Origin of the sequence: Dechloromonas denitrificans, assembly GCF_001551835.1 — a bacterium.
Lineage (GTDB): Bacteria > Pseudomonadota > Gammaproteobacteria > Burkholderiales > Rhodocyclaceae > Azonexus > Azonexus denitrificans.
Genome location: NZ_LODL01000010.1, coordinates 276720 through 324947, shown reverse-complemented (window position 1 = coordinate 324947; position 48228 = coordinate 276720). Strand labels below are relative to the sequence as shown.

Sequence of the window (48228 nt, the reverse complement as noted above, 5' to 3'; positions counted from 1 at the left end):
AGAATACCGGCCTGTCACGCCGGGGGTCGCGGGTTCGAGTCCCGTCCACTCCGCCAGAAATTCGAAAACCCCCGCTGCTCATTGAGTGGCGGGGGTTTTTACATTGCAGCCGCGATCCTGCCGGGGCTGATCGGCTACCCGCCTGCGTCGGGCTGGGCTATGCTTTAAACATGACTGAAATCGAATCATTCCTCGATGAAATCGCCTTGCTGCTTCTGAACGCGGAAAGTGCGCTGTTCATCACCGGCGCCGGCATTTCCGCCGATTCCGGCCTGCCGACCTATCGCGGCGTCGGCGGCCTCTATAACGACGAGCATACTGACGACGGCTTGGCGATCGAAGAGGCGCTGTCCGGCGAAGTATTCGCCGTGCGCCCCGATATCACCTGGAAGTATCTGGCCCAGATCGAAGAGAACTGCCGGGGTGCCCGGCCGAATGCCGCGCATCTGGCGATAGCCGAACTGGAAACGCATCTGCCGCGGGTCATGGTATTTACCCAGAATGTCGATGGGCTGCACCGGCAGGCGGGCAGCAGCAATGTCATCGAGATCCATGGCAATCTGCAGCAACTGGCCTGCACCGGCTGCGCTTTCGAAGAAACGGTGGCCGACCTGAGCGGCCACGACATGCCGCCGCATTGCCCGGCCTGCGGCAGTGTCTTGCGACCGAAGGTGGTGTTGTTTGGCGAGGCTTTGCCGGAGGCTGCGATGGAGCGCTTCCTGGATGGCCTTGAAACCGGCTTCGACATCATCTTCACGATCGGCACTTCCGGTGTTTTTCCCTACATTGCGGAACCGGTGGTCTGGGCCGCCCGGCTGGGTATTCCTACTGTCGAGATCAATCCGCTGCCGACCCGGCTCAGCGAAATTGTCGAGTATCACCTGCCGTTGGGGGCGGCCGAGGCCATGCAGGGCCTGATGCGCCGTCTGGCTAGCCTGCAATCGGGCGGTGCCGCCTAGTTTCGCTTGGCTGAATAACGTCAGCCCGTTCCGCTACTCCGCCTTTTGCGTGCTGAAAACCGGTAGCGTCAGGTGGAAGCGCATGGCCAGCAGGCGTAGTGTCAAGACTACTGCCATCGCCAGCCAACTGGCGGTAATGGCATTGGTGCCGATCTGCTGCAGCCCAACCAGCACCAGAGCACCCAGCCAGGCGGCGCTGGCATAAAGCTCGCCCTTGAGAAAGACCAGAGGTACGTCATTGCAGAGAATGTCGCGCAGCACGCCGCCGACGACGCCGGTGATGACTCCCATCAGGCTGGCGACCAGCCAGGGGGTGTGCCATTGCAAGGCGACCTGGGTGCCGACGATGGTGAATAGCGCCAGACCAACGGCATCGGGGATCAGGAAGAGCCGGGGATGGACCGGCAGGGCGCGGGCAATGAAAAAAGTTATGAAGCCGGTGCCGAGCGCCGCGATCAGATAGGTTTGGTCGACGACCCAGAAGACGTTGCGGTCGAGCAGCAGGTCGCGAATGGTGCCGCCGCCGAGCGCGGTGGCGACGCCGACCAGCAGGGCGCCGATCAGGTCCATTTGCTTACGGCCGGAATCGAGTACGCCGGTCAGGGCATTCACCGCCACGGCGGCCATGCCGACCCAGTAGAGCAGGGCGTCCATGCCTTGTTTAGCGCTGGCGCTCTTTCATCGCCCGCTGGGCTTCGCGTTTGTGGTCCTTCTCCTGCTCATCGGCCCGCTTGTCGTGCTGTTTCTTGCCCTTGGCAAGGCCGACTTCAAGCTTGATGCGACCGCGGGAATAATGCAGGTCGAGCGGAATCAGCGCATAGCCGGCGCGTTCGACCTTGCCGATCAGCTTGCCGATTTCATTGGCGTGCAGCAGGAGCTTGCGGGTGCGCGTCGGGTCGTGCGGATTGTGCGAGGAGGCGGTCGGCAGTGGCGTGATGTGCATGCCGATCAGGAAAATCTCGCCACTTTTGATGATGACGTAGGATTCCTTGATGTTCATCCGGCCAGCCCGGATCGCCTTGACCTCCCATCCCTGGAGGGCAATACCAGCCTCGTACTTCTCTTCAATGAAGTATTCGTGAATGGCTTTTTTGTTGACCGTGATGCTCATGCTGCCGGTGATCCATTAAAATCTCTATTTTATAGGATACAGGAACGTTGCTGCCGCATGGCTCTGGTTGAAAAGACAGTCTTGATCGAGCAGTCCGCCGAGCGCATGTTCGAGCTGGTGGATCGCTGCGAGGATTACCCGGCCTTTCTGCCCTGGTGCAGCCAGACCGAGGTCAAGTTCCGCGATGCACAGAAGACCGTGGCAACGCTGCATATCAATTACCACTCGGTCAAATCCGGCTTCACCACGGAGAACGACAAGGAATACCCGAAGCTGATGAAAATTCGTCTGGTCGACGGCCCGTTCCGCCGGCTGGAAGGCTCGTGGCATTTCAAGGCGCTGGCCGAGAATGCCTGCAAGATCGAGTTCCAGTTGCACTACGAGTTTTCCAGCAAATTATTTGAAAAAGTGATCGGCCCGGTCTTCAGCCACATCGCGAATACCTTTGTCGATGCTTTCGTGCGCCGGGCGGCGCAGGTTTATGGAGCCAGCCATGGCTGAAATGATCAATGTTGAAGTTTGTTACGCCCTGCCGGAGAAGCAGGCGCTGGTCAGCGTCAAGCTGGCGCCGGGGGCGACGCTGCTGCAGGCCCTCGAGGCTTCGGGACTGCTGGAGAAGCATCCGGAAATCGATCTCAAGAAGAACAAGTTCGGCGTCTTCGCCAAGCTGTCCAAGCCGGACACCGTGCTGCGCGACCGCGATCGGGTTGAAATCTACCGGCCGCTGATTGCCGACCCGAAGGAAGTTCGCAAGCAGCGGGCGGCGGAAGGCAAGGTCATGAAAAAAGGCGCCGGGGATACCGACGCCGCCGAGGGCTGAGCGCCGCGCACCTGCTTATTTGCAGGATTCGGCCATGAAGCGACGGGCCCGTTCCATTTCCTGATTGCGCTGGTTGGTGTCCATCGCTTGGCGCTCCCCCTTCTCGTCAAGGGTGGCGACCGGTTGGTTGGATTCCAGTGCGGCGAGATTGCGCCGGGCATTCTCGCAATTTGCCTGTTTTTCGCGCGCGGCTAGCTGTTCTTTTTCAGCTTTTTCAGCCTTTTCCCTGGCTTCCTGCTGGCGCTTCTTGAATTCCAGATCCTTTTCGGCGGTCGTTTTCGGCTCTTCTGCCTTCTTTTCGCTTGCTGCCGGGGTTTCGATAAAGCCGGTAGCGGGCGGTGTTTCACCGATGGCGCGCTTGGTCTTCGCCGTGCCCGGGGGCGGGCTGTCGGAAATTACCGTCCGGCCATTATTGTCCTTCCACTGATAAGTCTGGGCATGGGCTGAAACGAGTGCTGCGGTCGACATGATGCCGAGGGCAAAAATCAGAGCGAGTTTCATGGTCATCGGGCTTTTCGAAGGTTTTCTGTATAATACGATTTTGTGACCTTGGATTAAAGGCCATGCGACTGCTGCAAAAAGCCCTTACTTTTGACGACGTTCTGCTCGTCCCCGCACACTCTCAAATCCTGCCGCGCGACGTCAGTCTGGCCACCCGGCTGACCCGCAATATCACCCTGAACCTGCCGTTGCTGTCCGCCGCCATGGATACCGTGACGGAAGGCCGCCTTGCCATCGCGCTGGCTCAGGAAGGCGGTATCGGTATCGTCCACAAGAACCTCAGCCCCAAGGCGCAAGCTGCCGAAGTGGCCAAGGTCAAGCGTTTCGAATCCGGCATTCTGCGCGATCCGATCACGGTTTCGCCGTTGATGACGGTGCGCGACGTGATCGAGATTACCCGCCAGCACCGCATTTCCGGCCTGCCGGTAATCGACAAGGCCGGCAAGGTGGTCGGCATCGTGACCAACCGCGATCTGCGCTTCGAAACCAATCTCGACCAGCCGGTCAAGTCCATCATGACGCCGCGCAAGCGCCTGGTTACGGTTGGCGAAGAGGCCAGTGTCGAAGATGCCAAGGAATTGATCCGCAAGCACCGCCTGGAGCGCGTGCTGGTGATTGATGACCAGTATCACTTGCGTGGCCTGATCACCGTCAAGGACATCCTGAAGTCCACCGAACACCCGCTGGCCAACAAGGATGCTTCCGGGCGTCTGCGGGCCGGTGCTGCCGTCGGCGTCGGGGCCGGTACCGAAGAGCGCGTGGAACTGCTGGCCGAAGCCGGCGTTGACGTGATCGTCGTCGATACCGCTCACGGCCATTCGCAAGGCGTGCTTGATCGCGTGAACTGGGTCAAGAAGAATTTCCCGCAGATCGAAGTCATCGGCGGCAACATCGCGACGGCCGATGCGGCCCGCGCACTGGTGGCGATGGGTGCCGATGGCGTCAAGGTTGGTATCGGCCCGGGCTCCATCTGCACGACGCGGATCGTGGCCGGTGTTGGCGTGCCGCAGATTACTGCCATCCAGAACGTTTCCGAAGCCCTCAAGGGCTCCGGCGTACCGATGATCGCCGACGGCGGTATCCGTTACTCCGGCGATATCGCCAAGGCCATCGCGGCCGGTGCCGATACGGTCATGCTCGGTGGCCTGTTCGCCGGTACCGAAGAAGCACCGGGCGAGGTCGAGTTGTTCCAGGGCCGTTCCTACAAGTCCTACCGCGGCATGGGTTCGCTGGGTGCGATGCAGGCCGGTTCGTCCGACCGTTACTTCCAGGAAACGACTTCCAACGTCGATAAATTCGTCCCCGAGGGGATCGAAGGTCGCGTCCCGTACAAGGGCTCCGTACTGGCCGTGATCCACCAGTTGATGGGTGGCCTGCGTTCGTCGATGGGTTATCTCGGCAGCCCGACGATTGCCCACATGCACGACAATGCCTGTTTCGTCGAAATCACCTCGGCCGGTATCCGCGAGTCTCACGTCCACGACGTGCAGATCACCAAGGAAGCGCCGAACTATCATCTCGACTGATCGTTCCAGTGTCCCAAAGGGCGGCTCCCGGAGCCGCCCTTTTCATTCAAGGTTTTGAAAATGGCTCACCAGAAAATCCTCATTCTCGATTTCGGTTCCCAGGTTACCCAGCTGATCGCCCGTCGCGTGCGTGAAGCCAAGGTTTTCTGCGAAATTCACCCGTACGACGTATCCGAAGACTTTATCCGCAACTATGGCGCCAAGGGCATCATCCTGTCCGGCGGTCCGAGTTCAGTGACCGAAGGCGACACGCCGCGGGCGCCGGCAGTCGTTTTCGAACTGGGTATTCCGGTGCTCGGTATCTGTTACGGCATGCAGACCATGGCTCAGCAACTGGGCGGCAAGGTGATGACCGCCGAAGCGGCTGGCAAGTCGCGCGAATTCGGCTATTCCGAAGTTCGCGCTCATGGCCACACGGCGCTGTTGAACGATATCGCCGACTTCTACAGTCCTGAAGGCCATGGCATGCTCAAGGTCTGGATGAGCCACGGCGATTCCGTGATGGAATTGCCGGCAGGCTTTGTCAAGATGGCGTCGACGGCCTCCTGCCCGATCGCCGCAATGGCTGACGAAAACCGCAAGTTCTACGCCGTCCAGTTTCACCCTGAAGTGACGCATACCCAGCAGGGCCGTGCCATTCTCGAGCGTTTTGTACACGGTATCTGCGGTTGCGGTACCGACTGGGTGATGGGCGATTACATTGCTGAAGCCGTCGATGCTATTCGCCGCCAGGTCGGCGACGAAGAGGTCATCCTTGGCCTGTCCGGTGGCGTCGATTCCAGTGTTGCCGCGGCACTGATTCACCGCGCCATCGGCGACCAGTTGACCTGCGTTTTCGTCGATCACGGCCTGCTGCGCCTGAACGAAGGTGACATGGTCATGGAGATGTTCGCCCGCAACCTTGGCGTCAAGGTCATCCGTGTCGATGCGGTCGACGACTTTATGGGCAAGCTGGCCGGCGTTTCCGACCCGGAACAGAAGCGCAAGATCATCGGCAAGGAATTTGTCGAGGTCTTCCAGGCCGAATCCAAAAAACTTTCCGCCGCCAAGTGGCTGGCCCAGGGCACCATCTACCCGGACGTGATCGAGTCGGCCGGCAAGAACAAGAAGGGGGCTCACACCATCAAGAGCCACCACAATGTCGGTGGCCTGCCGGAAGATATGCATCTGCAGTTGCTCGAGCCGCTGCGTGAGTTGTTCAAGGACGAAGTCCGTGAACTTGGCGTTGCGCTTGGTCTGCCGCGCGAGATGGTCTATCGCCACCCGTTCCCCGGCCCCGGCTTGGGGGTGCGCATCCTGGGTGAGGTCAAGCTGGAGTCGGCCCACCTGCTGCAACGCGCCGACGCCATCTTCATCGACGAATTGCGCGCCACGCATGCCACCGAGCGCGATATGGCGGCCGGCGCCTGCACCGCGGCCGACATCGGCAAAAGCTGGTACGACCTGACCAGCCAGGCTTTCGCCGTTTTCCTGCCAGTCAAGAGCGTTGGCGTGATGGGCGACGGACGCACCTACGAAAACGTCGTTGCGCTGCGTGCCGTCGTTACCAGCGACTTCATGACGGCCCACTGGGCGCACCTGCCGTACGAGTTGCTCGGCCGGGTTTCCAATCGCATCATTAATGAAGTCCGTGGTTTGAACCGGGTCGTCTATGACGTCTCGGGCAAGCCGCCGGCAACGATCGAGTGGGAATAAGCGAGGATAGCTCGCTCGCCGGCCTTGGCGACGAGTTCTTCATGCGCGAGGCCATTTCACTGGCTCGCGCTGCCGAGTGCCTGGGCGAGGTGCCGGTCGGTGCCGTGGTCGTCCAGAACGGGGTGATCGTCGGGCGCGGCTTCAATTCGCCGATTGGCGAAAGCGATCCGACGGCGCACGCCGAGATCGCCGCCCTGCGCGATGCGGCGCGGGCTCTGGGCAACTATCGACTGCCGGGCTGCGAATTGTTCGTCACCCTCGAGCCTTGCGCCATGTGTGCCGGCGCCATCATGCATGCCCGCATCAGTCGGGTGATCTACGGTGCGCGCGACGCCAAGACGGGAGTACATGGCAGTGTCGTCGACTTGTTCGGCGTTGAGCGTCTGAATCACCACGCCACGGTCGAAGGCGGGGTGCTGGCCGACGAATGCAGTAGCCTGTTGTCACAGTTTTTCGCCAGCCGGCGTCGCAAGTAAGCATGAAGCTGCATATTTCGATTGCCCGCCAGTCGCTGAGCGTGTTCGGTGAGCAGGGCGAAATTCTGGCTGAGTATCCGGTGTCTACCGCCAAAGCCGGGGTTGGTGAAGTTTCGGGCAGTTATCAGACACCCCGCGGTCGACACCTTGTCCGGGCAAAAATTGGTGCCGGGCAGCCGGAAAATACGGTGTTCGTGCGCCGTCGCCCAACCGGCGAAATCTGGACGCCGGAACTGGCCGAACAGTTTCCCGGTCGTGACTGGATCCTCACTCGCATCCTCTGGTTGTCCGGCTGCGAGCCGGGCCGCAACCGCCTGGGCTGTGTCGACACCATGCGGCGCTATGTTTATATCCACGGCAGCCCGGACTCTGCCGAGATGGGCGTGCCGGGTTCGCATGGCTGCATCCGCATGCGCAATGCCGATATCGTCGGGTTGTTCGATCTGGTGCCGTGTTATACGGCGGTGGAAATCAGCGAAGACTGAAGTGGGCGGCCATTTGGTCCGAAGCTGCGTTCATGCAGGCTGACCTCTCCCTGGGTGTTGCGCCAGAGTAGTGTCGAGGCACGAGTGCCGTAGCTTTCCGAGCGAACGAAAACAGCCGACAGCAGCCGTTCCCATTCCAGTGAAACGCCGGTGTTCGGCAGTTCGTGGTCGGCAACGATTTCATCGTCGGCAAGAATTGCGAAAAATTCGCTTTCGTCCGGAAGATTTTTCAGGGCGTGGGCAAAACGTTGGCGGGCCTTGAGTAGCTTGGGCCACGGGCTGTCCAGTCGATGATTCGACAGGCCATAGATGCCGGGTGGCAGCGCCCGTGGCTCACCGTCACGGTTGGAGCGGTAGTGCAGTGTTTCACCGTCACCGAGCAGTAGGTTGAAGCCGGAATAGGCTGAACCGTCGATGGCGTTGATCGCATCGCTGGCGCAATTTTCGGAAAGTAGGAAGTCGCGCGTCAGCGCCCCGCGCGAAAGTCGGCCTTTGGCCATGCCGGGCTCACGCACATTGGTGACCGCCGCAAAGCGGCCGCTCTCGGCAATGCCCAGCCAAGTTCCACCGGCTTCAAGATCGATGCCGCCGATGATTTGAGGCGCCTCCGGCCAGCGGCCAGCTGCGGCGGTTGGCCGGGCATAAAACTCGTCGCGGTTGGCCGCAACCACCAGCGGATAATCCGAGTGTGCATGCCAGCCGACGACGATCAGACACATTTTTGCCTGTTTTTACGGGTTGACCGCAGCAGCCTGCACTTGCGGGCCTTCGCGGGAGCCAAGATGCACGTTGGTCGAATAATTCGACTGCACGACGGCCAGCGCTTCGTAGCCGCCCGTTGGCGACGGTGCGGCGCTCATCACCATGCCGCAAGCCTGGTCGAGGTTATCCGGCGAATAGAGGGCTTCGCCGGCACTCAGCGCCTGCGGGCTGGTCAGTCGATAAAGGTGGCGCTTGACCTTGCCGAGATACTGGGTCCGGGCGACGATTTCCTGGCCCGGGTAGCAGCCCTTGTGGAAACTGACGCCACCGATTTTCTCGAAGTCGGCCATTTGCGGTACGAACTCTTCCTTGGTGGCCAGCGTCACGAGCGGGAAGGCGGCCTGCACGTCCAGCCAGCGCCAGGCAGGAGTGCCGGCTGGGCGGGCCTTGACGCTCAGCTTTTGCCATAGGTCGGCCTTCATCTCTTCCGGTGCGCTGATGACGAAACGGCTTGTGTCCAGGCGTATGGCGGTCACGCCATCGCTAGTGGCGGTGGTCATCGGCTCGGCCGGGCAGGGCAGCCCTGCATCTGTCAGTGCCTCTTCGGCTTGCCGGCCGGCCAGCCCCAGCAGGATGGTGCTGTCGTTCAATGAAGTCAGTTTGACCTTGGCGCGCAGGATGAACATCTGCAAGCGTTTTTGCGTCGCTTCCTGGAGGTCTGCCGAAACGGTCATCCGGTAGGCGTCGCCGTTACGCCAGGCAAGAAAGCTGGCCTGCATCCGGCCCTTGGCGGTGCACCAGCCGGCATGCTGGGCCTGGCCTTCGGCCAGATGATTGACGTCACTGGTGAACTGGCTGTGCAGAAAGCTCTTGGCCTCCTCGCCGCTCGCTTCGAGTAGACCAAAGTGGGTCAGTGGCACAAGGATGGTCTGCTGGCCGGCGGCCTGCAGCTCGGCGGCGGCATCGCCAAAATGAAGTAGATCGGCCGATGCGGTATCGAAGATGCCTTCCGCGGATTCTAGAAAGCTGCGCCAGTTGGGGTTCATGAAGGCTCCTGTTGGGGTTTGGGATATTATATCGCCCGTTTTCACGTGCTCGTGCTACACGGGCAAGACCGGCTTGTCGCCAGCGAGTTCCCGTGCGCCTTCTTCTTAAGTTTTTTATATTCGTTTTTCTGCTGCTCTCGGCGCTTGCCGCCGGTACATGGTGGTGGGCAAACCAGCCGTTGAGCCTGCGTTCGTCGCCGGTCGATTTTCACGTAGCGGCGGGGAGCAGTATGCGTACAGCGATCACCCAGATGCAAGAGGCGGGGATCGAGGTTCAGCCAACCGTGTTGGCCTGGCTGGCCCGTCTGAATAGAGCCGAGACGGGAATCAAGGCCGGGAGTTACTCGGTTAAACAGGGCGTCACGCCACTGCAATTGCTGGGCAAGCTGACCCGTGGCGAGGTGACGCAAGGTGAATTGACGCTGGTCGAAGGCTGGAGTTTCCGGCAGTGGCGCCAGCGGATGGACAAGCATCCGGACCTGCGCCACGAGACGACCGGGCTGTCGGAGGCCCAGATTGCTGAGCGACTGGGCCAGAACACTGCTCAGCTTGATGGTTGGCTTTTCCCAGACACCTATCTTTTTGACAAGCAATCGAGCGATCTCGATTTGCTGGCGCGCGCACTCCGCGCCATGCAGCGCAAACTCGACAGCGAATGGGGGCAGCGCGATCAGGGGCTGCCGTACAAAACTCCGCTCGAAGCCTTGGTGATGGCGTCAATTATCGAGAAAGAGACCGGTCAGGCCGCCGACCGGGCGATGGTTGCTGCGGTTTTTGTAAATCGGCTGCGTAAGGGCATGTTGCTGCAAACCGATCCGACGGTCATCTACGGCCTGGGTGAAAATTTCGATGGCAATCTGCGCAAGCGCGATCTACAGGCTGATACGCCGTACAACACCTATACCCGTAGCGGCCTACCGCCGACGCCGATTGCCATGCCTGGTCTTGCCTCCTTGCAGGCGGCCTTGCATCCAGCAGCGAGCGACGTGCTTTATTTTGTGGCCAAGGGCGATGGGAGTAGTGAGTTTTCGCGTACCCTCGACGAACATAACCGCGCAGTAAACAGATATCAGAGAGGAAGGAAGTGAAAGGCAAATTCATCACTTTCGAAGGCATCGATGGTGCCGGAAAGAGCAGCCATGTCGAGTGGCTGGCCGAATGGCTGCGGGGGCAGGGCAAAACCGTACTGGTGACCCGGGAACCCGGTGGAACCGAACTTGGTGAGAAGCTGCGTACCCTGTTGCTCAACGACCCCATGCATCTGGAAACCGAAACACTCTTGATGTTCGCCGCCCGGCGCGAGCATCTGGCCAAGCTGATCGAGCCGGCCCTGGCGCGTGGCGAATGGGTGGTCTGTGACCGATTCAGCGATGCGACCTATGCCTATCAAGGTGGCGGGCGCGGTCTTGACCGGAGCAAGTTCCTGACTCTTGAACACTGGGTGCATGCCCACGTTCAGCCCGATCTGACCTTGCTCTTCGATTTGCCGCTTGATGTCGCCCGGGAGCGTATTGCGCTGGCCAGTCGCGTACTCGACCGTTTTGAACAGGAGCGCGCCGAATTTCACGAGCGCGTCCGTCTGGCCTATCTTGAGCGAGCACATGGCAACCCGTCACGAATTCGGGTGGTGGACGCCAACAACAGTCTCGACAATATTCGTAAAACACTTGAACAAATCGTTTCAACGAATTGTTTATGAACGTATTAAAGCTTCACGATAAAGTTTGGAATGGCTTGCAGGCAAGGCGTGAGCGCTTGCCGCACTCCTTGTTGCTGGTTGGGCAAAAAGGTCTCGGCAAGTTTGAACTGGCCAAGCGCTTTGCGGCCAGCCTGCTGTGCGAGAGTCCGCTCGACGATGGTCAAGCCTGTGGTCGTTGCCTGGCCTGTAATTGGTACAGCCAGGGAAACCACCCCGATTTTCGCCTGTTGCAACCGGATGCTTTGGCGGATGAGGCCGAGGTCGAAGATGGCAAGAAAAAGCCCAGCCAGCAGATCACCATTGATCAGGTGCGAGCCCTGGATGACTTTTTGAACGTCGGTACACACCGTGCCGGGTTGCGCATTATCGTGGTGCACCCGGCTGAGGCAATGAACAGAAGTACCGCCAACTCTCTTCTCAAGACACTTGAAGAGCCGGCGCCAAGTACTTTGTTTTTACTTGTTTCAAATGAATCACTCCGCTTGTTGCCGACCATCCGTAGCCGCTGCCAGGTGGTACCGGTCGCCGTGCCGCAACCGAAGGTCGCCGAGCAGGTCTTGTTTGATGACGGGGTGACCGAGGCGGCGCGCTGGCTGGCCTTGGCCGGCGGTGCTCCCGGGTTGGCCCTTGAACTGGCCGCCTCCGGCCAGGGGGCATGGCTGGAGTTGCTGATCAAGCGTCTGGCATCGGGCCGGAATGCCGACCCCCTCGGCATGGCCGGCGAGTTGGAAAAGACAATCAAGGAAAGCAAAGGCAAGCTGCTGCTGAAGGCGGTGATCGAGGCTTTGCAAAAATGGCAGGTCGATCTGGCGCTGGCCAAGAATGGCTTGCCAATAAGATATTTTCTGCCGCATCAAGCCACAATCAAGGGCTTGGCTGATATGATCCCGGCCATACGCCTGATTCATTTTTACCGTGATTTGATCAAACGCCGTCAGGAAGCAGAGCAGCCGCTCAACGCGCGTCTTTTCCTGGAAGGTGTTTTTCTGGACTACCGTGCCCTGTTTGCCAATTGATCGACAATGAGTGAAGTCAAACCCGCGCCGCAGCGCCCGAGTGTTCTCTCGCTGAACATCAATTCGAAATCCGCCCTTTATGCGGCCTTCATGCCGCATTTGCGGAGTGGTGGCATCTTTATTCCGACAACGCGTGCTTACGGTATCGGTGACGAGGTTTTCATGCTGCTTTCCCTGATGGACGATCCGGCCAAGTTGCCGATCGCCGGGACGGTTGTCTGGATTACACCGCCGGGCGCGCAGAATGGGCGAGCCCAGGGAATTGGCGTGCACTTCAACAATGACGAAAGCGGCCAGGAAGCTCGCCGCAAGATCGAAGGTCTGCTCGGTGGCGTCATGCAATCAACACGCCCGACCCATACGCTGTAAGCGACCGTGATGCTGGTCGACTCCCATTGCCACCTTGATTTCCCGGATCTGGTCAACCGCTTGTCGGATATCCTCGCCCGCATGCAGGCCAACAACGTCGGCTGCGCGGTCTGTATTGGCGTTAATCTGGAAGACTATCCGAAGGTGTTGGCGCTGGCCGAGGCGGAAGAGCGTCTGTTTGCCACGGTTGGCGTGCATCCCGAATACACCGATGTCGAGGAGCCTTCCGAAGACATGTTGGTTGCGCTGGCGGGGCACCATAAAGTGATCGCGATCGGGGAAACCGGTCTGGACTACTACTGGCAGAAAGACAAGCCGGGGTGGCAGCGGGCCCGCTTTCGCACCCATATCCAGGCCGCCAAGCGCGTCGGCAAGCCGCTGGTTATTCATACCCGGGAATCTGCTGCCGATACGTTGCGCCTGATGCAAGAGGAGGGTGCGGACGAGGTGGGCGGCGTCATGCACTGCTTTACCGAAAACTGGGAAATTGCTCGGCAAGCGCTCGATCTCGGCTTTTATCTGTCCTTTTCCGGTATCGTCACCTTCAAGAATGCCAGCGTCGTCAAAGAGGTCGCCCAGAAGTGTCCGCTGGACCGCATTCTCGTTGAAACGGACTCGCCTTACCTAGCGCCGACACCGTATCGTGGCAAGCCCAACGAACCCTCCTATGTTCTCCATGTTGCCGAAGAAATCGCCCGTTTGCGTTCGCTGTCGCTTGAGGATGTGAGCCTGGCGACGACCGACAATTTCTTCCGTCTGTTCAAACAAGCAAGCCGCCCGTCAAAATCATGAAAAAAACATTGTTGATCGCAGCAATTGTCCTCAGCCTGCCGTTTTCGGGTACCGCTGCCACTTATGATGACCTGATCAACGCGGCCAAACTCGGCGATACCAAAGAGGTCGCTGAAATCGTGCAGCGCGGGGCTTCGATTGACAGTACCGATATCGAGGGCAATACGCTGATGATGCTGGCGGCGCGCGATGGGCATGCCGACCTCGTCGATTTCCTGATCAAGCAGCGCGCCAAGGTGAATGCCCGCAACGCGGCCGGCGATACGGCTCTGCGGCTGGCCGCCTTCCGCGGGCACCTGAAAGTCGTCGAGTTGCTGGTGGCGGGAGGAGCACAAATCAATACCCCCGGTTGGACGCCGCTGGCTTACGCGGCTTTCGCCGGCCATCTGGATATTGCCCGGCTGCTGATCAAGGCCGGGGCTGACGTCAATGCGCCTAGTGAGAATGGCACGACTCCGCTGATTGCTGCATCGCGCGGCGGGCATCTTGAAATCACCAAATTGCTGCTGGGCAACAAGGCCGATCCGAACAAGGCCGTCGATACCGGCGAGACGGCGCTCGACATCGCCTTGAAAAACAAGAATACCGATATTGCCGACCTGCTGCGCCGCGCTGGCGGCAAGTCTGGACGCTCTGTGAGCATCGAAGTCAGGTAGTACTATCAGTGCGGGCCATGTTGCCCGGTAGGTGGAATGTCCGAAAAGAGTCGCCTTGCCCGCCCGGCAACGCGGCTCTTTTACATGTGGTGATGCAGGCCTGGTGCATGATTGTCTGATGAATCGCATATACTGTTAATATGAACAGTGTTCGTCGTATCGCCCACCTCGACATGGATGCATTCTTCGCTTCCGTCGAGTTGCTTCGTTATCCGGCGCTGCGTGGGCAGGCCATGGTGGTTGGCGGGCGGAATATTGCGCCCCCCGTATTGGCCGCCGATGGCGGCCTGCAGTGTGCCCGGCTTGGAGACTATGTCGGGCGCGGGGTGATTACCACGTCGACCTACGAAGCGCGGGCCCTGGGGGTTTTCTCCGGCATGGGGCTGATGAAAGCGGCTGCGCTGGCGCCCGACGCCATTCTTCTGCCAGCCAATTTTGATGCTTATCGTCATTATTCAAGGCTGTTCAAGGAGGCGGTAGCGAGTATTGCGCCAAAAATCGAGGATCGGGGGATTGATGAGATCTATATCGACCTTGGCGATATTCCGGAAGATTCGGTAGCGCTGGCCAGGCGTTTCAAGGAGGCCGTTTTTGCCGCAACCGGTCTGCGCTGCTCGATCGGTATTTCGCCGAACAAACTGTTGTCAAAAATAGGCTCGGATCTGGATAAGCCGGATGGGCTGACCGTCCTGAAGATGGATGACATTCCGCAGCGGATCTGGCCGTTGGCCGCCAGAAAGATCAATGGCATCGGTCCCAAGGCGGCCGAGAAGCTGAATCGACTTAACATTCACACCATTGGCGAGTTAGCGGCGACGCCCGTTGAATTGCTGGTCCGCCAATTTGGCCGCAGTACCGGCAGTTGGTTGCACCAAGTGGCGCATGGGGTCGATGAGCGGCCGGTCGTGACGAAATCCGAGCCCAAGTCGATCAGTCGGGAAACCACTTTTGAGCGAGATCTCCATGCCAGGCAAGACCGGGCTGAGCTCTCCGAAATCTTTACGATGCTCTGCATGCGTCTGGCCGACGACTTGGCGCGGAAAGGCTATGTTTGCAAGACCGTCGGCATCAAGCTGCGGTATGCCGATTTCCAGGTGGTGACCCGTGATCTGACCTTGCCGATTGCAGTTAGCGCGGGGGATCAACTGCGCAAGGCGGCAGGGGAATGCCTAAAGCGTGTTCCGCTAGACCAGAAAATACGCTTGCTTGGCGTGCGCGCAAGCGGTTTACATCCATTTTCCGAAGGTAGGCAGGAGTATTCGGCTACCCAAGCCCAATTGCCGTTTTAACCGGCGATAATTTTGCCGCCTTGGCTGCTTGTGAAGGCGCTATTCATCTCACTATCGCAGTGATGATATCGATATCCCGCTCGGCTGGTTTCTTGGTAGTCGCGAGTGAGCGACTGCCGTCGGTTGCAGTATGGGCGGCCAAGGCCTTACCTTGTTTCTTTGTGGCGGCGGAGTTCAATGGGCGATTTTCCTTTGATTTATTCTGCGGCGCGACTACCAACTCATTCTTGTATGAAGGTTGTTCTGCCTTCAACCCTGTGTTTCGTTCCTGACTGATATCCAGTGAGGAGTTGTTGCGCTCTTTGGCATTTTCCTGAGCAGGGGGGCTTTCCCGGATAAGCGCGGCACCCTTGTCGGGTATGGGTGGGTGTGAGTGCTCTGCCAGAAGCAGGGCTGCTCCAGGAACACGTTGCGCAAGCTCTAGAGTTCCGGGGGGATTTCCCCGGTGAGTCTTCTCGTTCTGCTGGCTTTCAATGGCCCCATTTTTGCGCTCTCGATATTGTGCCAGGAATAGCCAGGCTGTTCCTGCAATGATGAGTAGCAAGGCGCTAATCCAGACGATAGCTTTGCCGGAGCGAGGTGTCTGCAAGGCAGAAAGTCTGGTGTTTGTCGGATCAAGGTCGCGCAGGATACTCATCGCTCTACCTCGCTGGATTCTCGGGTGGGGTACACGTTCATTGCTGTTTTGTCTAATGCAAATGGAATTTATATTTATTGTAATATGACTTCGTTAAGTTCATAAATATATTCATTTGTATTAAAATTTCAGGATTCATGCATGTCATGCTCTGCTGTCGAATCTCTTCGGAAGCAGATTTCCCGGCTATTCGTAAGGGTTTCTTGTGGTTGCTGTCGCCGTTTTGGCGTATTTCCTTGTTGTTGCGCTTGGCGTTGTGCTGGTGGTGTTTCCCGGCTATCGCAGGCGTTTCATTTCTACGCTGTTGGGGGCGCTTAGCAATGGTGTGGCACCGGTCGTTAAGGTCGGCTCAAGATGCTCTTCCAGTTTTCGACGAACCTGTGAATCATCCCGGCAGGGTTTGGGGGGGCTTGGCCTGTTCGTGTCGTCGAAACCTTTGTTGGCCGGTTCGGCATTTTTTTTGGTTGTCGCTCCGTCGCTGATTGCGCTGACTTTGCGTAGTCCCGCGGTGTTTGATTTTTCCGATGATGGGCAAATTGCAGATCGACAAATAGCAATTTTGCTGGAGGGGGAGCAACTCGTTCCGCCTGCGCCATTGCCACCGGAGGTTTTTACGACTCGCGAAGTGGAAATGATACGTCCTGATGTCATTAATGCCAGCCGCAACTGGACTCTGCTGGATCAGCTCTTCACTCAACGCTTGCTGGTCGTCTTCAAGTTAATGAAGGAGCGGCATGGCTACGACATGGTTTTGATCGAAGGCTATCGCAGCCCGGAGCGGCAGGCGCGTTTGGCTGAGCAAGGCAGCCATGTCACACAGGCTGGTGCAAACATGAGTTACCACCAGTATGGTCTGGCTGCGGATTCAGCATTCTACCGGGACGGCAAAGTCGTCATTTCCGAGCGAGATCCATGGGCGATGAAGGGTTACCAGCTATATGGAGAGATCGCCGAACAGGTTGGGCTCACTTGGGGGGGGCGATGGAAGATGCTGGATTATGGGCATGTCGAGTTAAGACGAAAGGGCGTTCTTGGCCGAGATGTTGTTCAGTAGGCGAATCCTCCGATCAAAGTGACAGAAATTTTTTGGGCAAAAATGAGCAAACCATTCATTCTTTTGGGTGACAAAACCGACCATGGTGGTGTCGTCATCTCTGCCTCGGAGTCGAGTGACTGTGAAGGCAAGGGAATCGCACGAGTCGGGGACAAAGTGACCTGTCCGAGAAAGGGACATGGCAGCGTTACGACGATCGTTACCGGCGATCAAACAGCATTAATTGATGGGCGCCCGGCAGCACGCCATGGCGACAAGACGGCTTGTGGGGCTAGCTTGATCGCCAGTCAGTCCCTGACGACCGATTAAAGCGCAGGTGCGCGATAAGCATATGTTGATTGATAATGTTTAGAGCACTTGGCGGAGGGCTGCTGACTTTTGCCATAGTCTGGGCCCTTGTGCTTGGATGGTGGCAGTCGAACGACCATGAGCCGAGCAAATCCGATCTTGCGCTCTATCTCGCCGCCTTGCCGCTGGCGCTGATTGGCGGTTACTGGCTGTTCCGGGTCTTTGTCGAGCATCTGAAGGCCCCGCCCAGCGTTGCCATGCCAAGCGTGGCTGCCACCCTTGATGATGATCCGTTGTCGAGTACAAAAGCAAAAACCGCAGCGGCTGAACGTTCATTTACCCATTGCCTGATCGATGCCTTCGTCGTTGCTGCGCCGGGTACTTCTGCCGATGATCTGCTATCTGCTGTTGATGCCGGCAAGCGTCCGGAACCCAGTTTTCGCGTGACCGATGAAAATGGCTTCCCGGTGTTCCTTGCCGAGGTAAGTGAACTCGATGTCGATGATGCGCGAGAACGTCTGGAAGCGGCCTCTGAATCAATGCGTCAAGTGGCCGAATATTCGGGCGTGGTACGCGCGTTGGCGCTGCTGGAGAGGCTGCTGGATGTGGCTCGGGAACCGGTTGAGCGCATTTTGCAGCAGGACAAGGATGGAATTTCTTTAAGGGTGCTCTGGATGATTCCAGCTGACTGGCCCCCCTCCTGTCATGCTGTCCTTCGCTCCTGGCTGCAGTTGAATCATTGGCCCGCTTTGGGTGAAGGCAAGCTGGAAATTGCTTTGCAAGCGGCAGTCAACGAGGTGGATGCAATGAGGCTGCTCGACGAGGCGGTGTTGCGTGTCAATAGGGGTTCCACTGGCAAGGAACTGACCTTGCTGTTGGGGGCAGCATCAAATGTGGACGAATTGACTGTGAGCAATTGGGCCGCTGCTAACAGCTTGTTCTCGGCTCAACACCAGCAACGGAAAATACCGGGGGAAGGGGCGGCTGCCTTGCTTCTCGCCAGTCGTGCAACAGTTGAACATCTTGGGCTTTCCGATGTGGTGGTGATCAGTCGGGCCAGTATTGGCACAAGGGATAAGTCGCTTGACGCCGGTGGCCGGATTGGTGGCAAGCTCATAGAGCAACTTGTTGCTGGATTACTTGATGCGCTTGCGCTCGAGAGTTCCCGGGTCAAGACGGTGATATTCGATAGCGATCATCGCTCCAATCATATTGCCGAGGCAATGGAGGGCGTGGGGCAGGATTTTGAACATCTGGAACCCGTCAAGGATTGCCTCGCAACAGGCACCGTCCACGGTGCGCTTCAACCCATTGGCAGCTTGCTGGCTCTCGCTTGTGCGCGGAGCAAGGTATTACTTACCGAAGCACCTGCCCTTTGTGTAAGCAATCAACACGAACTTGATCGGGCGGTGGTGCTGGTCATGCCGTTTGCCAGTCAAGTCGACACCAAATCCAGCCCTACTTGAGCAAAGACTATTGAAGATGTCGCAAATCCGTTCCTTACTCACTGATTCCCGTTTTCTCTCCTTTATTGGTGTCGCTGCTGTCACTGCTTTGTTCTTTCTTGGTGCGCAGACACTAAAAGTGGCGATGATCTGGGCTGCATTGGCCAGTCTGGCAATTTTCCTTGTTTGGGGAACTGTATGGCTGGTTCGCCGACATCGGGCACGCAAGGCGGGTGAGGCAATAGGCTCGATGCTGGAACAGCAGGGAGATCAGGTACAGAAACGAGCAGGACCGGCTACTGCAGCGGAGGTCGCCAAGCTCAAACAGCGCATGCAGGAGGCGATCAAAACAATAAAGACTTCAAAGCTTGGGCAAATGTCGGGAGCCGAGGCCTTATACGAACTCCCCTGGTACATCACGATCGGTAATCCTGCGGCTGGGAAAAGTACGGCGATCGTCAATTCCGGCCTAAAGTTTCCGTTCGACGATGGTGGCAATGCCATTATTCAAGGAATCGGTGGAACACGGAATTGCGACTGGTTTTTCACCTCCGAGGGTATTTTGCTCGATACGGCAGGGCGTTACTCGGTACATGAGGAAGATCGGGAGGAGTGGCTCGGCTTTCTTGGTTTGTTGAAAAAGCATCGATCACGGGCACCGATCAACGGGATTATCGTGACAGTGAGCATAGGCGAATTGATGGGAAATTCGCCCGCTTTCGCAATCAATCTGGCCAAGAACCTGCGCCAGCGAGTGCAGGAGCTTACCGAAAAACTTGAGGTATTCGCGCCGGTGTATGTGTTGTTCACCAAGGCCGACCTGATTCCGGGATTCCATGATTTCTTCCTTGATCTTGACTGGAATGAGCGGGACCGGGTCTGGGGGGCGACCATTCCATACGATCAGTCAAACGGTAATCAGTTGATTGCCTTGTTCGAGCAACATTTCGACGAGCTCTACGAGGGGGTGCGTGCGATGAGCGTCGCGCAACTTTCACGCCTTCAGGGCGAGCAGAGCTTGCCTGGTCTGCTCACTTTTCCGTCCGAGTTCGCTTCGATAAAGCCAGCCTTGCAAGCTTTCATTGCCACCTTGTTCGAGGACAATCCGTTCCAGTTCAAGCCCGTATTTCGTGGTTTCTACATTACGTCTGCAACCCAGAGTGCAGATATCAAACCTCTTTCCAATGATCGCATCCTGCGCAAGTTCGCCTTGGCGGGAGGAGGAACGGCTTCGGTTCGTGCCGCCTTGAACCATGGCTATTTCCTCCGAGAGCTTTTCTCGAAAGTGATATTCCCGGATCGAAATCTGGTTAGGCAGCACGCCAGCAAGGCGAAAGGTCAATTGCGACAGTTTGCGGTTCTCGGTGCGTTGTGCCTTCTCGGGTTGTCACTCGGCGGCTGGAGTTGGTCTTATTTCAACAATAGAAGCCTGTTGGCCAATGTTGAACAGGATCTCGCCAAAGCTGTCCGTATTCAGGAGGGGCGCATCGACCTCCAGTCACGCCTGGAGGCTCTGGAAATATTGCAGGACCGCCTGGCCCAACTTGAACGGTTTAACGAAGAGCATCCGATTTCGATTGGCCTTGGTCTTTATCAAGGAGGGCTGATGGCTGACAAACTGCGTAGCGAGTATTTCGCCGGTGTCAGCAATGTCATGCTGGTACCCGTCAAGGATAATCTTGAGGCCTTCCTCAATGAAGTAAATGCCCATGGCGATCAACTCAAGGCGCAAGTAAATTCGCCGAATACAGCCCAAGCGACACGAGGCACCGCCTCAAAAACCTACAAGGATGCTACGCCATCCGAGGTCGAAGATGGCTACAACGCCCTGAAGACCTACCTGATGCTATCCGGTCGTGATCATCTCGACGTGGGGCATCTGTCAGACCAGATTACCCGATTCTGGCGTGGCTGGCTGGAAGCCAATCGCGGCACGATGAGTCGCGAGCAAATGATCCGCTCTGCCGGGCGCGTTCTCTCATTTCACCTTGAGCACACCAACCATCCGGCGTGGCCGACTATCAACACCAACTTGGTGTTGGTCGATGAGGTTCGCGACAAACTGCGCCTGGTCGTGCGCGGCATGCCTGCGGCCGAGCGTGTGTACGCGGAAATCAAGGCTCGCGCGTCGACCCGTTTCCCGCCGCTGACGGTCGCCAATATAGTTGGACCTGATAATGCGGCCTTGGTGGCTGGTAGCCATGTTGTATCCGGGGCCTTTACCGTTGAGGCTTGGCGAGATTATGTTCAGGCCGCAATTAAGGAGGCTGCTACCAGTGAGCAGAAAAATGCTGACTGGGTATTGCAAACGTCAACCAAAGATGATCTGACCCTGGAAGGCAGCCCGGAGCAGATTCAAAAATCCTTGATCGCCATGTACAAGCGGGACTATGCGGAGGAGTGGAAGCACTTCGTTCAAGGAGTCAGCGTCTCTTCCTTTGATTCCTTTCCGGAGGCTGTGTCGGCGATGCAGCGCTTGGGCGATCCCCAGGGTTCGCCGATTGGCGCCGTGATCAAGGTGGTTTTTGACCAGACCGCCTGGGATAACCCGGCGATCGCCAATCTGGGTCTTGAACGTGCGCAAAAAGGGTTTATCGAGTGGTTCAAGCGCTCAATTTTGCAAATGTCGCCCAGCCGGGTGCAACTGGATGTCAATGTTTCGGCAAAGACAGCAGAGGTTCCGATGGGCCCGATTGGCAAGGAATTCGCCGGTTTTGGCCGCTTGGTCATGCCGCGTGACAAAGCCGATCCGTTGGTCGACACCTACCTCAAGCAGTTGTCCAAGATACGCACACGCCTGAATCAGCTAAAGAACCAAGGGGATCCGGGGCCAGGATCACTCAAATTGATGCGGGAAACGATCGATGGCGGTGGCTCCGAGCTTGCTGAAACTTTGCGTTTCGTCGATGAGCAGATGTTGACCGGAATGCCGGATGGTCAGAAAGCAGTACTCCGCCCGCTGTTGCTTCGCCCGTTGTTGCAGTCCTACGCCGCGATCATCAAGCCGGCTTCGGATGACTTGAATAAGACGTGGGAGGCCCAGGTTTATGAACCGTTCAACCGCAAATTGGCAATCAAGTATCCGTTTACCGCCAGATCCAATATCGAAGCATCACCGGTTGAGATTGCACAGGTATTCGGGCCGGAGGGGGCGATTGCCAAATATGTCGAATCAGCGATGGGGCCACTGGTTGTCCGCCGTGGCAACACCGTTACGCCACGGACCTGGGGGGATCTCGGGATAACTTTGCAGCCAGAATTCATGAGCGATTTTGCGCGCTGGGTTTCGCCGCTCGAGGGCGGGGCTGCCTCGGAGGCTGGAGCGGGAAGTGCCGGCCAGGCACAAACGGTATTCATGCTGCGCCCCCAAGCATCACCGGGAACGACCGGTTATGTCATTGAAATTGATGGTCAGAAACTGAGTTATCGGAATGGTGCTGCTCAATGGGCTAATTTCATTTGGCCGAATGCGTCTGGTTCTCCGGGGGCTCGTATTACAGCCACAACATTTGAAGGGAAAATCATAGAAATCATCAATATTCCTGGACGTTTTGGTCTGGAAAAAATGATCAACGCAGCTAAACGCACACGTCAGCAGGATGGAACTTTCCGCCTGACATGGGGAGGGGAAGATGTCGAGATTGCCGTCGATCTCAGATTGGTAAGCAGCGCTCAGGCGCAGGCAGCGGGTAAAAATGAAGAGGGCGGTGGGGCACGTGGTCTTGGCGGGCTTGTCCTGCCTAAAGGCGTTGCCACCTCAACGCCGAGCGGATACCCAAACCAGGTGGCCGAGGGCGTCGTTCCGGTCGGCGTTACGTCCCAATCGATACCGCAAGTATCACGTGCGACAGTGCCGGCGCCCGGAGCAGGGGGCGCATTATGAGCAATTCAATTGCCGCTTCGGCGACCTGCTTCGGGAAAATTCCATCGCGTGGCGATTTTGTAAAGGGAACCGGGCAGCACCAACTGATAAATCTACTTGATCGCTGGATCTCGCAGACGATGGAGCGTTGGTCGGAGGATCCGCGTTGGAAGATTGACTACGATAATGCCTGTTCAGTGGATTTTGCCTTTATCGGTGCCAAAAGCCGATTGTCGGTAGTCGGTCACTTGAAACCGAGTGCTGACTCATCGGGGCGCCGCTTTCCATTCATTACCGCTGCTACCGTAGAGCGGGATGATTCCCTGATGTTCCGTTGCGCGCCGGCCGGGCTTGAGTTGGCTTTGGGGGCCTTGGCTAAAACCTGCAATTCAGGTGTGGAGGGGGCGGAGATTGGACTACTGCAGGCCGAACTCGAGGCTATGAACTGTGCGGGTGGTTTTGAGTTAGCCATTCAGGCCGATCCACTGGGAAACTTTGTTCGTCGAACAACGATCGACTCGTTGGCGGGTATGCTCGAAGCAACAGGGGTCGAAGCGATTCGCCGGATTATTCTTGCCATCGGCCTATTGATGCGCCCTGTTCTGGGGCAAGGAATCGTTTCGGTCGAGAAGGATATCGTTCTTCCGCTGCCATCGGATGGGCAGCAGAGAAATCTGGTTGCCGGGCTATGGCTCTATCTCGTTTCAGCATTCCTGCGCAAAACAAGCGTCGAGATACAGCTTCTCATTGAGCATCGCAGCAAAGCCCCGCATCTCATTCTGGGCTTCAACGGGGCATCGCCTGCCACCCTTCTGGCGGCACTTTCCCCTGAGACCGTTAAAGAGAAAATTATTTCCCTGATCGACCCGGAATGGATTGATGACCAGCCCGATCTGACCAATGACTATGGTGTCGCCAAACTTTCAGCGTATCTCGCCCAGCCTCACATTCCCCTGGAGTTAGCCATCAATACCTTCAGAGAAGTTTTTTTAGGGGAATAAGCATGAAACACTCAGTACTCCTCAGCGCCTTGCTGTTCATATTTCAAGCCGTTGCCTTCGCTCAGGGAAATGCAGTTTCTGCTTCGTCCGTTGCTGAGGAAGCGGCCAAGGTAATCGCATCGGGGGCTGTGCCTGACGAGGCATCGCGTGCAGCTATTCTTGGCAAGCTGCGAGATCTCTACGGTGCAGCCAACGTGGTTGATCGTCTGGAAGTTGGTGGTGTGGTTCCACCTCCCAACTGGACGGAAAACATGACCAAAATTCTCAATGCCAACCTGAAGCAGATTCGCAAGGGGCAGGTGCAGGTCAGTGGCACCCAAATTGCAATCAGGGGAAATGTCACAAATGAAGCGTCACGTCAGCAGGTGGTTAGCGATCTGGCGACAGCATTGAATCCGACCTATACCGTCGATAATGGCCTCACTGTCTCCGGCGGTGGGGCTCAGAGTGTGCTGGATAAGACCTTGTCGAACCGCGTGGTTGAATTCGAGAGCGGCTCAGCAACACTGACGCCGGCCGGGCGGATCATCCTTGACGAGATGGGGGCTGCCATCAAGCAAGTCGGCACCCCGAAAGTTCAGGTAATTGGTCACACGGACAGTAGCGGCAACAGACTAGCAAATGTCGGGCTTAGCCTGGCCCGTGCAAATACGGTGCGTGCTTACCTGATCGACATCGGTATCCCTGGCGACTCGATGAGTGCGCTCGGTTCAGGGCCGGATCATCCGTTGACAACCAATGACAGCGCGGAGGGGAGAGCAAAAAATCGGCGGATCGAGTTCCGGCTTGCCAATTGACGTCAACTGCCAGAGGGGTTTGAGCCCCTATGGCAGAATGGTTTTAAGCGGACTCGCTGGTTTTAGCCTCGACGCCGAGCAACTCCTCCATCCGGGAGAGTGCCGTGTCATCCTTGACGATGCTCCGTAGCCACTCATGCAGTGGCATTCGCCCCCATTTGGCCGCCTTGTCGGCCAAATAGGCAACGGGACTATGCGGTTCTGTACGGCGGAAAAATTCTGCAATCTCTTTCAGTTGCTCAATTGCTTGATCCCGAGTGCTGATCGAAGCATTTCCGGGGACGCCACTCGCGCTGTTAATACTTGGTTCCAGCCTTTCGATCCCCCTTGGTGACGAGGTAATCAAAGTATTCCCTGCCGGTTTCACACTGTTGTCCCCGGCATGGCGACGAAAGAAATGGCAGATGTTATCCAGCGTATCGAATAGTGGACCGAAGCTTGGGGTGTCCTCGCCCATTTTTTGATCAAGTATGGTTTGTAGTGCTTTAACTGAGCTTTTGAACTGTTCAGCATCCTCCATTTGCACTTTGAAATAGCTTAAGGGGGTGTCCTTGAGCGCTGTTTCAAAAGCTTCCAGGCTGACACGAGCCGAGCGCACCAAATTATCGGCAATGCCGGGATTGCGTCCCATGCTTTTAGCCATTGCGCGCGCTGACTCGTGATCGGTTGAAGAAAAATTTCCCTTGGCGGATTGAGTCAGCGGTATTTCGCGAATCAATCGCAAGGTCTGGTTGGTCAACCAGTCGAAGACCCCGATTCGCTGTTCCAAATCGCCATCTTCTGGCAAGGGATGAATGTCATTCCAGAACTCTTCGCACAAGCTGCCGAGTAGCGCGTAGCCATCTGCCAGTCCAGCCAGGCCTGAGAGCTTACCTTTTGCTTCGATCAGCCAAGCCACTACCCGCATATCCTTGGTTTTTTGGGTAAGAAGTTCTTCGCTACTGCGAATTACCTTTTCCCAGTTGGCCTCCTTGAATTCGGATACCCACTCTCCCTGAGCCAGGGTCGGGTCATCAAAACGACGAGCCTCCTGAATTGCATCGAACTCAGCGGAAAAAATCATATCTTCGCCACAGAGATCATGAGTGGATTCCAGTGGCCGAAGCAGATGTTCAAAACTCATTGTTGTATACCTTGCTCGAAAGAATATGTTTGAACGGTGTAGCGGTCAGGGAAGGGTTATGGTCAACGTGGGCGCGCGCGGTGCCAGTTGAATGATGTTTTTGAAGGGGGATAGCGCTTGCGCAACCGTGTTATCGGCATGCCAGTTGAGTCCGGCGTAGGCCATCAGACCGAGCAAAGCAAGCACGGACGTAATGACCCAAACAGGGATGTCGCGCTTGATGGCGTTGGCAATGCTGTCCGGGGCCGCCCAGTGCGGGGCGAAAGCGGCTGCCTTTCCCTTGATGTGCGCGATTTGTTCGCCAAGCTGAGATGTCAGGTATTTCAGTTTCTCCGGGCCTTCCAGCAAATAACGCCCTTTGAAGCCGACGAGCAGGCACATGTGGAAAACCTCCAGTGCGTTTATCCGACTGGCGCCGCCATTGCGGGCGGCCTCAAGTTTGTCGAAAAAGTGTTCACCGGCGAGTTGGTCGCCGAAAAGCACCAGTTGTAGCGGTCGACGCTCCCAAACTTCACGAATATTCATTCCCGAGGCGAGAATGGCTTCGTCAACCGCAGCGCAGAACGCGTACTTTGCATCAAAAATGTCTTCGGCATTGAAGTTGCATTTTTTGGCTATTCGTTCGAATTGATCGAGGAATTTCTGAATGTTCCCGGAAAACTCGTCGCTGTCTTTTGGGTTGCTGCGGTTGTGCAGCAAGATCAGCATGTAAAAGCCGTCATACAACAAATCGACAAGGCTTCGGGCCGGTTGCTCGCTAGCTGGTTGCTGGGCGTCTGCATCTGGAGCGACGGAAAAGAGACTGGGGGCAAGGGTCATGGTGTAACGGCAATCATTTCAATTTTGAGATCACGGTAGCTTTCCGGCGCGTAAATCATCACTGATTGAGCCTTCAGCATCCGCTCATACAACTGGCCGTGGGCATCCAGTGCGAAGTAGCAGGCACCGGGGCGAACCGGGATAGGCGCCGGGACTTGTGCCGCATGGGTGAGTCGGACGCCGGACATGGCGGAGAGCACAAGCTTTTCGACATCGTCCGGGGCGCCGATTTTGATCCGTAGCGGAATCGACTCGATGATTTCGGACTGTGGGTGAGACGCCGTAATGGAGAGATAGAAAGCTGTTTCGCCGTTGATTTTTTCCGAGTCCAGATGTCCTGCATAAAAAGCCTGTTTGGGCTGGCTTAGGGAAATTGCGAAATAGCGGGTGGAAATCACGGTATCGAGCAATTCACGCAATATCTGATCGATGCGGGTGAAGCAAGGGCCAGGTTGAAGATGGTCGTAGGGGGGGAGGTCGTTCAGCGAGTGGCTCTTGGAAAAGGTCATGAGCCCGCCGGCCAGGCGCAGCAATTCGAGAAACAGACGCTCCGGTGAACTGTCCGGGTTGCGGAAAAGGTGAGTCAACGTGGCGCAAGCGCTACTGGCAGTGTGCAGGAGCCAGAATGACGCGATATCGCCGGATCGAAATTCGATGATGTTCTTGGACGGCTCGCGGTGAAAGCCATAAAGCGCCTCGACTTTGGCCAGCAAGGCATCGATTTGGCGCCGTAATAGCATGTACAGGCCTGGAGAACTGCGCAGACTGGCGGAAGGCGGGATAAATGAAGCATCAACCTCGAAGCCATTGCTCGAGGTGCGGCGAATCCGCGTGATGGGTAGGGTTAGAAACTGATCGCGAGGCTCGTTGGCTGATTTCAGATGACCAATTTGACTGAGCGTTGAAATGTCCGCTTCTGCAGCGTCGGTAAAGAGATCCGATGTGTCGCAAGGGACGATCAGATAGCGCGCCTGGCCTGAGTTAGCGGTGTTTTCCACGCAGTTTCCACCGTGCGCGTTGACCTGATGTAGCGCAAGGAAGAATTCCGTTGTCCCTTCTTCAGATACGGCTGAGGCAAGGGATAGTGGCGGTGGCAGAAGATCGGTCCCTGGTGCCACGAAGAAATCCCCGTTGGGAAAAATTACATCGATCCGGTTGAAGCGGAGAACACCGTTTTTCAGTGACTCAAGGTCAAGATTGATATCACGCACCCCCCAGGCGAATGGGTTGGCCGAGAGCATGCTCTTTTTGCTGTGGGCCTCGGTGTATGCATCTTGTTGCTGAAAGTGTTGGGGGCGGAGGAATAGTCCCTCACCCCACAGGATTTTTGCATTGTTCATTTTTTCAGGATTGGTATGGGTTGCATTGCACGCCAACCAGTGACTGAACGCTATCAGGACTGATCTCGGCGACCAGGGCACCCTTGCTGGCGGTAAGTGCGCAAGCGTGGGCGCCAACGGTAATACCTGCATCAAACGATTTTTTTGTGTCGAATGCGAGCTTCCAGCGATACGAGTAGGGGGCACGAAACAGGCCAACAACGCCAATCGTTGTCGCATCGCCCGGAACCTTTAGTTGGAGATCGTAGGTCTTTCCGGGCAGGAGGGTGATTTCACGGACTAAAATCAATTCCTCGCCTAGCGCCTCCTTTTCGCCATCCGTTGTGGAGGTTTGCGGATAGGTTAGTGTTTTCAGGCGCTCCGGGGAGCGCAGAACGTACATCTTCAAGACCAGCGATAGCGGTTTCCCGTTATTGGTCAGATTCAATTGGTCGCCGGCAAATACCCGAACCGACAGGTCTGTCATCTTCTTGCTCGGGTCGCCGCCGTCCTTTTTTATCACCCCGGACACTTCCAGCACCATACCGACCGCACTGCCTGCCATTTGCAGGGCCGACATTGATGCGCATCCTGAAAAAAGTGTGCAGAGCAGGGCTAATGCCGCTAGCGATGGAGAGATAAAAAGTATTTTGTTTGCCGATGTCATGTTGCTGCTTTTGTATATGCAAAATGGCATAAACATAAATAAACAAGAATCAAAAATATGCATTTGTATTGATTGTTGCCGGGCCCGTACTGTACTATTTCGGTTTGATCAAAGCAAACCAATTGGCATTTTATATGCAGTACGAATTTATGAGGAATGCGTATGTTGTCCCTTGAGAGTCTTCGCTATGTACTTGTTTTTGGTTTGATTGGTGCGTTGTCTGGCTGTGCGACCAATAGCGTCCCGATGAGCCAGGATGAATTTCTGGCGGCGATGGATAAATCCAGTCTTAGCGTTGACTCCCTGCTGAGTAAAGGGAACGAGGAGGAGGCGGTCAAGGTTCTTGGTGATTTGGCCAAGAAAAATCCTGGGCGCAAGGAACCTTGGGTGCGCATGGCAAAGGTTTATTTCGATGCCGAGAACTATGCGCAGGCGATCGTTGCGTCCGAAGAGGCGCTGCAGCGCGATACGACAGACCGCACTGCGAAAAGCATTCGAGCTGTTTCTGGGTTGCGGGTGGCTACCCAATCCTTGTTTGATCTGCGAAGTGACGTCGAGTTGAAGGGGAATGCCCGCTCCGATGCGGTTGGCCTGGCAAAAGTCATGCGGGAGACGCTGGGTGAGGATGTCTTGGTGCCCCCGGCTGAGCTTGAGGCCAGGAAGAAGAAGGAGGCAGCCATGCGGGCAAAGCCTCGCCCGATTCCAAAGAAAACAGATGGAATGACTGATGCGACACCCGCCTCGGCCTCATCGGGGGCCAATCCATTCAGTGTGTTGCGGTAAGCGCTAGAGCGGTTCCGCTTTTGTCCTGGAGCCTTTGGGCTGGATGGCTCCGCGAAATTGTTTTGAATATCCATTCGGGAGAAGTGTTGTGGCGAAAAAAGAGAGTGTTCAAAAGCGCCTGCAGAGAGTTCGTCCGCCGCGCGTTCAGTTGACCTATGACGTCGAGATTGGTGATGCACTTGAAGTCAAGGAGTTGCCGTTTGTGGTGGGCGTTCTCGGTGACTTTGCCGCGCAGTCCAAGGAGCCACAGGGCAAGGTGCGCGACCGCAAGTTCGTGAATGTCGATATGGATAATTTCGATGACGTCATGGAGGCCATGGCGCCACGTACAAGTTTTCGCGTGAAGAACCGTCTGACTAATGACGGCGGCGAGATGGGGGTCGATATCCAATTTGAAAAATTCGAGGATTTTCGGCCAGAGTCTGTTGTTCAACAGGTCGAACCGTTGCGCAAACTACAGGAAGCTCGCGCCAAACTGGCCGACCTGCGCAACAAGCTCGCTGGCAATGAAAAACTTGAGGATCTGCTCAACGATGTCCTGAACAGCACCGAGCAACTACACAGCCTCGGCAGTCAGAAAAAGGAAGGGGAGCTGCAATGAGCGTTCAGCAGGCGGTGATGAGCGATGTCGGTCATGTTCGGGAATCCGGTCTGCTTGATCAGATCATCGAAGAGAGCCGGGTCGCGCAATCCGATCAGGAAAAGAACCGGGCGCGGGACATCATCAGCGAACTGGTCAATCAGGTTCTCGACGGAGAAGTAATCGTTTCCGAAAATTTGGCGGCATCGCTCGATGCCCGGGTGGCGGAACTGGATCGCCTGATTTCTGAGCAGTTGAGCGAAGTCATGCATGCGCCGGAGTTCCAGGCGCTGGAAAGTGCATGGACCGGTTTGCATTACCTGTGCAAGCAAACCTCAACCGGGCAGCAATTGAAGATCAAACTCTTCAATGCCTCCAAGCGTGAACTGGTCAAGGATTTCAAATCGGCTATCGATTTCGATCAGAGTGCGCTGTTCAAGAAGGTCTATGAGGAAGAGTTCGGTACCTTCGGGGGGGCGCCCTTTGGGACCTTGATCGGTCAGTTCGAACTGAGCCGCCAGCCCGAAGATATGTATTTCATCGAACAGATGTCACATATCGCCGCTGCCTCACACGCCCCCTTCATTGCCGCAGCATCGCCCCAGCTCTTTGGTCTGGACTCCTACACCGAGCTCGGCAAGCCGCGGGATATGGGAAAAGTGTTCGATACCGTCGAATACGCCAAGTGGAAATCGTTCCGCGAGTCGGAGGATGCGCGCTATGTCGGTCTTGCCTTGCCCCGTTTCCTCGGGCGCTTGCCTTACAACCCGATCGATGGCGAGGTGACCGAAGGCTTCAACTTTGTTGAAGAGGTCGATGGCACGAACCACGACAAGTATCTGTGGTGCAACGCCGCCTTTGCCTTCGCTGCCCGCCTGACCACCGCCTTCGAAAACTACGGCTGGTGTGCTGCCATTCGTGGCGTTGAGGGCGGTGGTCTGGTTGAGGACCTGCCAACCCACACTTTCCGTACCGATGATGGCGAAGTGGCACTCAAGTGCCCGACGGAGATTTCGATTACCGACCGTCGCGAAAAGGAATTGAGCGACCTCGGCTTCATCCCGCTGGTCCATTGCAAGAACACCGACTACGCCGCCTTCTTTGGTGCCCAGTCGGCCCAGAAGCCAAAGAAATACGACACCGACTCCGCCAACGCCAATGCTTCCTTGTCGGCGCAGTTGCAATACATGTTCGCGGTGTCGCGCATTGCGCATTACATGAAGGCCATGATGCGCGACAAGATTGGCAGCTTTGCTTCGGCGGCCAATGTGCAGAACTACCTGCAGCGCTGGATCGATCAGTACGTGACGGCAGATGATTCCGCGTCACAGGAAACCAAGGCGCAGTTCCCGCTACGGGAAGCGTCAGTCGAAGTCAGCGAAGTGCCCGGACGGCCCGGTGTCTATCGGGCCGTGTCGTTCATTCGGCCGCACTTCCAGCTTGACGAACTCTCGGTGTCTTTGCGTTTGGTCGCCGAGTTGCCGCAATCCGGCAAAAACTGATGGTCTCTAACATTCAAGGAGAAAGCACGAAATGAAGGATATTTACGTTGAGTTCAAGGGCAGCGACATCAAGGGGGACTCCCGCGATGCCAAGCACAAGGATACGGTCGAGGTCTATAGCTGGAGCCATTCGATGCGCCAGCCGAAATCGGCGACCGCGTCAGCCGCCGGCGGTCATACCGCCGAGCGGGTAGAGCATGGCGAGATGATTTTCACCAAGGATATCGACGGCTCCAGCCCCAAGCTCTACCAGGCTTGTTCCTCCGGCCTCGTGGTCAGTGACGTGATCATTTATTTCTATCGTGCGTTCGGCGGTCAGAACACGACCGGCAACCCGTCGGCCACCCAGAATCGTCACCAATACCTGAAGATCGAATTGAAAAACGTCATCATTGCCTCGGTTTCGCCGGCGGTTGATGAGGAAGGCATTCCCAAGGAAAGCTTCTCGCTGAAATACTCGGCCGTGAAGTGGACCTACGACGAGCTGAATATCGACGGCACCAAGTCCGGCAAGGTCAATATCCAGGGCGCCTGGAATCTGGCCAAGAACACACCGAACCTGACCTGATCGCATCTTTGCTGAGCAATCCGGCGGAAACGAGTTTCCGCCGTTTTTTATGATCAAGGGTTTCGAGCCTTCCCTCTTTGACAAACTGTTCGACGACCTGCCGGTCGGCGCGGCACGGCGTCGTCTGTCGCTCGAACAACTGAAAGACTCGGTTGCCCGTGATCTGGAAGCACTTTTGAATACCCGGGTCATCCTTGATGAAGGATTTGATCAGGCCTTTCCCCTGGCCGTACGTTCGGTCGCCGGTTTCGGCCTGGCCGATTTCGCCGGACTCAGTCTGGCGAACGTGCATGACCGGCGGCGAATCTGTGCCTCGATCGAGGCGGCGATTGCCGCCCATGAGCCTCGTCTGCGCGAGGTTCGCGTTGATCTTGAATTGCATCGCAAGACGGTGAACGCCCTCTATTTTTCGATCAATGCGGTACTGGTGGTCCGCCCGGCGCAGGAGCCGGTCAGTTTCGACGCGCTGTTGCAACCGACCAGCCTGCAATATTCCGTTACCCGGCATCGGCCGCGGCTGGGAGCCTAATTGGAAGACCTGCTTCCTTATTACGAACGCGAACTGGCCTTTCTCCGCCAGCATTCCCGTGAGTTTGCCGAGCGTTACCCAAAGCTTGCCGCCCAGTTATTGCTGTCGGGCGAAGGCTGCGATGACCCGCATGTCGAACGGATGATCCAGTCGTTCGCACTGTTGACGGCGCGCGTCTCGAAAAAGCTGGAAGACAGTTATCCGCAATTCACCGAAGCCTTGCTGAATGTGCTGTATCCGCACTATTTGCGGCCCTTTCCGAGTTGCTCGATCGCTCATTTCGAGCATGCGGCAGGAGACCTGTCGTCAATAGCGACCGTCAAGCGGGGCACCGAACTGCTGTCGAGGCCGATCAAGGGGGCTGCCTGCAAGTTCAGAACAGCCTGGGATGTTGAACTGGCAGCGGTAACGATCGGCGAGTTTTTATTCGATCCGATCGCCAGTGCGCCCAGCGAGGTCCGCCTGCCGGTCGGCTGCAATGCCATTCTTTCTTTTGCCCTGTCGTTGCGCGGCGCTAATACCGAAGCCGGCTTTCGCAAAGTGGACAAGTTGCGGCTCTATATCGACGCCGAACCCTCGGTGGCTTCGGCGCTGCGCGACGCCTTGTTCCTGCGCACGCTCAAGGTCTATGCGGTCGGGGCCGATCAACGCTGGCGTATCGCTCGTGCCGGCCTGATCGGTGAGGTCGGCTTTGCCGATGACGAAAGCCTGATCGAAATGCCGGATACGGCGCACGGTGCCTATCGTTACCTGACCGAATATTTCTGTTTTCCCGAGAAATTCAATTTTTTCGACATCCGTATGGCGGATATTCCGTCCGGACTGCTCGCCGAAGGAAAGATAACGCTGCATATTGCGCTGGGGGATCTGCGTGCGGACAGCGATGCCTCCCGCTTGCTGCAGACATTGAGCGCACAAAATCTCCGCCTGGGCTGCGTCCCGGTGGTCAATCTGTTCGCCCAGCGCGGCGATCCGATCCGGATCAGCAACCGGCAGACGGCCTATCCGGTGGTCGCGGATGGTCGGCGGGCCTACGCCTATGACGTCTATTCGATCGACTCGGTACGGCGTGTCCGGCAAACGCCGCAAGGCGAATCGATTACCGAGTTCCGTGCCTTCTTCTCGCTGCGCCATGGCGAAACGCCGGAGCGAAACGGCTATTACTGGTATGCCCAGCGCGATCACATGGTTGCCGAGACCAGCCCCGGCTATGAAACCTCGCTGTCGATCGTCGATGCCGATTTCGACCCGGTGCAACCGAAGACCGACGTGCTCAGTCTGCAACTGACCTGTACCAATCGCGATTTGCCGACCCTGATGTCGGTCGGCCTGCCTTCCGGTGACCTCTTTCTCGAGGGCGGCTCCAGCGTGCGCGCCATCAAGCTGTTGAGAAAGCCGAGCCAGCCCTGTCGTTTTGATCATCGGCGCGATGGGCAGTGGCGCATCATCTCGCACCTCTCGCTCAACCATCTGTCGTTGTCCGCCAATGGGCTGGCTGCCTTTCAGGAAATGCTGGCCCTCTACGATCTACCGCGAACCGCCGCCAGCCGGCGTCAGATCGAAGGTGTCCTGGGCATCGAACAACGGGACCAAACGGTGTGGATGGCCGGCAAGCCGTTTGCCTGCTTCATCCGAGGCCAGGAGGTCCGGTTGACCATCGACGAATCGAGTTTCGTCGGCAGCGGCCTTGATGTCTTTGCGCGCTGCATCGACCGCTTTCTCAGCCTTTACGTCAGCCTGAACAGCTTCATCCAGCTGGTGGTGATCTCGAAACGAACCGGAGAGGAACTGATCCGATGCGTACCCCGCAACGGCGACTCGATCCTGGTCTAGTCGAGCACAGCCTGCAGGCGCCCGAGCGCTACGAGTTCTTCCAGCTCGTGCGTCTCTATGAGATTTTTTTCCGCAAAGATGCCCGGGGCGGCGGGGCCAATGTGGTCAGCGAGCGGATACGTTTCCGCAATTCGCTGCGCCTCGGCTTTGCGCCGAGCCAGGTGGATGCAATGCTTCCCGCTTACCGGAAAGACGAGGCAGGGCTGGAAACCGGTGAGCTGGAGCGGGTTGCCATCACGCCAAGTTTCATCGGCATGCTGGGCGTCAATGGCACGCTGCCGATTCACTATACCGAGCAGGTCATCAACCATGAGCGTTTCAAGCGTGATGAATCGGGCCGGGCTTTCCTCGACTTGTTTAGCAACCGGGCGGTCGGCCATTTTTATCGCGCCTGGAAAAAGTACAAGCTGGCCATCCAGTACGAAACGGATCGCCAGAATCGCTTTTTGCCGCTTGTCCTGGCGCTGACCGGGCTGGGTTTTGATTCGCTGCGCACCCGCCTGAACGAGGCGCCGGGGGCCATCGATGACGAGTCGATCGCCTATTTTGCCGGCCTGCTGCGCCAGCGCCCGGTTTCTGCCGAGTCACTGCAGCGGGTGATTGGCGGTTACTTCCGGGAGACGGTCGAGGTCGAGCAATTTGTCGGCAGTTGGTATGTCGTACCGGCCGATCAGCGCTCCGCGCTGGGCACGCGCAACATGGCACTGGGTGGCAGTTTGCTGCTCGGTGAGCGGGTCTGGCAGCGCAATCTGCGCATTCGTATTCACATCGGCCCCTTGTGCCACGCGCGCTATATGGCCTTCCTGCCGCAAGGCGAACTGGCCGCCGCGCTGGAAAAGCTGCTGACGCTGGCCACCGGCGGACAGTTCGAGTACGAAATCTGTCCCATCCTGCGCGCCGCCGATGTCAAACCGGCTGTGCTTTCGGCCGCCCAGGGCTGCCGCCTCGGCTACGACAGCTTCGTGCTGAGCCACCCGGCCAGCGTCGACCGCGGCGATACCCGCTATCTCACCCATTTCACTCACTAATCACGAAGCAAAGCGATGAGCACCTCACTGAAGACCTTGATCAGCAAACTGAACACTACCTGCCGCCAGGCGGCTGAGCGCGCCGCCAGCCTGTGCATGGCGCGCAGCAATTACGAGGTTGATCTGGAACATCTGTTGATGGCGCTTCTCGAGCAGCCCGGCAACGATCTACTGGTGATCGGCAAGCGGTGCGGCATCAGTCAGAGCGGTCTGGAGCGCGAGCTGAGCCAGGAAATCGACCGCTTCAAGAGCGGTAATACCCGGACGCCGGTTTTCTCGACGCATATCCTCAAATTGTTCGAACAGGCCTGGCTGCTTGCTTCGCTGGATGCCCGCTTGCCGCGGATTCGCTCCGGCCATTTGTTGTTGGCCCTGCTGACCGAGCCGGAGCTATCACAACTGGCGTTCCGGGGTTCGAAACTGCTGGCCAAGGTCCGGCTGGACGAGCTGAAGCATAATTTTGACGCGATCACCGAAGGCTCGGCCGAAGCAGCCGAACTGGCCGGCATGGCCGCCGCCGAGGCGGGAGAAGAGGCGGGCAACCCCTTGCTCGCGGCCGGTGCGCATGCCGGCAAGACCCCGGCCCTCGACCAGTTCACCACCAACCTGACGCAGCGGGCGCGGGAGGGTAAGGTCGATCCAGTGATCGGCCGCGACGGTGAAATCCGGCAGGTGATCGATATCCTGATGCGCCGCCGGCAGAACAATCCGATCCTGACCGGTGAGGCCGGCGTCGGCAAAACTGCGGTCGTCGAAGGGCTGGCCCTGCGTATTGCCGCTGACGACGTGCCCCCCCCGCTGCTCGGCGTTGAACTGCACACGCTCGACATGGGGCTGTTGCAGGCCGGGGCGAGCGTCAAGGGCGAGTTTGAAAACCGTCTGAAGAATGTCATCGACGAGGTCAAGAAAAGCCCGAAGCCGATCATCCTGTTCATCGATGAGGCGCATACGATGATCGGCGCCGGCGGCCAGTCCGGCCAGAACGATGCGGCCAATCTGCTTAAGCCGGCCCTGGCCCGCGGCGAGTTGCGCACGGTGGCGGCGACGACCTGGGCCGAATACAAGAAGTATTTCGAGAAGGATGCGGCGCTGGCCCGCCGTTTCCAGGTGGTCAAGGTCGAGGAGCCGAGCGAGGTCCTGGCCTCGGCAATGCTGCGCGGCATGGTGCCCTTGATGGAACAGCACTTCGCGATTCGGGTTCTGGACGAGGCGGTGACCGAGGCGGTACGCCTGTCGCATCGTTACATCAGCGGTCGGCAACTGCCGGACAAGGCGATCAGCGTGCTCGATACGGCCTGTGCCAAGGTGGCCCTCGGCCAGAGTGCGACACCGGCCCTGATCGACGAAGCCGACAAGCGCCTGCTGCGCGAGCGCGCCGAACTGGCCGCCCTCGAGCGCGAGGCAGCCAGTGGTGCCTGGCACGATACGCGGATCAAGGAATTGAAGGCGCAGATGGCGGCAGTCGAGTCCGATCTGGCGATCTTCAAGGCCCGCTTTAATGAGGAGAAAACCCTGGTCAGCCGGATTCTGGAACTGCGTGGGGCGCTGGAAAACGACAGTCCTGCGGTCGACCTGCCCGAAAAGGCAAAAACCAGGGGGCGGAAGAAAGAGGCGGTGGCCGGCGACAGCGAACTGGACAAGGCGCTGGCCCGCCTGCGCGAGTTGCAAGGCGAGTCGCCGATGGTGCCATTGCAGGTCGACGGCCATGTGGTGGCAGAGATCATTGCCGCGTGGACCGGCATCCCGCTGGGCAAGATGGTCAAGGACGAGATCAAGACCGTGCTCAACCTGAAACCCTTGCTGCAGGAACGGGTGATCGGCCAGGACCATGCACTCGAAGCGGTCGCCCAGCGGGTACGGACGGCCCGGGCCAATCTCGAAGATCCGAACAAGCCGAAGGGGGTTTTCATGTTTGCCGGCCCGTCCGGTGTCGGCAAGACCGAAACCGCCCTGGCGCTGGCCGACATCCTGTACGGCGGCGAGCGAAAACTGGTCACCATAAACATGAGCGAGTACCAGGAGGCGCATTCGGTGTCCGGCCTCAAGGGCTCACCGCCGGGCTATGTCGGCTATGGCGAAGGCGGTGTGCTGACCGAATCGGTTCGCCGTAACCCTTACAGCGTGGTCTTGCTCGATGAGGTCGAAAAGGCGCATCCCGATGTGCTCGAGCTGTTCTTCCAGGTCTTTGACAAGGGCGTGCTCGACGATGCCGAAGGTCGTGAAATCGACTTCCGCAATACGCTTATCATCCTGACCAGCAACGTCGGCTCGACCCAGATCATGCAGGCTTGCCTGAACAAGCCGGCGGCGGAACTGCCGGCCGCCGATGCACTGGCCGACGCCTTGCGCCCGGTACTTTTCAAGTCATTCAAGCCAGCCTTCCTCGGGCGTATGAAGGTCGTCCCGTATTACCCGATTTCGGACGAGGTGCTGGTCAGCATCATCGAACTCAAGCTGGGCCGCATCCGCGACCGTATCGCCGCCAACCACAAGGCCGAGTTCGTCTGGGACGACAAGCTGGTCGAAGCGGTGCTGGCCCGTTGCACCGAGGTCGATTCGGGGGCGCGCAACGTCGATCACATTCTCAACGGCACGCTGTTGCCCGAAATTGCCGAAGTCGTGCTTGCCCGCATGGCAGACGGCGCGGCCGTCGAACGCATCAAGGTCGGGGCCGGCAAGAACGGCGAGTTCAAGTACGCCATCAAGTAAATCGCGATTTCCGACCATCATCCGGAGGCTCACGCATGCTCAATCTGAACTATGCCAATTTTGCCAATGCTTACCGGCGCTACGCTGCGCTGGAGACGGACAGCTTGTTCAACAGCCTGGGCTGGGCCGAGAAGGCGGGAACGCCCGGCTATGTCCGCAACGGGGCAGTGCTGACCAGCCTGGCCCTATTGAGCGGCGGGGCGCCGGTCTGCGGCTCGCTAATGATCGAGGCCGGACCGTTGGCTGGCCGCAAGGTCTGCCATGGCGCCAATCGGCTGGCCGAGTGGCTTGCCGTGCGCCATACCGCGCCGGAAATCATGCCGCTCGAAAAAAGCATGGCCGAGGTCTGCTACGCACTGTTCGGCCGGCGCGGCATCGTTGCTTTCATTCAGGGCAGCGGGCCGCAAGGTGGTTCGATGGCGCTGCTCGATGGCCGTAATGCCGGGCCGGTCTGTGCTGCCGCCGAAGGCAAGCACCCGCTTGAAGTTCGCTTCTGGGCGCTCTCCTGAGTCGCCGCCCGCGCTTTTTGCCCCATTTCACTCGTTGACCGCAGGAACATGAACAGCATCCTTGATTTGATCGCCGGCGGCGCCGGCTGGCGCCAGAGCGACCGGCTCCTGACCCTGAGCACGCCGGCCGGTGCGAACGCCCTGTTGGCCGAAACGGCACGCATCGACGAAGCCCTCGGCCCGCTGGCCGAGCATGCCGGTTTTCGCATCGAACTGACGGTGTTGTCGAGCAATGCCCAGCAGTCCTTGACGGCACTCCTTGGCCAGCCGGCCCGGCTCGATCTGCAAACAGCCGCCTCGCGGACCACGCTGCGTCCCTTCCACGGCCACATCACGCGGCTGGTCCGGGAAGGCGCCAACGGCGGTTTTGCCCGTTACCAGCTGACCCTCGAACCCTGGCTGGCCTTCCTAGGGTACAACCAAGACAACTTCCTGTTTCAGGACAAGAGCGTCGTCGAGATCATCGACGAATTGCTCGGCGACTGGAAAGGGCAAGGCAAGCTGGTGCCTGAATGGCGCTGGGCTTTGGCCGATACCGCCGTTTACCCCAAGCGCGGCATGACCGTGCAATACCGCGAAAGCGATCTCGCCTTCCTGAAACGCCTGCTCGCCGAAGAAGGGCTCTTTTGCTGGTTCGAGCACCAGGCCGATGCGGGCGACAGCTTGGGCAGTCATACGCTGGTCATCGGCGACCATAACGGCGTGTTCGTCGACAATGCTCAGCCCCGCATCCGCTATACCCAGGCCGGCGCGACCCTCGCCGAGGACAGCCTCGACCGCTGGCACGGCCTGCGTCAGCTCGACACCAGCGAGAGCAAGGCGAGCAGTTGGGATTACCGGGCGCTCTCGAACCGCCCGCAAAGTGCTGCCAGCACGGTGAACAATGGTGCCGTGCCGCGCACCGTGGCCTGGCATGACCCCGGTCAATATGCCTGGCAGAACGCCGCCCACGGCGAGCGCATGTTGAACAACCAGCGTCAGGCGATCGATGCGCGCCTGAAGCAGTTTCACGGCGCAGGCAGCGTCCGCGCCGCAGCACCGGGCACCACCTTCCTGCTGGCCGATCACCCGGAACATGACCGGGACACGGCCGAGCAGCGCCGCTTCCTGATCACCGCCATCACCCACCATGGCCGCAACAATCTCGGTGAGACCCGAATCGGGATGATGCCCGCGGTCGACCCGCAAAAAAGCACAAAAACCAAAGATGAGACGGTCGACCTCTATCGCAACCAGATCACCGCCATCCGCGCCAGCCTGCCCTGGCGTCCACTACTCTCCGACAGCCATGGCCGCATGGTCCATCCGCGGCCGACCATCAACGGCACATTGACCGCCATCGTCGTCGGCAATGGCCAGCAAAGGCAGCACGGCCGCCAGTAACGGCAGCATCAAAACCGTCGAGGGCGGCACCGGTACCGTGCCCGTCTGGAGCGAACCACGCCTCCAATACAGCGCGCCGGCCGGCATCGCCCTGCTCACCCCGAAAAGCCATATTCTGGCCGCCGGAAAAAACCTCAGCATCGCCAGCAGCCAGGACAGCAACCTGATCGCCCAAGGCAACCACAGCCTGGCGGTGAAAAACGGCATCGCGCTGTTTACCGTCGGCAAGGCCAGCAACCCAAAGAAACCGAACACAGAAACGGGTATCCACCTGCACGCCGCCAGCGGCAAGGTCAGCCTGCAAAGCCAGAGCGGCAAAACCACCGCTGCCGCCGACAAGAAAGTGACTTTCGCCAGCACCAACGGCAGCCTCAATGCCAGTGCCAAACAGAAAATCCTCGCGACTGCCCAAGGGGCCTACCTGAAAATCGAAGGCGGCAACATCGAACTGCATGCGCCGAACAAGGTGGAGTTCAAGGCGAGCAAGAAGGATTGGACGGGGCCGAAGAGTGCAGCAGTGGAGTTGCCGAGTTCCCCCGCTGCAAACGAACTGAATTTGGTTCAAAGCGAGGCGAGTGAACGTTCAACCTATAGTCAGCGCATCAATGTCGCAGGATTAATTGGTGGCGACCCTGAAAGTGGTTCGTTGTATGCGGCAATGCCTTACGAGGCATACAACGAACAAGGACAAAAAATCGCTGCCGGACAATTGAGCGCGGACGGCTCAACTGGCGCCATTTCAACGACAAAGCCGGAAAAAGTAAAAGTCGTCATCAGCCAGGGCGACTGGCTCTTTTTTCAGGATGTAAACCACCTCTGAGCGAGAACCTACGATGAATGCACAGACCGATGCCGCCTTGCTCGAAGACGACCAGGCAAGCGCCGAAACCGTGGAGGAACAGGATGGCCCTCCATCCGAAGATGCCACGAGCGAGAAAAATGCCAATCCGCCGACGCTCGATATCAACTTCCTTGCACTGGACGGCTCGCCCATTGCGAAAATGGGCGTTGCCATCCGCTGGGAAGGCGGAGAGCTACTGGCCCGCACCGATGCCGATGGCGCCATTCCTCCCATCGAAGCACCTCCCGGAGACACACTGAGCATAGCCGTCCAGCGTTTTGACGGAAGCTACAAAAAAATAGGCGAATGTTGCATGCCGTCGAGCGATGGCGTTTTGACAGCAGTTAGCCCCAACATTGTGGTCGAGACAACTACAGAAAAGCATGAAGGCAAAGCGGGCAACGCCGAGGAGCGCATCCCGAAGCCGGAGCAGGGTGATCTTGGCGATCTGAGTGCTGCATCGAAAGAATCCGAGCCAAACGAGACTGCGCAACCAGCCGGTGAGGCAGAAACCAAACGCGCCGAGACGGCCAAGCCTGCGCCTGCCGACAACGACAAACATGCCCAACCGCCTAAACCAGCCCCCAAACCCAAAGCACAACCCAAGGCGCCTGAAATCAAGGCCAAGCAACAAGCCGACAAGCCGCCGCAACACATTTCCGGCAAGGAAGAAGTCAAACCCAAACTGGAAAAAGGTCGCGACGAAAACGGCAACCCGCTGGCCGTGATTACCCAGAAAGCTATCGACTGGTGGAACAGCTGGCGCATGCCCACGTTCAACCTGTGGGGAACGCCTGCCTCCTCTGCGAAAGGTGGCACCGTGCCGGCCACACCGGTCAAGGTCGATGCCGAGATGGTCAAGAAGGTCGAGGCATTGCTGGCGTTTGCGCGGGAGCAGACGGAGTACCTCTATACGGAAGGGACTGCCGGGGTACTGGCTTCGATGGGAAAGGGGTCGTTTAAGCATGCAAAAAAAGAGAAGGAAAGTGAAACCCCCAAGGGGTTGTGCTACACCTATGTCAAAGTTGCTTTGAGTCGTTGCAAGATTGTCAGCGGCATTTTGGCGGACAACAAAACCAGCACGGCGCAAAGTGAAGCGGATCATTATTCAATGCAGGATTCGGCTAGCAAGGCAGGTCCTGCGCTAATCGCCAAGGGATTTTGGGAGGTCACGAAAGAAGTGCCTGATTTACGCTGGGCCGCAGCTGGTGACATCATCGTCTATACGTGGTCAGAGGCTACTTGGAATAAAGAAAAAAAGCGAAAAAACAACAATTATCCCAATCATGGTCACATCGATATCCGCAGTTATACCAACTATATTAGCGATCACATTCCTAAATCAGGTCACCCTAATTGGACTCGCTATAACGTTATTGGAATTTATAGAAAAATCTACGACGTAGAACCAGTTTGGCGGATCAAGGCATTTTTACGGTGTCTACGTGAACGTGAATGTACCGAAGAGGCAGACGATGCTAAACGCTATTTTCTACTTAATACCGCAGTCCCCGGTACGTCAGGGCGACGTTTCAGCGACGACAAAAAGCACCCTTGGGCTGCTATTTACGAAAGTTCTGCATTTGACAACGACAAAAGTTCCGCTGGCGCGTATCAATTCAAGCACGATACTTGGAAGGATTTATTGGAAAAAAATATTGTTTGCATTCCAGAGGGAGGGAAGAAGTTTGACAAAATGGCACAAGATCGTCTAGCCGTTGCGTTGATGGGGGAAAATCCCTGGAAGGGCAATAATGGTGAGAATAGTGCCCTCAGCGATATCAGACGTGGCGACATCGATTCAGCAATCAATAAGCTGAAAAACACATGGAGTTGCTTACCTGGGGCTGGCGAGGATCGTGGATTAAGCAAGAATAAATTTATGGAAATCTATAACAAATATTACGAGCAAGCCAAAAGAGGACTTATATGAGGCAACTGGTGAGATTTTTTATTCCATTTTTTTTCTCACTATGGGCAATTCATGCGGAAGCGCAAGCAGCCAATCTTGATACGGCAATAAAGGTGATTAGATCATTTTACAAGGAAAGCGAGGCCAATATTGATGCTGGTGAGTTTTCTGGAAGATACTTCCCTGAAAAAAGGTGCCGCCTTCTAAAGAAATATTTCTCAACAAAAACCTTAAAGGATGGTGGGGCTCAACTTTGCAAACTCCCTCCTCTTTTAACTCGCTACCCTGGTTACGAGTTAAATTTTGAAGGGAGCTACGACCCTGCCCCAAAATATAAAATAGTTACTACATCAATAAATGATGAGCGTGCCGAAATCGCTATTGAAATGATGCCTAGTGACGAAAAACGCGATTTTGTTGTTGCGCGGACAGAATGGGTCTTGCGATTTTCGGATAATGGGTGGCTAATCTATGGCGCACGAATTTGCGATAGCTATGTCAGTCAAAAGAATGCCGAGATTTTGAAATCAAGGCATAACAGCACATTTGGTATATATCGTTGTACGGATTTTGGCGAGCCGCCATTGGGACCGAATTTGACACCTAATTAACGAACTAGCCAAGGGGCTTTTTGCACGAAAATTAATGCAAAATTTATTTTAATAAGTAATAAGCAATGGGATGTTATCTGAAAACCGTTTGTGGACTGCTGTCGCTGCTAGTCGCTGGCATGGCTTGGTCGGCCGATACGCTGACGCCAGAGCAGAAAGAGGTTAAGCAGTTTGTTGAGAAGATGTATTCGTATGATCCGGATACGTTTGAGTTTGGGGAGTTTTCTAAGAAGGACGGCAGTCCGTTTCTCAGAAATCGTGTACCAAATAAAGTCGGGAAATATCAGCCACAAAAAAAATGCGAGCTACTTAACGAGTTCTTTGACCCACCAGTGGTTAGAAAACGAGACATCAAAACAGGATTTGTTGGGTGTGATGCACCAAACCGTTATCCATATTTGGGCGCCGAAGATATGCCATCGGATATAAGAATTGATGATATTCCATTTTCATACATCAAACCCCCCGTCGTATCGGGAAACCGAGCCAAGGTAGAAGTATTCCCCGCCGGCAACAAGAAAATCTCAAATCCACCGAGTTTCGACCTTGGTCGCAACCTCTATTTCCTGACCAAATCCGAAAATGGCTGGCGCATCACCAACGTGATGATTCATACGAAGTGGCCGGATTTGGACGACGGAACCCATCACTGCTACTTCAGCTTCGCCAAGGCGCCAAACGATGAAGAAGCCAAGGAAATCCCGAAGCATTGCAAGCGTTGAGAAGGCGATCTCACCCCATGCCGCTTCTTGCGGCCTCATTCCAGCGGACATCCCCAAAGCGCTGCTTTGGGTCCGCCGCCGAATTCGCTTCGACGAACTCCTGTCCGACTGGAAATCGCAAGGTAAACACTTTCCCGACTGGCAATGGTGGCTATCCAACCCCGCCGCTTACCCCAAACGCGGCATGACCGTGCAATACCGAGAGAGCGATCTCACCTTCCTGAAGCATCTGCTTGCCGAAGAAGGACTCTTTTGTTGGTTTGAGCACAAGGCCGATACGGGCGACAGCCTGGGTAGCCACACGCTGGTCATCAGCGACCATAACGGTGTCTTCATCGACAACGCCCAGGCTCGCATCCGTTATACCCAGGCCGGTGCCACCCTTGCCTCGACCGCTGGCATGGCATGCGTCAGCTCAACACCAGCGAGAGCAAGGCGAGCAGTTGGGATTACAGCACGCTCTCGAACCTCCCGCAGAACGCCGCCCACGGCGAGCGCATATTGAACAACCAGCACCAGGCAATCGACGCGCGCCTCAAGCAATTTCACGGCGAAGGCAGCGTCCGCACCGCTGCGCCGGGTACCACCTTCCTGCTGGCCGATCACCCGGAACACGACCGGGATATGGCCGAGCAGCGCCGCTTCCTGATCACCGCCATCACTCACCATGCGTGCAACAATCTCGGTGAGACCCGCATCGGGACGAGTCCTGCGGTCGACCCGCAAAAAAGCTCAAAAACCAAAGACGAGCCTGTCTGAGGTGCCCCCGGATTTAATGCCAAAGCCCTGTAGAAACATAGCGTTCGCCAGTATCGCTAAGCACGGTGACCAGAAGGTGCCGTTCGCCAGCAGCGGCCACGCGCAGGGCGACCTCGACGAAGGCACCTGACGAGGGGCCGACGTAGAGGCCGAGTTTGGCCAGGCGGTGGCACATGGTGGCGGCCTGGTCGAGCGTGACCGGTTCGCGGTGGTCGATCAGATTCTGGTCGAGCAGCGCCGGTACGATGTCGCCGGGATGGCCGAGCGGTTTCAAGCCTTCGATGCCGGGAAAAAGTTCGGGGATGGCGGCGACAATCAGTAACTCCGGGTTGTCGCGACGCAGGCGGCGGCCGATTCCGGTCAGCGTGCCGCCGGTGCCGACGCCGACGATCAGGGCGTCGGGCGTGCCAAGCCCGCGTTCGGCCAACTGCTTGAGGATTTCCTCGCCGGTTCCCTCATAGTGCGCCTGCCAGTTGGCCGGGTTGGCGTACTGGTCGCACAGCCAGTAGCGTTCCGGTTGTTCCTCTGCCAGCCGATGTGCGGTATGTAGGGCGTGGTCATAGCCTTCGATCGGATCGGTCAGCACCAGTTCGGCGCCATGGGCGCGAATTCGGGCCAGCCGTTCGGCGCTGGCGTTGCCCGGGACGACCAGGGTTACCGGAATGCCGAGGGCTGCGCCGAACATGGCGTAGGAAATGCCGGCATTGCCTGACGAGGAGTCGAGCAGGCGGCGCTGGCCGGCCAGATGGCCGTTGGCTCGCGCTTCGAGCAGCATTCTGGCAACCGGCCGGTCCTTGATCGAGCCGCCCGGGTTTACGCTTTCCAGCTTAGCGAAGAGTCGAACCCCAGCGTTTGCTTCGGCGGCAAACGGGATTTCGACAAGCGGGGTGTTGCCGACGGCTGCGAGCAGGGCCGCAGCGCTCATGCCGCAGCCCGGCAGAAGGCCGTGTAGTCCACGTAGCCGGGAAAGGCGCCATGGTCGCCGCAGTAAGCGCAATTTGGGTCGGGATGCAGGGTGTATTCGCTGAAGCGGCCGGGCAGGGCGTCGTAGCAGAGCAAGCGGCCGACCAGCGGATCACCGAGGTCGAGTAGCAGCTTGATCGCCTCGGTGGCCTGGAGCAAGCCGACGATACCCGGCAACACGCCCAGAACGCCTGCCTCGGCACAGGATGGGGCGAGTTCGGGCGGTGGTGGTTCCGGGTAGAGGCAGCGGTAACAGGGACCACGCCGTTGCGCGTAGCCTGGCCAGAAGACCGTGACCTGGCCCTCGAAGCGGTACACCGAACCGTGGATGTTCGGTATTTCGAGTTTGACGCAGGCATCGTTGACCAGATACCGGGTGGGAAAATTGTCGGAGCCATCGACCACCAGGTCATAGCCTGCAAAGAGGTGTTCGACGTTACTGCTGGTCAGGCGCTCCGGATAAGTCTCGATATGAATGCCCGGGTTCAGCGCCAGCAGGCTGGCCCGCGCCGAATCCACTTTGAGTTGTCCAATGCGCCCGTGCGTGTGCAGCACCTGGCGCTGCAGGTTGCTGCGGTCGACCCGGTCATCATCGACAATTCCCAGCGTACCGACGCCCGCAGCCGCCAGATAGAGTGCGGCCGGGCAACCGAGGCCGCCGGCGCCGACCAGCAAGACCTTGCTGTCGAGCAGTTTGGCCTGGCCCGCCTCACCTACCTCGGGCATGGAGAGGTGCCGGCTGTAGCGTTCCTTTTCTTCGTTACTCATGGTTTGCGGCAACTCGCAGGGCAGGCCATCGGCCTTCCAGCGGCTATAGCCGCCGATGACCGAGGCGACCTGGCGATAACCCAGTTGCCGCAGGGCTTCAGCGGCGAACAGCGAACGCACGCCACCGCCGCACAGCGTCATCACCGGTTGGTCGTAATCGGGAACCAGGCCCTCGATGCGCAGTTCGAGAAAGCCCCTGCCCAGGCGCAGGGCGTTGGGCGGGCTGCCCTGAGCAATTTCGTCGGCTTCGCGGATGTCGATCAGTACGCCGCCTCGAACCTGGCTGCCGAAGGCTTCCAGCGGGGCGAGCTCGGGAATGACGGTGCGCAATTCGTTCAACCGGCGCTCCTTGCCGCCGGCACCACCGGCCACGGCCGGGACAATGGCCAGCACGGCACCGGCCGGCAACGGGGTGACCAGACCATGCAGCACCCGGATATCGTCAGCCCCGAGATAGATGTTAACGAACTGGCGCAGGCTGCCATCGGGCGCCACGACACGCTCCAGGATGCCCGGATGGGCGTCGCCGAGCGCCGTGATCGCATCGCCGACGGTGGTCGCCTGCACGGCAACCTGATCGGCACCGTTGGTATAGCTGCGCAGCGGGGTGGGAATGCGGATGACGACCAGTTCGCCGGGATGTTCAGCCATGGTGAACCTCCTCTTCATAAAATTCCCGGCCGGCGAGGCGCCAGGACCGTACATCGACAACCTCTCCTGCCGTGACCGACAGGATCAGGTAAGACCAGCCGGGCCAGGCCATCGCCCGGTCGGTTTCGCTGGGGCGGGCGGGGTGGTCCGGGTGGCTGTGCCAGACACCGACCACTTCGACGCCCGTGTCCTCGGCAAACTCCTCGGCCGCGAGATAATCCTGCGGATCAAGCACGAAGCGATCGTTGGCCCGCTCCCGATTCAGATTGTGGGCTGGATATTGGGCAACGACGCTACAGCGGACAGAGTTGCTCAGGCCGAGCAGCAAGCCGCAGGTTTCGTCGGGATAGCCGGTAGCGGCCTGTGCTTCAAGTTCGGCACGGACCCCGGGCGGAAGCAGTAGCACACAAGGCATCGCGCAGCCCTCATTGGTCACTTCCATTGGACCCGTTCGAGGGGCGGCACGTTCCGGTTGGTGATGACTTGTTTTTCTGCTTCAGTCGAAGCGGTTGTCCCTGACCTGCACCCGGCCGTTTTCGATGCGTACCGGGAAAACGGGAATCGGCTCGTAGGCGGGCGGCGACAGGGCTGCCCCGTTGACCAGGGAAAAGCGGGCGGCGTGCGCGGGGCAGGTGATTTCCAGGCCGCACAACTGACCGTTGGAAAGCGTTTCGGCCTCATGGCTGCACAGATCCTCGATCGCGTAGAAATGGCCATCGACATTGAAGACGACCATCGCCACGCCATCGACATCCAGCTGACAGCGGCTACCCGGGAGAAAGTCAGTTTCGGCTGCGACATCGGTCCATTCGCTCATCGCTGATACTCCTTCACAGCAAGCCAAGTTCCAGGCGGGCCGCCTCGCTCATCATGTTTTTCGACCAGGGCGGTTCCCAGACCAATTCGAGTTGCAAATCCTCGACCCCGGGGACTTCGCGGATCGTCTCGGCCACCATTTCGGGAAAAGTCTGGGCCACCGGGCAGCCGGGGGCTGTCAGCGTCATCCGGATGAGGACATGGCCGTTCTCCGGATCGACCTTGAGTTCGTAAATCAGCCCCAAGTCATAGATGTTGACCGGAATTTCCGGGTCGTAGATTGTCCGCAGGACGAAGATGATGTCGCTTTCCAGTTCGCTGCGCGGCGGCAGACGTTCGGCTTCGGTTCGTTCGGCCTTGCTCAGCCATTGGCGAAATCCCATGCTGTTTACTCCGTGCTGACCGGTTGATTTTCGGCATGCAGGGCGGCGTGCAGCGCGTGCCAAGCCAGCGTCGCGCACTTGATCCGGCTGGGGAACTCGCGGACACCGGTCAGTACCTCCAGTTTGCCGAGTAGCGAGCCGGAGACCGGGATTCCGCCGGTCAACATGCTGTGGAAGCCCAAAAACAGCGTTTCGGCCTGTTGCTCACTCAGGCCTTTGAGGGC

The 48228-nt window shown here is 57.8% G+C and carries 50 protein-coding genes and 1 pseudogene (1 of these 51 cut by a window edge); 35 read left to right on the top strand and 16 right to left on the bottom strand.

All coding sequences use genetic code 11. The annotated features are described in order from the left end of the window. Nucleotides 1–170: 170 nt before the first annotated feature. Entirely contained in the window at nt 171–959 is a 789-nt protein-coding gene (locus tag AT959_RS05780; protein WP_066881542.1) for an NAD-dependent deacylase, read from the top strand. 33 nt (nt 960–992) lie between these two features. Here the strand turns inward: AT959_RS05780 and AT959_RS05775 are convergent, their stop codons facing one another. After that, entirely contained in the window at nt 993–1613 is a 621-nt protein-coding gene (locus AT959_RS05775; protein ID WP_066881540.1) for a trimeric intracellular cation channel family protein, read from the bottom strand. Between the two features lie 7 nt (nt 1614–1620). After that, the gene (smpB, locus tag AT959_RS05770; RefSeq protein WP_066881538.1) at nt 1621–2070 is read right to left on the bottom strand and encodes an SsrA-binding protein SmpB; all 450 of its coding nucleotides are present in this window, start codon (nt 2068–2070) and stop codon (nt 1621–1623) included. Nucleotides 2071–2127: 57 nt separating this feature from the next. On the opposite strand from smpB, the gene AT959_RS05765 reads away from it, so the two are divergent. Then, complete coding sequence (locus AT959_RS05765; RefSeq protein WP_066881537.1) at nt 2128–2571, top strand: type II toxin-antitoxin system RatA family toxin; 444 nt, start codon at nt 2128–2130, stop codon at nt 2569–2571. Continuing rightward, the gene (locus AT959_RS05760; RefSeq protein ID WP_066881536.1) at nt 2564–2890 is read left to right on the top strand and encodes an RnfH family protein; all 327 of its coding nucleotides are present in this window, start codon (nt 2564–2566) and stop codon (nt 2888–2890) included. The genes AT959_RS05765 and AT959_RS05760 overlap by 8 nt, the downstream gene beginning before the upstream one ends. A gap of 15 nt (nt 2891–2905) precedes the next feature. Here the strand turns inward: AT959_RS05760 and AT959_RS05755 are convergent, their stop codons facing one another. Then, nucleotides 2906–3397 (bottom strand): DUF4124 domain-containing protein, encoded by a 492-nt coding sequence (locus AT959_RS05755; RefSeq protein WP_066881535.1) that lies wholly within the window; start codon nt 3395–3397, stop codon nt 2906–2908. Between the two features lie 56 nt (nt 3398–3453). On the opposite strand from AT959_RS05755, the gene guaB reads away from it, so the two are divergent. From guaB to AT959_RS05735, 4 genes are read left to right on the top strand one after another with little or no spacing between them, the layout of a single operon-like run. Next, entirely contained in the window at nt 3454–4917 is a 1464-nt protein-coding gene (gene guaB, locus AT959_RS05750; RefSeq protein ID WP_066881534.1) for an IMP dehydrogenase, read from the top strand. 60 nt (nt 4918–4977) lie between these two features. Continuing rightward, nucleotides 4978–6612, top strand: a complete 1635-nt coding sequence (guaA, locus tag AT959_RS05745) for a glutamine-hydrolyzing GMP synthase (RefSeq protein WP_066881532.1) — start codon at nt 4978–4980, stop codon at nt 6610–6612. Beyond that, nucleotides 6603–7088 carry a tRNA adenosine(34) deaminase TadA gene (gene tadA / locus AT959_RS05740; protein ID WP_276203668.1) on the top strand — a complete coding sequence of 162 codons (486 nt, stop codon included), beginning with the start codon at nt 6603–6605 and terminating at the stop codon, nt 7086–7088. Before guaA ends, tadA begins: the two co-directional genes overlap by 10 nt. Nucleotides 7089–7090: 2 nt before the next feature. Continuing rightward, nucleotides 7091–7573: a L,D-transpeptidase gene (locus AT959_RS05735; RefSeq protein WP_066881529.1), complete on the top strand. Its 483-nt coding sequence runs from the start codon at nt 7091–7093 to the stop codon at nt 7571–7573. Here AT959_RS05735 and AT959_RS05730 read toward each other — a convergent pair. Both AT959_RS05730 and ygfZ read right to left on the bottom strand, forming a co-directional pair. Further along, nucleotides 7543–8292: an NRDE family protein gene (locus tag AT959_RS05730; RefSeq protein ID WP_066881527.1), complete on the bottom strand. Its 750-nt coding sequence runs from the start codon at nt 8290–8292 to the stop codon at nt 7543–7545. The genes AT959_RS05735 and AT959_RS05730 overlap by 31 nt on opposite strands. 12 nt (nt 8293–8304) lie before the next feature. Next, nucleotides 8305–9321 carry a CAF17-like 4Fe-4S cluster assembly/insertion protein YgfZ gene (ygfZ, locus tag AT959_RS05725; protein ID WP_066881525.1) on the bottom strand — a complete coding sequence of 339 codons (1017 nt, stop codon included), beginning with the start codon at nt 9319–9321 and terminating at the stop codon, nt 8305–8307. Nucleotides 9322–9413: 92 nt separating this feature from the next. Between ygfZ and mltG the strand changes: the two genes are divergently transcribed. From mltG to dinB, 7 genes are all read left to right on the top strand, one after another. Further along, nucleotides 9414–10409 carry an endolytic transglycosylase MltG gene (gene mltG / locus AT959_RS05720; RefSeq protein ID WP_066881523.1) on the top strand — a complete coding sequence of 332 codons (996 nt, stop codon included), beginning with the start codon at nt 9414–9416 and terminating at the stop codon, nt 10407–10409. Next, nucleotides 10406–11020, top strand: coding sequence for a dTMP kinase (gene tmk / locus AT959_RS05715; protein ID WP_066881521.1), 615 nt, complete (start codon nt 10406–10408; stop codon nt 11018–11020). The genes mltG and tmk overlap by 4 nt, the downstream gene beginning before the upstream one ends. Next, on the top strand, nt 11017–12036 hold the full coding sequence (holB, locus tag AT959_RS05710; RefSeq protein WP_066881519.1) for a DNA polymerase III subunit delta': 1020 nt from the start codon (nt 11017–11019) through the stop codon (nt 12034–12036). Before tmk ends, holB begins: the two co-directional genes overlap by 4 nt. Before the next feature lie 6 nt (nt 12037–12042). Next, nucleotides 12043–12405: a PilZ domain-containing protein gene (locus AT959_RS05705; protein WP_066881517.1), complete on the top strand. Its 363-nt coding sequence runs from the start codon at nt 12043–12045 to the stop codon at nt 12403–12405. A gap of 9 nt (nt 12406–12414) precedes the next feature. After that, a complete protein-coding gene (locus AT959_RS05700) occupies nt 12415–13197 on the top strand; it encodes a TatD family hydrolase (RefSeq protein WP_066881515.1) in 783 nt (260 codons plus the stop codon). Next, a complete protein-coding gene (locus AT959_RS05695; protein WP_066881513.1) occupies nt 13194–13853 on the top strand; it encodes an ankyrin repeat domain-containing protein in 660 nt (219 codons plus the stop codon). The genes AT959_RS05700 and AT959_RS05695 overlap by 4 nt, the downstream gene beginning before the upstream one ends. Before the next feature lie 140 nt (nt 13854–13993). Continuing rightward, nucleotides 13994–15142, top strand: a complete 1149-nt coding sequence (dinB, locus tag AT959_RS05690; RefSeq protein WP_066881511.1) for a DNA polymerase IV — start codon at nt 13994–13996, stop codon at nt 15140–15142. Between the two features lie 43 nt (nt 15143–15185). On the opposite strand, the gene AT959_RS05685 is transcribed toward dinB, so the two are convergent. Then, the gene (locus tag AT959_RS05685; RefSeq protein ID WP_066881509.1) at nt 15186–15779 is read right to left on the bottom strand and encodes a hypothetical protein; all 594 of its coding nucleotides are present in this window, start codon (nt 15777–15779) and stop codon (nt 15186–15188) included. Between the two features lie 205 nt (nt 15780–15984). On the opposite strand from AT959_RS05685, the gene AT959_RS05680 reads away from it, so the two are divergent. The 6 genes from AT959_RS05680 to AT959_RS05660 are packed head-to-tail and all read left to right on the top strand — an operon-like array spanning nt 15985 to nt 24226. Then, a complete protein-coding gene (locus AT959_RS05680; protein WP_066881502.1) occupies nt 15985–16833 on the top strand; it encodes a M15 family metallopeptidase in 849 nt (282 codons plus the stop codon). Between the two features lie 42 nt (nt 16834–16875). After that, on the top strand, nt 16876–17142 hold the full coding sequence (locus tag AT959_RS20390; protein WP_083518235.1) for a PAAR domain-containing protein: 267 nt from the start codon (nt 16876–16878) through the stop codon (nt 17140–17142). Nucleotides 17143–17177: 35 nt separating this feature from the next. After that, the gene (locus AT959_RS05675; RefSeq protein ID WP_066881500.1) at nt 17178–18587 is read left to right on the top strand and encodes a hypothetical protein; all 1410 of its coding nucleotides are present in this window, start codon (nt 17178–17180) and stop codon (nt 18585–18587) included. Between the two features lie 16 nt (nt 18588–18603). Then, nucleotides 18604–22449, top strand: a complete 3846-nt coding sequence (gene tssM / locus AT959_RS05670; protein ID WP_083518239.1) for a type VI secretion system membrane subunit TssM — start codon at nt 18604–18606, stop codon at nt 22447–22449. Next, nucleotides 22446–23429 carry a type VI secretion system-associated protein TagF gene (gene tagF, locus AT959_RS05665; RefSeq protein WP_066881498.1) on the top strand — a complete coding sequence of 328 codons (984 nt, stop codon included), beginning with the start codon at nt 22446–22448 and terminating at the stop codon, nt 23427–23429. The genes tssM and tagF overlap by 4 nt, the downstream gene beginning before the upstream one ends. A 2-nt stretch (nt 23430–23431) precedes the next feature. Continuing rightward, the gene (locus AT959_RS05660) at nt 23432–24226 is read left to right on the top strand and encodes an OmpA family protein (protein WP_066881496.1); all 795 of its coding nucleotides are present in this window, start codon (nt 23432–23434) and stop codon (nt 24224–24226) included. 43 nt (nt 24227–24269) lie between these two features. Here the strand turns inward: AT959_RS05660 and tssA are convergent, their stop codons facing one another. From tssA to tssJ, 4 genes are read right to left on the bottom strand one after another with little or no spacing between them, the layout of a single operon-like run. After that, a complete protein-coding gene (gene tssA, locus AT959_RS05655; protein ID WP_083518234.1) occupies nt 24270–25349 on the bottom strand; it encodes a type VI secretion system protein TssA in 1080 nt (359 codons plus the stop codon). 45 nt (nt 25350–25394) lie between these two features. Next, nucleotides 25395–26168, bottom strand: coding sequence for a type IVB secretion system protein IcmH/DotU (gene icmH, locus AT959_RS05650; RefSeq protein WP_066881492.1), 774 nt, complete (start codon nt 26166–26168; stop codon nt 25395–25397). After that, complete coding sequence (gene tssK, locus AT959_RS05645; protein WP_066881490.1) at nt 26165–27508, bottom strand: type VI secretion system baseplate subunit TssK; 1344 nt, start codon at nt 27506–27508, stop codon at nt 26165–26167. Before tssK ends, icmH begins: the two co-directional genes overlap by 4 nt. A gap of 4 nt (nt 27509–27512) precedes the next feature. Further along, nucleotides 27513–28154 (bottom strand): type VI secretion system lipoprotein TssJ, encoded by a 642-nt coding sequence (gene tssJ / locus AT959_RS05640; protein ID WP_276203671.1) that lies wholly within the window; start codon nt 28152–28154, stop codon nt 27513–27515. Between the two features lie 162 nt (nt 28155–28316). On the opposite strand from tssJ, the gene AT959_RS05635 reads away from it, so the two are divergent. From AT959_RS05635 to AT959_RS20380, 15 genes and pseudogenes are all read left to right on the top strand, one after another. Then, the gene (locus AT959_RS05635; RefSeq protein ID WP_066881483.1) at nt 28317–28937 is read left to right on the top strand and encodes a tetratricopeptide repeat protein; all 621 of its coding nucleotides are present in this window, start codon (nt 28317–28319) and stop codon (nt 28935–28937) included. 88 nt (nt 28938–29025) lie between these two features. Further along, the gene (tssB, locus tag AT959_RS05630; protein ID WP_066881481.1) at nt 29026–29538 is read left to right on the top strand and encodes a type VI secretion system contractile sheath small subunit; all 513 of its coding nucleotides are present in this window, start codon (nt 29026–29028) and stop codon (nt 29536–29538) included. Continuing rightward, nucleotides 29535–31019 carry a type VI secretion system contractile sheath large subunit gene (tssC, locus tag AT959_RS05625; protein WP_066881479.1) on the top strand — a complete coding sequence of 495 codons (1485 nt, stop codon included), beginning with the start codon at nt 29535–29537 and terminating at the stop codon, nt 31017–31019. Before tssB ends, tssC begins: the two co-directional genes overlap by 4 nt. A gap of 31 nt (nt 31020–31050) precedes the next feature. After that, on the top strand, nt 31051–31587 hold the full coding sequence (locus AT959_RS05620) for an Hcp family type VI secretion system effector (protein WP_066881473.1): 537 nt from the start codon (nt 31051–31053) through the stop codon (nt 31585–31587). A 49-nt stretch (nt 31588–31636) separates the two neighbouring features. Beyond that, complete coding sequence (tssE, locus tag AT959_RS05615; protein ID WP_088178944.1) at nt 31637–32116, top strand: type VI secretion system baseplate subunit TssE; 480 nt, start codon at nt 31637–31639, stop codon at nt 32114–32116. Beyond that, on the top strand, nt 32117–33949 hold the full coding sequence (gene tssF / locus AT959_RS05610) for a type VI secretion system baseplate subunit TssF (RefSeq protein WP_066881471.1): 1833 nt from the start codon (nt 32117–32119) through the stop codon (nt 33947–33949). It abuts the gene before it with no gap. Then, complete coding sequence (gene tssG / locus AT959_RS05605; RefSeq protein WP_066881470.1) at nt 33913–34977, top strand: type VI secretion system baseplate subunit TssG; 1065 nt, start codon at nt 33913–33915, stop codon at nt 34975–34977. The genes tssF and tssG overlap by 37 nt, the downstream gene beginning before the upstream one ends. A 15-nt stretch (nt 34978–34992) precedes the next feature. Then, on the top strand, nt 34993–37686 hold the full coding sequence (gene tssH / locus AT959_RS05600) for a type VI secretion system ATPase TssH (protein WP_066881468.1): 2694 nt from the start codon (nt 34993–34995) through the stop codon (nt 37684–37686). Nucleotides 37687–37721: 35 nt separating this feature from the next. Continuing rightward, the gene (locus AT959_RS05595; protein ID WP_066881466.1) at nt 37722–38195 is read left to right on the top strand and encodes a hypothetical protein; all 474 of its coding nucleotides are present in this window, start codon (nt 37722–37724) and stop codon (nt 38193–38195) included. A gap of 48 nt (nt 38196–38243) precedes the next feature. Further along, nucleotides 38244–39578 (top strand): type VI secretion system Vgr family protein, encoded by a 1335-nt coding sequence (locus AT959_RS21765; protein ID WP_066881464.1) that lies wholly within the window; start codon nt 38244–38246, stop codon nt 39576–39578. Next, complete coding sequence (locus AT959_RS21760) at nt 39547–40398, top strand: DUF2345 domain-containing protein (RefSeq protein WP_066881462.1); 852 nt, start codon at nt 39547–39549, stop codon at nt 40396–40398. The genes AT959_RS21765 and AT959_RS21760 overlap by 32 nt, the downstream gene beginning before the upstream one ends. Before the next feature lie 13 nt (nt 40399–40411). Continuing rightward, nucleotides 40412–42352, top strand: coding sequence for a lysozyme family protein (locus tag AT959_RS05580; RefSeq protein WP_066881460.1), 1941 nt, complete (start codon nt 40412–40414; stop codon nt 42350–42352). Next, nucleotides 42349–42942, top strand: coding sequence for a hypothetical protein (locus AT959_RS21025; protein ID WP_157651220.1), 594 nt, complete (start codon nt 42349–42351; stop codon nt 42940–42942). Before AT959_RS05580 ends, AT959_RS21025 begins: the two co-directional genes overlap by 4 nt. Nucleotides 42943–43007: 65 nt before the next feature. Continuing rightward, nucleotides 43008–43664, top strand: a complete 657-nt coding sequence (locus tag AT959_RS21020) for a hypothetical protein (RefSeq protein WP_157651219.1) — start codon at nt 43008–43010, stop codon at nt 43662–43664. After that, a pseudogene (locus AT959_RS20380) lies at nt 43624–44423 on the top strand (contractile injection system protein, VgrG/Pvc8 family). Before AT959_RS21020 ends, AT959_RS20380 begins: the two are co-directional and overlap by 41 nt. A gap of 13 nt (nt 44424–44436) precedes the next feature. On the opposite strand, the gene AT959_RS05565 reads toward AT959_RS20380, so the two are convergent. The 6 genes in view from AT959_RS05565 to sufU are tightly spaced (at most 54 nt apart) and all read right to left on the bottom strand, a layout consistent with a single transcriptional unit that may run on beyond the window. Next, nucleotides 44437–45348 (bottom strand): PLP-dependent cysteine synthase family protein, encoded by a 912-nt coding sequence (locus tag AT959_RS05565; RefSeq protein ID WP_066881454.1) that lies wholly within the window; start codon nt 45346–45348, stop codon nt 44437–44439. Further along, the gene (gene moeB, locus AT959_RS05560; protein WP_066881451.1) at nt 45345–46805 is read right to left on the bottom strand and encodes a molybdopterin-synthase adenylyltransferase MoeB; all 1461 of its coding nucleotides are present in this window, start codon (nt 46803–46805) and stop codon (nt 45345–45347) included. The genes AT959_RS05565 and moeB overlap by 4 nt, the downstream gene beginning before the upstream one ends. Then, nucleotides 46798–47247, bottom strand: a complete 450-nt coding sequence (locus tag AT959_RS05555; protein WP_240481745.1) for a M67 family metallopeptidase — start codon at nt 47245–47247, stop codon at nt 46798–46800. Before AT959_RS05555 ends, moeB begins: the two co-directional genes overlap by 8 nt. Nucleotides 47248–47301: 54 nt before the next feature. Continuing rightward, nucleotides 47302–47622, bottom strand: coding sequence for a non-heme iron oxygenase ferredoxin subunit (locus AT959_RS05550; RefSeq protein WP_066881447.1), 321 nt, complete (start codon nt 47620–47622; stop codon nt 47302–47304). A gap of 13 nt (nt 47623–47635) precedes the next feature. Then, complete coding sequence (locus AT959_RS05545; RefSeq protein ID WP_066881445.1) at nt 47636–48004, bottom strand: SUF system Fe-S cluster assembly protein; 369 nt, start codon at nt 48002–48004, stop codon at nt 47636–47638. A gap of 5 nt (nt 48005–48009) precedes the next feature. Beyond that, a protein-coding gene (sufU, locus tag AT959_RS05540) for a Fe-S cluster assembly sulfur transfer protein SufU (protein WP_066881443.1) crosses the window boundary here: on the bottom strand, nt 48010–48228 show its 3' end. Its footprint extends 231 nt past the window's final position; only the last 219 of its 450 coding nucleotides appear in the window; its start codon lies off the right edge, out of view; the stop codon is at nt 48010–48012.

Coding starts and splice junctions, on each gene's coding strand:
- tssC (WP_066881479.1), top strand. CDS start 29,535: ATGAGCGTTCAGCAGGCGGTGATGAGCGATGTCGGTCATGTTCGGGAA.
- ygfZ (WP_066881525.1), bottom strand. CDS start 9,321: ATGAACCCCAACTGGCGCAGCTTTCTAGAATCCGCGGAAGGCATCTTC.
- AT959_RS21020 (WP_157651219.1), top strand. CDS start 43,008: ATGGGATGTTATCTGAAAACCGTTTGTGGACTGCTGTCGCTGCTAGTC.
- tssH (WP_066881468.1), top strand. CDS start 34,993: ATGAGCACCTCACTGAAGACCTTGATCAGCAAACTGAACACTACCTGC.
- AT959_RS05765 (WP_066881537.1), top strand. CDS start 2,128: ATGGCTCTGGTTGAAAAGACAGTCTTGATCGAGCAGTCCGCCGAGCGC.
- AT959_RS05595 (WP_066881466.1), top strand. CDS start 37,722: ATGCTCAATCTGAACTATGCCAATTTTGCCAATGCTTACCGGCGCTAC.
- AT959_RS05685 (WP_066881509.1), bottom strand. CDS start 15,779: ATGAGTATCCTGCGCGACCTTGATCCGACAAACACCAGACTTTCTGCC.
- AT959_RS05565 (WP_066881454.1), bottom strand. CDS start 45,348: ATGAGCGCTGCGGCCCTGCTCGCAGCCGTCGGCAACACCCCGCTTGTC.
- AT959_RS05735 (WP_066881529.1), top strand. CDS start 7,091: ATGAAGCTGCATATTTCGATTGCCCGCCAGTCGCTGAGCGTGTTCGGT.
- tssJ (WP_276203671.1), bottom strand. CDS start 28,154: ATGACATCGGCAAACAAAATACTTTTTATCTCTCCATCGCTAGCGGCA.
- moeB (WP_066881451.1), bottom strand. CDS start 46,805: ATGGCTGAACATCCCGGCGAACTGGTCGTCATCCGCATTCCCACCCCG.
- AT959_RS05755 (WP_066881535.1), bottom strand. CDS start 3,397: ATGACCATGAAACTCGCTCTGATTTTTGCCCTCGGCATCATGTCGACC.
- AT959_RS21025 (WP_157651220.1), top strand. CDS start 42,349: ATGAGGCAACTGGTGAGATTTTTTATTCCATTTTTTTTCTCACTATGG.
- AT959_RS05660 (WP_066881496.1), top strand. CDS start 23,432: ATGAAACACTCAGTACTCCTCAGCGCCTTGCTGTTCATATTTCAAGCC.
- AT959_RS05695 (WP_066881513.1), top strand. CDS start 13,194: ATGAAAAAAACATTGTTGATCGCAGCAATTGTCCTCAGCCTGCCGTTT.
- tssE (WP_088178944.1), top strand. CDS start 31,637: ATGATCAAGGGTTTCGAGCCTTCCCTCTTTGACAAACTGTTCGACGAC.
- tagF (WP_066881498.1), top strand. CDS start 22,446: ATGAGCAATTCAATTGCCGCTTCGGCGACCTGCTTCGGGAAAATTCCA.
- AT959_RS05700 (WP_066881515.1), top strand. CDS start 12,415: ATGCTGGTCGACTCCCATTGCCACCTTGATTTCCCGGATCTGGTCAAC.
- AT959_RS05580 (WP_066881460.1), top strand. CDS start 40,412: ATGAATGCACAGACCGATGCCGCCTTGCTCGAAGACGACCAGGCAAGC.
- AT959_RS05620 (WP_066881473.1), top strand. CDS start 31,051: ATGAAGGATATTTACGTTGAGTTCAAGGGCAGCGACATCAAGGGGGAC.
- AT959_RS21765 (WP_066881464.1), top strand. CDS start 38,244: ATGAACAGCATCCTTGATTTGATCGCCGGCGGCGCCGGCTGGCGCCAG.
- tssA (WP_083518234.1), bottom strand. CDS start 25,349: ATGAGTTTTGAACATCTGCTTCGGCCACTGGAATCCACTCATGATCTC.
- AT959_RS05635 (WP_066881483.1), top strand. CDS start 28,317: ATGTTGTCCCTTGAGAGTCTTCGCTATGTACTTGTTTTTGGTTTGATT.
- AT959_RS05730 (WP_066881527.1), bottom strand. CDS start 8,292: ATGTGTCTGATCGTCGTCGGCTGGCATGCACACTCGGATTATCCGCTG.
- AT959_RS05545 (WP_066881445.1), bottom strand. CDS start 48,004: ATGGGATTTCGCCAATGGCTGAGCAAGGCCGAACGAACCGAAGCCGAA.
- AT959_RS05780 (WP_066881542.1), top strand. CDS start 171: ATGACTGAAATCGAATCATTCCTCGATGAAATCGCCTTGCTGCTTCTG.
- AT959_RS05550 (WP_066881447.1), bottom strand. CDS start 47,622: ATGAGCGAATGGACCGATGTCGCAGCCGAAACTGACTTTCTCCCGGGT.
- dinB (WP_066881511.1), top strand. CDS start 13,994: ATGAACAGTGTTCGTCGTATCGCCCACCTCGACATGGATGCATTCTTC.
- tssG (WP_066881470.1), top strand. CDS start 33,913: ATGCGTACCCCGCAACGGCGACTCGATCCTGGTCTAGTCGAGCACAGC.
- AT959_RS05760 (WP_066881536.1), top strand. CDS start 2,564: ATGGCTGAAATGATCAATGTTGAAGTTTGTTACGCCCTGCCGGAGAAG.
- AT959_RS05705 (WP_066881517.1), top strand. CDS start 12,043: ATGAGTGAAGTCAAACCCGCGCCGCAGCGCCCGAGTGTTCTCTCGCTG.
- holB (WP_066881519.1), top strand. CDS start 11,017: ATGAACGTATTAAAGCTTCACGATAAAGTTTGGAATGGCTTGCAGGCA.
- icmH (WP_066881492.1), bottom strand. CDS start 26,168: ATGACCCTTGCCCCCAGTCTCTTTTCCGTCGCTCCAGATGCAGACGCC.
- AT959_RS05675 (WP_066881500.1), top strand. CDS start 17,178: ATGTTTAGAGCACTTGGCGGAGGGCTGCTGACTTTTGCCATAGTCTGG.
- tssM (WP_083518239.1), top strand. CDS start 18,604: ATGTCGCAAATCCGTTCCTTACTCACTGATTCCCGTTTTCTCTCCTTT.
- AT959_RS21760 (WP_066881462.1), top strand. CDS start 39,547: ATGGCCAGCAAAGGCAGCACGGCCGCCAGTAACGGCAGCATCAAAACC.
- tssK (WP_066881490.1), bottom strand. CDS start 27,508: ATGAACAATGCAAAAATCCTGTGGGGTGAGGGACTATTCCTCCGCCCC.
- AT959_RS05555 (WP_240481745.1), bottom strand. CDS start 47,247: ATGGAAGTGACCAATGAGGGCTGCGCGATGCCTTGTGTGCTACTGCTT.
- smpB (WP_066881538.1), bottom strand. CDS start 2,070: ATGAGCATCACGGTCAACAAAAAAGCCATTCACGAATACTTCATTGAA.
- AT959_RS05775 (WP_066881540.1), bottom strand. CDS start 1,613: ATGGACGCCCTGCTCTACTGGGTCGGCATGGCCGCCGTGGCGGTGAAT.
- AT959_RS20390 (WP_083518235.1), top strand. CDS start 16,876: ATGAGCAAACCATTCATTCTTTTGGGTGACAAAACCGACCATGGTGGT.
- guaA (WP_066881532.1), top strand. CDS start 4,978: ATGGCTCACCAGAAAATCCTCATTCTCGATTTCGGTTCCCAGGTTACC.
- guaB (WP_066881534.1), top strand. CDS start 3,454: ATGCGACTGCTGCAAAAAGCCCTTACTTTTGACGACGTTCTGCTCGTC.